55 protein-coding genes and 1 pseudogene (1 of these 56 running past the window's edge) are annotated in these 54713 nt (G+C 67.4%); 29 read left to right on the top strand and 27 right to left on the bottom strand.

Features of this window, described 5'->3' with window-relative positions; all coding sequences use genetic code 11:
• The 8 genes and pseudogenes from ACYSM9_RS16085 to ACYSM9_RS16120 all read right to left on the bottom strand — a co-directional run.
• A pseudogene (locus ACYSM9_RS16085) lies at positions 1–350 on the bottom strand (HNH endonuclease signature motif containing protein); the annotation flags it as partial.
• Between the two features lie 50 nt (positions 351–400).
• Positions 401–1054, bottom strand: coding sequence for a uracil-DNA glycosylase (locus ACYSM9_RS16090; RefSeq protein WP_461857962.1), 654 nt, complete (start codon positions 1052–1054; stop codon positions 401–403).
• A 19-nt stretch (positions 1055–1073) separates the two neighbouring features.
• Complete coding sequence (locus ACYSM9_RS16095; protein ID WP_461857963.1) at positions 1074–2054, bottom strand: aldo/keto reductase; 981 nt, start codon at positions 2052–2054, stop codon at positions 1074–1076.
• 32 nt (positions 2055–2086) lie between these two features.
• Entirely contained in the window at positions 2087–4921 is a 2835-nt protein-coding gene (locus ACYSM9_RS16100; protein WP_461857964.1) for a molybdopterin-dependent oxidoreductase, read from the bottom strand.
• Between the two features lie 2 nt (positions 4922–4923).
• Positions 4924–5856 (bottom strand): FAD binding domain-containing protein, encoded by a 933-nt coding sequence (locus ACYSM9_RS16105; RefSeq protein WP_461857965.1) that lies wholly within the window; start codon positions 5854–5856, stop codon positions 4924–4926.
• Positions 5847–7076 carry an XdhC family protein gene (locus ACYSM9_RS16110; protein WP_461857966.1) on the bottom strand — a complete coding sequence of 410 codons (1230 nt, stop codon included), beginning with the start codon at positions 7074–7076 and terminating at the stop codon, positions 5847–5849. The genes ACYSM9_RS16105 and ACYSM9_RS16110 overlap by 10 nt, the downstream gene beginning before the upstream one ends.
• An 87-nt stretch (positions 7077–7163) precedes the next feature.
• Positions 7164–8735, bottom strand: a complete 1572-nt coding sequence (locus tag ACYSM9_RS16115; protein WP_461857967.1) for an NCS2 family permease — start codon at positions 8733–8735, stop codon at positions 7164–7166.
• 6 nt (positions 8736–8741) lie between these two features.
• Positions 8742–9236 carry a nucleoside deaminase gene (locus ACYSM9_RS16120; RefSeq protein WP_461857968.1) on the bottom strand — a complete coding sequence of 165 codons (495 nt, stop codon included), beginning with the start codon at positions 9234–9236 and terminating at the stop codon, positions 8742–8744.
• 400 nt (positions 9237–9636) lie between these two features.
• On the opposite strand from ACYSM9_RS16120, the gene ACYSM9_RS16125 reads away from it, so the two are divergent.
• Positions 9637–11013: an 8-oxoguanine deaminase gene (locus tag ACYSM9_RS16125; protein ID WP_461857969.1), complete on the top strand. Its 1377-nt coding sequence runs from the start codon at positions 9637–9639 to the stop codon at positions 11011–11013.
• 39 nt (positions 11014–11052) lie between these two features.
• Entirely contained in the window at positions 11053–12297 is a 1245-nt protein-coding gene (gene ligD, locus ACYSM9_RS16130; RefSeq protein ID WP_461857970.1) for a non-homologous end-joining DNA ligase, read from the top strand.
• Between the two features lie 5 nt (positions 12298–12302).
• Here the strand turns inward: ligD and ACYSM9_RS16135 are convergent, their stop codons facing one another.
• Positions 12303–12482 carry a hypothetical protein gene (locus tag ACYSM9_RS16135; protein ID WP_461857971.1) on the bottom strand — a complete coding sequence of 60 codons (180 nt, stop codon included), beginning with the start codon at positions 12480–12482 and terminating at the stop codon, positions 12303–12305.
• A gap of 346 nt (positions 12483–12828) precedes the next feature.
• Here ACYSM9_RS16135 and pucL point away from each other — a divergent pair, with 346 nt between their 5' ends.
• Together pucL and ACYSM9_RS16145 are read left to right on the top strand one after the other, a co-directional pair.
• Complete coding sequence (gene pucL, locus ACYSM9_RS16140; RefSeq protein WP_461857972.1) at positions 12829–13743, top strand: factor-independent urate hydroxylase; 915 nt, start codon at positions 12829–12831, stop codon at positions 13741–13743.
• A 134-nt stretch (positions 13744–13877) separates the two neighbouring features.
• The gene (locus ACYSM9_RS16145; protein WP_461857973.1) at positions 13878–15383 is read left to right on the top strand and encodes a nucleobase:cation symporter-2 family protein; all 1506 of its coding nucleotides are present in this window, start codon (positions 13878–13880) and stop codon (positions 15381–15383) included.
• Between the two features lie 70 nt (positions 15384–15453).
• Here the strand turns inward: ACYSM9_RS16145 and ACYSM9_RS16150 are convergent, their stop codons facing one another.
• Positions 15454–16209, bottom strand: coding sequence for an IclR family transcriptional regulator (locus tag ACYSM9_RS16150; RefSeq protein ID WP_018761057.1), 756 nt, complete (start codon positions 16207–16209; stop codon positions 15454–15456).
• A 222-nt stretch (positions 16210–16431) separates the two neighbouring features.
• On the opposite strand from ACYSM9_RS16150, the gene ACYSM9_RS16155 reads away from it, so the two are divergent.
• The 4 genes from ACYSM9_RS16155 to ACYSM9_RS16170 are packed head-to-tail and all read left to right on the top strand — an operon-like array spanning position 16432 to position 21618.
• Positions 16432–17883, top strand: a complete 1452-nt coding sequence (locus ACYSM9_RS16155) for a malic enzyme-like NAD(P)-binding protein (RefSeq protein ID WP_461857974.1) — start codon at positions 16432–16434, stop codon at positions 17881–17883.
• 34 nt (positions 17884–17917) lie between these two features.
• Complete coding sequence (gene aceB, locus ACYSM9_RS16160; RefSeq protein WP_461857975.1) at positions 17918–19516, top strand: malate synthase A; 1599 nt, start codon at positions 17918–17920, stop codon at positions 19514–19516.
• 1 nt (position 19517) lies between these two features.
• Positions 19518–20792, top strand: coding sequence for a DUF6986 family protein (locus ACYSM9_RS16165; protein ID WP_461857976.1), 1275 nt, complete (start codon positions 19518–19520; stop codon positions 20790–20792).
• Positions 20793–20805: 13 nt separating this feature from the next.
• Positions 20806–21618, top strand: a complete 813-nt coding sequence (locus tag ACYSM9_RS16170) for a bifunctional allantoicase/(S)-ureidoglycine aminohydrolase (protein WP_461857977.1) — start codon at positions 20806–20808, stop codon at positions 21616–21618.
• 79 nt (positions 21619–21697) lie between these two features.
• Here the strand turns inward: ACYSM9_RS16170 and ACYSM9_RS16175 are convergent, their stop codons facing one another.
• On the bottom strand, positions 21698–22879 hold the full coding sequence (locus ACYSM9_RS16175; protein ID WP_461857978.1) for a zinc-dependent alcohol dehydrogenase: 1182 nt from the start codon (positions 22877–22879) through the stop codon (positions 21698–21700).
• Positions 22880–23037: 158 nt separating this feature from the next.
• Between ACYSM9_RS16175 and ACYSM9_RS16180 the strand changes: the two genes are divergently transcribed.
• Positions 23038–23286: a hypothetical protein gene (locus ACYSM9_RS16180; protein WP_461857979.1), complete on the top strand. Its 249-nt coding sequence runs from the start codon at positions 23038–23040 to the stop codon at positions 23284–23286.
• 10 nt (positions 23287–23296) lie between these two features.
• Here ACYSM9_RS16180 and ACYSM9_RS16185 read toward each other — a convergent pair whose 3' ends face one another.
• The 3 genes from ACYSM9_RS16185 to ACYSM9_RS16195 form a co-directional block, all read right to left on the bottom strand.
• The gene (locus ACYSM9_RS16185) at positions 23297–23995 is read right to left on the bottom strand and encodes an HAD family hydrolase (protein ID WP_461857980.1); all 699 of its coding nucleotides are present in this window, start codon (positions 23993–23995) and stop codon (positions 23297–23299) included.
• Positions 23995–24285, bottom strand: coding sequence for a hypothetical protein (locus ACYSM9_RS16190; protein WP_461857981.1), 291 nt, complete (start codon positions 24283–24285; stop codon positions 23995–23997). Before ACYSM9_RS16190 ends, ACYSM9_RS16185 begins: the two co-directional genes overlap by 1 nt.
• A 115-nt stretch (positions 24286–24400) precedes the next feature.
• Complete coding sequence (locus ACYSM9_RS16195) at positions 24401–26209, bottom strand: glycoside hydrolase family 15 protein (protein WP_461857982.1); 1809 nt, start codon at positions 26207–26209, stop codon at positions 24401–24403.
• Between the two features lie 63 nt (positions 26210–26272).
• Here ACYSM9_RS16195 and ACYSM9_RS16200 point away from each other — a divergent pair, with 63 nt between their 5' ends.
• Entirely contained in the window at positions 26273–27004 is a 732-nt protein-coding gene (locus ACYSM9_RS16200; protein ID WP_461857983.1) for a DUF72 domain-containing protein, read from the top strand.
• A 56-nt stretch (positions 27005–27060) separates the two neighbouring features.
• Complete coding sequence (locus ACYSM9_RS16205) at positions 27061–28104, top strand: App1 family protein (protein ID WP_461857984.1); 1044 nt, start codon at positions 27061–27063, stop codon at positions 28102–28104.
• A 10-nt stretch (positions 28105–28114) separates the two neighbouring features.
• On the opposite strand, the gene ACYSM9_RS16210 is transcribed toward ACYSM9_RS16205, so the two are convergent.
• From ACYSM9_RS16210 to ACYSM9_RS16225, 4 genes are all read right to left on the bottom strand, one after another.
• Positions 28115–29659, bottom strand: coding sequence for a GH1 family beta-glucosidase (locus ACYSM9_RS16210; RefSeq protein WP_461857985.1), 1545 nt, complete (start codon positions 29657–29659; stop codon positions 28115–28117).
• A gap of 95 nt (positions 29660–29754) precedes the next feature.
• Entirely contained in the window at positions 29755–30132 is a 378-nt protein-coding gene (locus ACYSM9_RS16215; protein WP_461857986.1) for a hypothetical protein, read from the bottom strand.
• Positions 30133–30184: 52 nt separating this feature from the next.
• Positions 30185–30538 (bottom strand): J domain-containing protein, encoded by a 354-nt coding sequence (locus tag ACYSM9_RS16220; RefSeq protein ID WP_461857987.1) that lies wholly within the window; start codon positions 30536–30538, stop codon positions 30185–30187.
• 72 nt (positions 30539–30610) lie between these two features.
• A complete protein-coding gene (locus ACYSM9_RS16225; RefSeq protein ID WP_461858022.1) occupies positions 30611–31036 on the bottom strand; it encodes an Hsp20/alpha crystallin family protein in 426 nt (141 codons plus the stop codon).
• A gap of 143 nt (positions 31037–31179) precedes the next feature.
• Here ACYSM9_RS16225 and ACYSM9_RS16230 point away from each other — a divergent pair, with 143 nt between their 5' ends.
• Positions 31180–31497 carry a MerR family transcriptional regulator gene (locus ACYSM9_RS16230; RefSeq protein ID WP_461857988.1) on the top strand — a complete coding sequence of 106 codons (318 nt, stop codon included), beginning with the start codon at positions 31180–31182 and terminating at the stop codon, positions 31495–31497.
• A 63-nt stretch (positions 31498–31560) separates the two neighbouring features.
• Here ACYSM9_RS16230 and ACYSM9_RS16235 read toward each other — a convergent pair whose 3' ends face one another.
• The 3 genes from ACYSM9_RS16235 to ACYSM9_RS16245 all read right to left on the bottom strand — a co-directional run bounded on the left by ACYSM9_RS16235 (position 31561) and on the right by ACYSM9_RS16245 (position 33983).
• A complete protein-coding gene (locus ACYSM9_RS16235; RefSeq protein ID WP_461857989.1) occupies positions 31561–32358 on the bottom strand; it encodes a phosphatase PAP2 family protein in 798 nt (265 codons plus the stop codon).
• A 118-nt stretch (positions 32359–32476) separates the two neighbouring features.
• Complete coding sequence (locus ACYSM9_RS16240) at positions 32477–33352, bottom strand: NAD-dependent epimerase/dehydratase family protein (protein WP_461857990.1); 876 nt, start codon at positions 33350–33352, stop codon at positions 32477–32479.
• Positions 33353–33395: 43 nt separating this feature from the next.
• The gene (locus ACYSM9_RS16245) at positions 33396–33983 is read right to left on the bottom strand and encodes an adenylate kinase (RefSeq protein ID WP_461857991.1); all 588 of its coding nucleotides are present in this window, start codon (positions 33981–33983) and stop codon (positions 33396–33398) included.
• A 292-nt stretch (positions 33984–34275) separates the two neighbouring features.
• On the opposite strand from ACYSM9_RS16245, the gene ACYSM9_RS16250 reads away from it, so the two are divergent.
• From ACYSM9_RS16250 to ACYSM9_RS16280, 7 genes are all read left to right on the top strand, one after another.
• Positions 34276–35019 (top strand): ANTAR domain-containing protein, encoded by a 744-nt coding sequence (locus tag ACYSM9_RS16250; protein ID WP_461857992.1) that lies wholly within the window; start codon positions 34276–34278, stop codon positions 35017–35019.
• A 69-nt stretch (positions 35020–35088) separates the two neighbouring features.
• Positions 35089–35493 carry a response regulator transcription factor gene (locus tag ACYSM9_RS16255; RefSeq protein WP_461857993.1) on the top strand — a complete coding sequence of 135 codons (405 nt, stop codon included), beginning with the start codon at positions 35089–35091 and terminating at the stop codon, positions 35491–35493.
• 22 nt (positions 35494–35515) lie between these two features.
• Positions 35516–36469 carry a phosphodiester glycosidase family protein gene (locus tag ACYSM9_RS16260; protein WP_461857994.1) on the top strand — a complete coding sequence of 318 codons (954 nt, stop codon included), beginning with the start codon at positions 35516–35518 and terminating at the stop codon, positions 36467–36469.
• 8 nt (positions 36470–36477) lie between these two features.
• Positions 36478–37563, top strand: a complete 1086-nt coding sequence (locus ACYSM9_RS16265) for a GtrA family protein (RefSeq protein WP_461857995.1) — start codon at positions 36478–36480, stop codon at positions 37561–37563.
• 75 nt (positions 37564–37638) lie between these two features.
• Positions 37639–38268, top strand: a complete 630-nt coding sequence (locus tag ACYSM9_RS16270; protein ID WP_461857996.1) for a DUF4956 domain-containing protein — start codon at positions 37639–37641, stop codon at positions 38266–38268.
• Positions 38265–39059 carry a polyphosphate polymerase domain-containing protein gene (locus ACYSM9_RS16275; RefSeq protein ID WP_461857997.1) on the top strand — a complete coding sequence of 265 codons (795 nt, stop codon included), beginning with the start codon at positions 38265–38267 and terminating at the stop codon, positions 39057–39059. Before ACYSM9_RS16270 ends, ACYSM9_RS16275 begins: the two co-directional genes overlap by 4 nt.
• Before the next feature lie 44 nt (positions 39060–39103).
• Entirely contained in the window at positions 39104–40675 is a 1572-nt protein-coding gene (locus ACYSM9_RS16280; protein WP_461857998.1) for a carbohydrate-binding domain-containing protein, read from the top strand.
• 60 nt (positions 40676–40735) lie between these two features.
• Here ACYSM9_RS16280 and ACYSM9_RS16285 read toward each other — a convergent pair whose 3' ends face one another.
• Entirely contained in the window at positions 40736–41572 is an 837-nt protein-coding gene (locus ACYSM9_RS16285) for an alpha/beta fold hydrolase (RefSeq protein WP_461857999.1), read from the bottom strand.
• A gap of 133 nt (positions 41573–41705) precedes the next feature.
• On the opposite strand from ACYSM9_RS16285, the gene ACYSM9_RS16290 reads away from it, so the two are divergent.
• Both ACYSM9_RS16290 and ACYSM9_RS16295 read left to right on the top strand, forming a co-directional pair.
• Positions 41706–42083: an ArsR/SmtB family transcription factor gene (locus ACYSM9_RS16290; protein WP_461858000.1), complete on the top strand. Its 378-nt coding sequence runs from the start codon at positions 41706–41708 to the stop codon at positions 42081–42083.
• 203 nt (positions 42084–42286) lie between these two features.
• Positions 42287–43144: a cation diffusion facilitator family transporter gene (locus ACYSM9_RS16295; RefSeq protein ID WP_461858023.1), complete on the top strand. Its 858-nt coding sequence runs from the start codon at positions 42287–42289 to the stop codon at positions 43142–43144.
• Positions 43145–43155: 11 nt separating this feature from the next.
• Here ACYSM9_RS16295 and ACYSM9_RS16300 read toward each other — a convergent pair whose 3' ends face one another.
• From ACYSM9_RS16300 to ACYSM9_RS16310, 3 genes are all read right to left on the bottom strand, one after another.
• Positions 43156–44307: a fatty acid desaturase family protein gene (locus ACYSM9_RS16300; RefSeq protein WP_461858001.1), complete on the bottom strand. Its 1152-nt coding sequence runs from the start codon at positions 44305–44307 to the stop codon at positions 43156–43158.
• Between the two features lie 13 nt (positions 44308–44320).
• Positions 44321–45418: a ferredoxin reductase gene (locus ACYSM9_RS16305; RefSeq protein ID WP_461858002.1), complete on the bottom strand. Its 1098-nt coding sequence runs from the start codon at positions 45416–45418 to the stop codon at positions 44321–44323.
• Between the two features lie 238 nt (positions 45419–45656).
• Positions 45657–46682, bottom strand: a complete 1026-nt coding sequence (locus ACYSM9_RS16310; RefSeq protein WP_461858003.1) for an LLM class flavin-dependent oxidoreductase — start codon at positions 46680–46682, stop codon at positions 45657–45659.
• 54 nt (positions 46683–46736) lie between these two features.
• Between ACYSM9_RS16310 and ACYSM9_RS16315 the strand changes: the two genes are divergently transcribed.
• The 3 genes from ACYSM9_RS16315 to ACYSM9_RS16325 are packed head-to-tail and all read left to right on the top strand — an operon-like array spanning position 46737 to position 47857.
• Positions 46737–47096: a YnfA family protein gene (locus tag ACYSM9_RS16315; RefSeq protein ID WP_461858004.1), complete on the top strand. Its 360-nt coding sequence runs from the start codon at positions 46737–46739 to the stop codon at positions 47094–47096.
• 20 nt (positions 47097–47116) lie between these two features.
• A complete protein-coding gene (locus ACYSM9_RS16320; protein ID WP_461858005.1) occupies positions 47117–47521 on the top strand; it encodes a YidH family protein in 405 nt (134 codons plus the stop codon).
• A 3-nt stretch (positions 47522–47524) separates the two neighbouring features.
• Entirely contained in the window at positions 47525–47857 is a 333-nt protein-coding gene (locus ACYSM9_RS16325; protein WP_461858006.1) for a DUF202 domain-containing protein, read from the top strand.
• 37 nt (positions 47858–47894) lie between these two features.
• Here ACYSM9_RS16325 and ACYSM9_RS16330 read toward each other — a convergent pair whose 3' ends face one another.
• Complete coding sequence (locus ACYSM9_RS16330) at positions 47895–48293, bottom strand: hypothetical protein (protein WP_461858007.1); 399 nt, start codon at positions 48291–48293, stop codon at positions 47895–47897.
• A gap of 85 nt (positions 48294–48378) precedes the next feature.
• Here ACYSM9_RS16330 and ACYSM9_RS16335 point away from each other — a divergent pair, with 85 nt between their 5' ends.
• The 3 genes from ACYSM9_RS16335 (at position 48379) to ACYSM9_RS16345 (ending at position 51143) form a co-directional block, all read left to right on the top strand.
• Positions 48379–48612 (top strand): DUF2630 family protein, encoded by a 234-nt coding sequence (locus ACYSM9_RS16335; RefSeq protein WP_461858008.1) that lies wholly within the window; start codon positions 48379–48381, stop codon positions 48610–48612.
• 81 nt (positions 48613–48693) lie between these two features.
• Positions 48694–49488 carry a carbon-nitrogen hydrolase family protein gene (locus tag ACYSM9_RS16340; RefSeq protein ID WP_461858009.1) on the top strand — a complete coding sequence of 265 codons (795 nt, stop codon included), beginning with the start codon at positions 48694–48696 and terminating at the stop codon, positions 49486–49488.
• A 320-nt stretch (positions 49489–49808) separates the two neighbouring features.
• Positions 49809–51143 (top strand): ammonium transporter, encoded by a 1335-nt coding sequence (locus ACYSM9_RS16345; RefSeq protein WP_461858010.1) that lies wholly within the window; start codon positions 49809–49811, stop codon positions 51141–51143.
• A gap of 57 nt (positions 51144–51200) precedes the next feature.
• On the opposite strand, the gene ACYSM9_RS16350 is transcribed toward ACYSM9_RS16345, so the two are convergent.
• Positions 51201–51827, bottom strand: coding sequence for a PadR family transcriptional regulator (locus ACYSM9_RS16350; RefSeq protein WP_461858011.1), 627 nt, complete (start codon positions 51825–51827; stop codon positions 51201–51203).
• Between the two features lie 176 nt (positions 51828–52003).
• On the opposite strand from ACYSM9_RS16350, the gene ACYSM9_RS16355 reads away from it, so the two are divergent.
• Positions 52004–54181: a transglycosylase domain-containing protein gene (locus ACYSM9_RS16355; RefSeq protein ID WP_461858012.1), complete on the top strand. Its 2178-nt coding sequence runs from the start codon at positions 52004–52006 to the stop codon at positions 54179–54181.
• A gap of 90 nt (positions 54182–54271) precedes the next feature.
• On the top strand, positions 54272–54713 hold the 5' portion of the coding sequence (locus tag ACYSM9_RS16360) for a DUF2975 domain-containing protein (RefSeq protein WP_461858013.1). Its footprint extends 56 nt past the window's final position; 442 of the gene's 498 nt are visible here — the first part of the coding sequence; the start codon lies at positions 54272–54274; its stop codon lies beyond the right edge, outside the window.

Raw genomic sequence — 54713 nt, forward strand, 5'->3', positions numbered from 1 at the left:
ACCACGGCGTGGGACGTTGCCAGGAACGACCCCGCCGCCCGCGGCCCCAAAGCCAGGACACACCCAATCTCCGCCGCGACCGCCATCTCCCGCGCCTTCACCGGCACAGCCGGCCCCGCCACAGCATGGGCGCTGTCCGCGTACGTCACCGCGGCCTTCGCCTTCAACCCCGCGAACCCGGCCTCCACCTCCCGCACACCCGCAAGAATATCCAGGCACCCATCCGCCAAACCAGCCAACGGATCCACCCCAGAAAACGGCTCGCAACCGGACCCTTCAACCTCCGCGTTCAGCACAGCAAGGGCGGCACGGATGTCCGCATATGCCTTAGCCACCGCCGCTTTCCCCATAAACACATCATGGCAATGGGGTACGACATTCTGACTGCGAAGAGTTCAGCTCAAGCCTGCACCCAGTCCTCCAGCAGTTCCTGCAGCCCCTCTTTGAAGCCTGTGCGGCCGCCATGGGCCGGATGCCGGATCTTCGGGACATCCAGGCCAGCACGCTGCAGGCTGTGCTGCGCCACGTTGCCCACGGCCACCAGGGTGCCGATGCCGAACAACTCCGAGAGTTCCTGCCAGAACGGCGTCCCCAGCTTCGTCTCGGACGGCCTGGGTGTCCGATTGGTCTGTGGCAGCCCGGGCCGGTGCGGATGCCATGGGAAGGCGCTCCACAGGAGCGGAAGGAAGTCGAGCTCAGCCAGGACCTGCCACAGCACCGTCGCCGTTGGCTCGGCTGGAACCCCTGCAGCGTCCGGCGGCAGCACGTAGCCCTTGCCTGGTCCGAAGAGTCCGAAGCTGTTCGCAGGACCTTCCATGATGGTCCGGTTGGTGAAAGGAACTCCGGTGATCCGCATGCCCCGGAAGCCGGGGGCCTCCCCCACCAGCAACACGTTTGGCTGCCGGTCCAGCATCTCCTGCAGATAGAGTTCCAGATTTCGCCGGCGCAGTGCATTCTCCGGAACCGCGTGGTTGAAGAAGTTGGTGCACGCAGGACCCAGCTCCGCGCCGGCGAGCCGCTCGACGAACGCGGTGATGCCGGGCTCTGTCCGCATGCCCGTCACTTGCGAGCTGCTACCAGCGCGGGTGGATGGCCCCGCGGAAGTAGTGGTCGTAGATCCAGCGGACGCCCTCGTCGAACTCCTTGCTGAGGCTGACCGTTGCGGCGGCGGCGTTGGCGCGGGCCTGCTCCACGGTGCGCGCGCCGGGGATGACGGTGGTGACGCCGTCCTGCGCCGCGATCCAGGCAATCGCCGCCTGCGCGGTAGTGGCTCCTGAGGGCACCAGCTGTTCGAACTCAGCCACGGCCTTCAGGCCCAGCTCGTAGTCCACGCCGGAGAAGGTCTCACCGACGTCGAAGGCCTCACCCTGGCGGTTGTAGTTCCGGTGGTCGTTCTCCGCGAAGCTGGTGTCCTTGGAGTACTTGCCGGACAGCAGGCCGGAGGCGAGCGGCACGCGGGCGATGATGCCGACGCCGCCGGCCTTGGCGGCGGGAAGGACCTCGTCCAGCGGCTTCAGCCGGAAAGCATTGAGGATGATCTGGACCGATGCGGTGCCCTCGTGCCGGATCGCCTCCAGCGCCTCGTCCGTCCGCTCCACACTGACGCCGTAGTTGCGGATCGCGCCTTCGGCCACGAGGGTGTCAAGGGCGTCGTACACCTCATCGGAGCTGTAAACCGGGGTGGGCGGGCAGTGCAGCTGGACCAGGTCCAGTGTGTCCGTCCCGAGGTTCTTCCGCGAGCGGTCCACCCACTGGCGGAAGTTGGCAAGGTTGTAGTTTTCCGGCCGCTGTTCCATCCGCCGCCCCATCTTGGTGGCCACCGTGACGCCGAGGCCGGGGTTGTCCGCGAGAAACTTCCCGATGGCCTGCTCGCTCTTGCCGTCGCCGTAGACATCGGCGGTGTCGAAGAGGGTGACTCCTGCCTCCACGGAAGCCGCGAGGATGGCCTGCGCCTGGGCCGGGTCCACGTTGCCCCAGTCCGCGCCGAGCTGCCACGTCCCCAGCCCCACGATGGAGACGCTGCGTCCGGTCTTGCCTAAAATCCGTTGTTCCATCCCCCGACTATATGCAACGATGCAACGCGGGGTCAGATCCTGCCCACAGCGTGATCCCGCGCCGGCACCAATCCCGCGTCCTTCAGCCCCAGGTAGATCCGGTCCCGGGCAATGGGCAGGGACGCGAACCGGACCCCGGTGGCGTTGCGGATGGCGTTGGCCAGCGCCGGCGCCACCGGGTTGAAGGGGCTTTCACTCATCGACTTGGCGCCCAGCGGGCCCAGCTTGTCGTTCGTGTCCGCGAAGTACACCTCGCTGCGCGGCACGTCCGCAAAGGTGGGAATGTGGTACTGCCGCAGGATGTCCGTGGTGACCTTCCCGGCGTCGTCTATCACTACTTCCTCATACAGCGCGGCACCGATGGCCTGCGCGATGCCGCCTTCGATCTGCCCGCGGCACTGGCGCGGGTTGACGACGACGCCCGCGTCGGCCGCCTGCACGCTCTGCAGGATCTTCAGCTCGCCCGTGCCCCGGTTGACCGCCACCCGGAAGCCGTGGACGTTGAACGCAACAGAGCGCGGGGTGCCGCCCCAGCGGCCTTCGGCGGCGAGTTCGACGCCGGCATCCGCGGCTTCCTGCGCCAGTTCAGCCAGGGCCACGGGAGTCCCGTCGATTACCACAGCGTCGCCGTCAAGGACGCAGGCGGACGCCTGGGTCTGCCGGATCCCGGCGGCAAACGCCCGGATCCTCACCGCCAGCTCTTCCGCCGCGGCGAGGGTGGCTTTGCCCGCCACCACGGTACCGGCGGAACCGAACGCACCGGTGTCGTGCTCCACCAGGTCGGTGTCCGACTGCCGCACCGCCACCCTGGACGCGTCCGTGGACAGGGCGGTGGCGGCGAGCTGGGCATGGACGGTGGTGGTGCCGTTGCCGAACTCGGCGGTCCCGACGTCGGCCTGGTACGTTCCGTCCGGCAGGAGCCGGACGTGGGAATGGGCAAAGTGGCCGCGCGGCGGCACGGTGTCGATCATGGACAGGGCCGCACCTTCACCCACCATCCAGTCCGGGCCAAGGTCATCCAGGCCCGCTTCCCGGTACCGTTCCTTGCCGCGGTCCAGGGCGTCGCGCACCAGGTCCAGGCATTGGTCCAGGCCGTAGCTGCCGTAGTGGACGTCCTCCTCCGGGTCCGGCTGGGTGGAGAGCATGTGGTCCCCTTCGCGGACCATGTTCCGCCGCCGGAACTCCAGCGGGTCCATCCCGATCCCAGCGGCCAGCTCATCCATCGCGGACTCGATGGCGAAAATCATCTGGCTCAGCCCGTAGCCCCGGAAGGCCCCGGCCGGCACGGTGTTCGTATAGACGGAGCGCGCGTCCACTTTCTTGTTGGCGCAGTTGTACACCGCCAGGGACTCGCCGCAGCCGTGGAACATGACGCCGGGTCCGTGGTTGCCGTAGGCGCCGGTGTTGGTCACCACGTCCAGTTCCAGGGCAGTGAGCCTGCCGTCCTTGACGGCACCGGCCTTCAGTTTGATGGTGAACGGGTGCCGGGTGGTGGTGGCGGTGAACTGTTCAGTGCGGGTCAGTTCCAGCTGCACCGGCCGCTTCAAGGCGAGGGCGGCGAGCGCCACGAGGTCCTCGGTCAGCACTTCCTGCTTGCCGCCGAAGCCGCCGCCAACCCGTCCTGCCACCACGTGCACGCGGTCCTCGTCCAGGCCAAACACCCGGCACAGCATGCGGCGCACCAGGAACGGAACCTGGCTGGAGGTGCGGACCTGGAGGCGCCCCTCGGCGTCCACCGAGGCGATGGCAGCGTGGGTTTCCAGGGCGACATGCTGGACGCGCTGGGTGCGGTAGGTCTGCTCATGGATGAAGTCCGCCGCCGCGAACCCGTCAGCCACGCTCCCCAGTTCGGAGTGCAGCTCGGCCACCACGTTCCGGTCCGGTCCGGCGATGCGGGAGCCTGCGGCGTCCTTGTCCCCGTGGACCAGCGGAGCACCGGGCAACAGTGCGTCCTGCGGTGAAAACACGGCGGGCAGTTCCTGGTATTCCACCTGCAGGGCCCGGACACCGGCTTCGGCGGCGCCGACGGATTCGGCCACGACGGCAGCCACCCGCTGGCCGCGGAACCGCACCATATCATCCAGCACCCGGGTGTCGTCGGGGTCGTCGGTGAACAGTTCGTGCTGCGCGGTGGAGAACAGCTGGGCCGGGGCGTCCTGGTGGGTGAACACGGCCACCACTCCCGGGATCTTCAGGGCGGCGTCAGTATCAATGGACAATACGCGGGCATGGGCGTGCGGCGAGCGCAGGATCTTCAGGTGCAGCAGGCCCTGCAACTGGTCCGCGGGAACGTCGAGGGTGTAGCGGGCAGCGCCGGTGACCACGGCGCGGCTGGCCGGGGCCGGGACGTCGTCGCCGAGCTGTCCGGGTTCGGGATCGGGCTGGCCCGGGCCGGCGATGCCGGATCCCTGGCCGGCGGGATCGGGGTGGCCGGCATCCCCGCAGACGGCGTCCGCGATGGCCCGGTACCCGGTGCACCGGCACAGGTTGCCCTTGAGGTTCCGGGGCAGGTTCTCCTTCTGGCCGTCGTCGAACGTGGCAGCGGTCATCACCATGCCGGCCGTGCAGAAGCCGCACTGGAAGCCCTGCCGCTCCAGGAACTGCTGCTGCACGGGGTGCAGTCCGGCGCCGCCCGCAGCAGACGCAAGCCCCTCGATGGTGGTGACGGCGTGCCCCTCGGCCCGGACGGCGGGGTAGATGCAGCTGTGGACGGGTGTTCCGTCAACGTGCACGGTGCAGGCGCCGCAGTCGCCGCCGTCGCAGCCCTTCTTGACCCCGAGTGTTCCCTGCTCGCGCAGGAACGTGCGCAGGCACTGGCCGGGGCGGGGAGCGGCGTCGGCTGCCGTTCCGTTGATCTCGATGGCCATGCTCAGGCCCCTTCCTGCTGTGCGTTAAGTTGCTGGGCACCGGTGCGGCGGTGCGCCGGTGGCCAGAAATCGCCGGAGACCTTCAACCCGGGCTCCGCGTCGGGTGCGGCGAGTTCGGCGCGGATTTCCTCCGCCAGCCGGTAGGTCATGTCGCGGCGCCAGGCGGGCAGCCCGTGGATGTCGTCGTGGTAAAGGTGCGCGGGAATTGCGCCGATGAGTGACTCGGCGAGCCGCCCGGCGTCCGGAAGTTCGTCGAAGCGCAGCTGGACGGGCCGCTTGGTGGCCGCCGTGACCGTCAGGACCAGCGCACCGTCGTCGAGCCTTCCGATGAGCAACACCCCGGACCGGCCCAGGTTGCTCAGCGACAGGCGGCGGAAAGCCACCCTCGAGGACAGGGCCGACGCCGGGAGCTGGACACTGCGGAGCAGTTCCCCGGGTGCCAGGCAGTTTGCCGCGTCCCCGGTGACGAACTCCGCCACCGGGACGGTGCGGCTGGCGCCGCCGGGAGCCAGGATGGTGGCCGTGCCGTCCAGGCCCGCGCACAGCGAAATGATGGGACCGGCGGGCAGCGACGTGCAGAGGTTCCCGCCCACCGTGGACATGTTCCACACCTTGAACGAGGCCACGAACGAATCGCAGCACGCGCGGACCAGGTCCAGGCCAGGCCAGCCACGGCCTGACACCTCCGGCGAATCCGGCAGGCTGTACAGCTGGGCGATGGTGCAGGTGGCGGCCAGTTCGATCCCGGCGTCGGTGACGGTGACCGGCTCCCATCCGGCGGACCCCAGGTCCAGGAGGCGCTTGAGCGGCTGCGGACCGAAGGCATAGCTGCCGTAGGAGAAGAGCACGGTGCCGCCGGCCAGCCAGGCGTCGCCTTGGCGCCATTGGGCTGGGTCGGTGGTGGGGACCACCGCCTCGATGGTGTTCATGTCCATGCGATCTCCTGTGTGTCAAAGTCTGCGGGCGCCTGCGGCGCGGATTGGTGGATGGGGCCTGAGGTGTCCCGGAGCGGCGTGCAGCCTGCGGTCCGGGTGCGGGCGGCGATGATGTCGGCGGTGATGGAGACGGCCACCTCGGCCGGGGTGACGGCGTTGATGTCCAGTCCGATGGGTGAGTGCAGCTGGGCGATCCGCTCGGGCCGGATGCCCGCGGCCAGGAGGTCGTCCACCCGCTGCAGGTGGCTGCGGCGCGACCCCATGGCGCCCACATAGGCGAGCTCCAGCGCGAGGGCAGTTTCCAGGAGCGGGAGGTCGAACTTGGGGTCGTGGGTGAGGACGGCCGCCACGGTGCGGCTGTCCAGGCGGCCGGCGGCGGATTCCGCGGCCAGGTAGCGGTGCGGCCAGTCCGTGACCACCTGGTCGGCGGCGGCGAACCGGGGCTGGGAGGCGAAGGCCGGCCGGGCGTCCACCAGGGTCACGTGGTAGCCCAGCAGCCTGGCGGCCGGGACCAGCGCGGCCCCAAAATCGTTGGCGCCGAACACCAGCATCCGCGGCGGCGCCAGCCGGGACTCCACCAGGATCATGGGTTCGCCGGCATCCCGCTGCGTAGCCCCGGCATGGGTCGTCCGGCCGGGAGGGCAGTTGCCCTCCCGGGCCGGCCGGACCAGGCCCGCGCCGCCGCTGCGGACCAGGGCTTCCACCTGCAGTGCGGCTTCCCCATGCATCAGCGCTTCCAGTTCAGGGAACGCGCCGGCCCGGAATGCGGCGGGGTCATGGATCACGACGGCGGCGCCCCCGCCGGTGCCGGGCCCGCGGACCAGTGCCACGGGCACGGCGGGTCCGGCCGCTGCGAGGTCCAGCAGGGCCGCCCGCAGCGGGTTTTCGGGGCCGTCGCCGGCCGCGGCAACCGGTTCGATATGGACGTCCAGCACTCCCCCGCAGGTGAGGCCGGCGGCGAAGGCGTCCGCGGAACTGAAGCCGAAGGTCTTCCGGCGCGGGACGCCGTCGTCCATTGCCTCTTCCGCGAGCGCCACCACCGCGCCCTCCACGCAGCCGCCCGAGAGGCTGCCCAGCACAGCCCCCGAGCCGCTGACCAGCATGGACGTTCCCACCGGGCGGGGTACCGAGCCGGAGGCCGCCACCACCGTGGCCACGGCGAAACGCTGCCGAAGAAGTCCGTGCACCCAGCTCTCGGGCAACGGGATCAGGTCAAGCATGGCGGCGCTCCTTCCGCGAGGTGGTGTCCATATTGTCGGTCCTTCCAGGGGGTTCCGGAAGGATGGGTTGGGGAAGCAGGCGCAGCGCTACCCGCCCAGCAGGGCGTTGATCGGCCCGCGGGCGAAGTACACCAGGAAGCCGGCGCTCACCACCCACATCAGCGGATGGATCTTCTTCGCCTTGCCGGACGCCGCCCCGATCACTGCCCAGCTCACGAAACCGACACCGATGCCATTGGCGATCGAGTAGCTCAACGGCATGGTCACGATGGTGAGGAAGGCCGGCAAAGCCACGGTGAACTTGGTGAACTTGATTTCGCGGATCTGCGCCATCATCATCGCGCCCACCACCACCAGGGCGGCGGCCGCGACCTCCAGCGGCACCACGCTGGTGAGCGGGGTGAGGAACATCGAGCCCAGGAAGAGCAGGCCCGTCACCACCGATGCCAGGCCTGTGCGGGCGCCTTCGCCGATCCCGGCAGCGGAATCGATGTAGACAGTGTTGGAGGAGCCTGAGGTTGCCCCGCCTGCCACGGCGCCGAAGCCTTCCACGATGAAGGCCGACTTAAGCCGCGGGAACGTGCCGTCCTTGTGGGCGACCCCGGCGCTCTTGGCCAGGCCGGTCATGGTGCCCATGGCGTCGAAGAAGTTGGTGAACACCAGCGTGAACACCAGCATGGTGGCGGCGAGCCCGCCGATCCTGCCGAAGGAGCCGAAGAGGTCGAACTGGCCCACCAGGCCCAGGTCCGGTGCCGAGACCAGCTGGCCGGAGAGGACGGGGGTGTTCAGGTGCCAGCCGCCGGGGTTGGTGGCGCTGGCGGGGCCGATTTTCATGAAGGCTTCGACGACGGCGGCGAGCACGGTAGTGCCGACGATGCCGATGAGCAGGCCGCCCTGGACCTTGCGGGCCACCAGGATGCCCATGGCCAGGAGCCCTACGACGAAGACGAGGGTGGGCACGGAGGTGATGGAGCCGCCGTCGCCCAGCTGGACGGGGGGACCGCCCGCGGTGGGCCGGACGAAGCCGGAGTCCACGAACCCGATGAAGGCGATGAACAGGCCGATGCCGACGGTGATGGCGGCCTTGAGTTCCTTGGGCACGGCCCGGAAGATCGCGGTCCGGGCCCCGGTGACGCCGAACAGCACGATCAGGATGCCGTTGATGACCACCAGGCCCATGGCTTCGGCCCAGGTGACCTCGTGGATCACCGAGACGGCCAGGAACGAGTTGATGCCCAGTCCCGCGGCGAGCCCGAACGGCAGGTTGGCGATGAGGCCGAAGAGGATGGTCATGACGCCGGCGGTGAGGCCGGTGACGGCACCCACCTGGGCGGCGGAGAGCCATCCTCCGGCGACGTCGGTGGGGGCGTTGTCCGCGCTGAACCCGCCCAGGATGAGGGGGTTCAGGATGACGATGTACGCCATGGTGAAGAAGGTGACCAGGCCGCCGCGGACTTCCCGGCCCGGCGTTGAGCCGCGCCGGCTGATGTGGAAGAAGCGGTCAAGGAGGGAGTCCGGCGCCGGGGGGATGCCGTGCTGTTTGCGCCCGGCTGCCGTCTGCGTTTCGCGTGCCGCTGCGGGCTCTGCGCTGATGTTTCCCTTGGGGAGGAGCGCAGCCTGCTTTTCAGCGGAATTGTCCAGGATTGTCATCTCAGCCACCGGGCCCTAGTAGTCGATCCTGGATTCGAGCGTGTTCCAGGTGTTGAACGGCTCCAGCGGGGTGGGGGCCTGGGGGTCGCCCAGCACCAGCTTGGAGACCGGCATCAGGGAATCCCTGTCCTGGTTGTCGAAGTATTCGTAGAAGACGGCGTCGTCGAAGCCGACAGAGGCGGCGTCGTGCCGGTCTGCAGCGAAGACAACGCGGCTGATGCGGGCCCACAGCGCGGAGGCCAGGCACATGGGGCACGGCTCGCAGCTGGTGTAGAGGACGGCGCCGCTGAGGTCGAAGGTGCCCAGTTCGCGGCAGGCGGTGCGGATCGCGGTGACTTCTGCGTGCGCGGTGGGGTCGTTGTCGGCGGTGACGCGGTTGACGCCGTCGAAGGTCTTGCCGTCCGCGGTAACGATCATGGCGCCGAAGGGCCCGCCGCTGTTGAGGACGTTGGCCGTTGCCAGCCTGATGGATCTGGCCAGGAACTGTTCGGCCGTGACGGTGGTACTCATGATGCGACTTCCTTTTGCCGGGAAGCCTGTTGCCGCGCAGGACCAGTAGAACCAGGTGCGAACGGTTACCAGGCTTCAGCATGTGCTGTGAAGGTTAAGTTGCGCCTGGTAGATAGCCTCCCGGAACCGGGTGCCCGCCTTTGGCAGAATCGAGATTAGCACCGGTTTGTGGGCCACGCCATAGTTTTCTGGAAATTTAATTTCGCAATGTGAAATCCATGTTTCGCGCTTCCAACTGCTTCCGGTCACATTCCGCGGGCGTTGACGGGGGCGCAGGGGTTCCCTACGCTGAGCGGACCCGGCTGGCCGCAGCCCCGCCTCGGCGGCCGGGCCCCTGGATCAGCAGACAGGGCCTCACTGAGCTGGATTGACCAACAGCCTGCTCAGACAAGGACAGCCCATGACCAACCCCTCCCCTGCACCCGCATCCCGGCTCTGGATCCGCAACCCGAAGGCCGCCTTCACCGCCAATTCCCTCGACGCTTCGGGCGGGATAGTGGTCAGCGGCGGCGTCATCACCGAGGTCCTCGCCGCCGGCGGGCAGCCGTCCGCCCCCTGTTCCGAGGTGTTCGACGCCGGCAGCCACGTCCTGCTGCCAGGGCTGATCAACACGCACCACCACTTCTACCAAACGCTCACCCGCGCCTGGGGCCCGGTGGCGAACGCCCCGCTCTTTCCCTGGTTGCAGAACCTGTACCCGGTGTGGGCCCGGCTGACCCCCAGGGACCTTGAGCTTGCCACCACGGTGGCCCTGGCAGAACTGCTGCTCTCCGGCTGCACCACCGCCGCCGACCACCACTACCTCTTCCCGGCGGGGCTCGAGGATGCCATCGACATCGAAGTGGAAGCAGTCCGGCGGCTGGGCATGCGCGCCACGCTCACCCGCGGTTCGATGACTTTGGGAACGGACGACGGCGGCCTGCCGCCGCAGTCAACGGTGCAGGATCCAGAGGTGGTGCTGGCGGACAGCGAGCGCCTGATCTCCCGGTACCACGAGCGCGGCGCGGATGCGGTGATCCGCATTGCCCTGGCACCCTGCTCGCCGTTCTCGGTCACCAAGGAGATCATGGCCGAAAGCGCCGCGCTCGCCGAGCGGCTGGACGTCCGCCTGCACACCCACCTGGCCGAGACCCTGGACGAGGAGGACTTCTGCCGCGACATGTTCGGGCTGCGGACGGTGGACTACCTGGACAGCGTGGGCTGGCTGACGGACCGCACCTGGCTGGGGCACGGCATCCACTTCAGCGACGCCGAGATCAGCCGCCTCGGCCAGGCCGGGACCGGCGTCGCGCACTGCCCCACCTCCAACATGCGGCTCGCGTCCGGCACGGCACGGGTCCTGGAACTGGAGGACGCGGGAGTCCCGGTGGGGCTGGGGGTGGACGGCTCGGCGTCGAACGATGCCTCCAACATGATCCTGGAGGCGCGGCAGGCGCTTTACCTGCAGCGCCTGCGCTACGGCGCCGACGTTCCCGTGGAGCGGGCGCTGGGCTGGGCCACCCGTGGTTCGGCAGCGGTGCTGGGCCGGCCGGAACTCGGTCAGCTGGCGCCGGGGATGCAGGCCGACCTCGCCCTGTTCACGCTGGACGACTTGCGCTTCTCCGGAAGCCACGACCCCGTCGCGGCGCTCCTGCTGTGCGCGGCGGACCGCGCGGACCGGGTGATGGTGGCCGGGCAATGGCGGGTGGTGGACGGGCAGATCCCGGGGCTGGACGTGGCCGGGCTGATCGCGGAGCACTCGGCGGCGGCCAGGCGCCTGGTCGACGGGCGCCGGTGAACGGCTGACAGCGGTCCGGGCCGCTGCTACCGTGGCGGCATGACTCCGTCAAAGACGCCGGCCGAAGTCCTGGACATCGAGGGTGTTGAGGTGCGCATCTCCAGCCCCGACAAGATGGTCTTTCCGGAACCGGGGCTGACCAAGCTGGACCTGGTGCGGTATTACCTGGCCGTCGCCGAGGGTGCCCTGCGGGGCGCCGGCGGCCGGCCGATGGTGCTCAAGCGCTTCCCGAAAGGCATCGACGCCGAGCCGTTCTTCCAAAAGCGGGTGCCGGAAAACCATCCCCCGTATATCGACACCACCACGCTGCACTACGCCTCCGGCACGTCGGCCGAGGAGGCGGTCATCCGCGATGCCGCGGGCCTTGCCTGGGTGGTCAACCTTGGCTGCCTGGACCTGAACCCGCACCCCGTACGCGCCGGGGACCTGGAACATCCGGACGAGCTGCGCGTGGACCTCGATCCGATGCCGGGCGTGGACTGGACGCAGATCGTGGACGTCGCTTACGTGGCGCAGGAGGTCCTTGACGACGTCGGCCTGGTGGGCTGGCCGAAGACGAGCGGGTCGCGGGGGCTGCACGTCCTGGTGCGCATCGCACCGCAGTGGTCCTACCGTGACGTGCGGCTCGCCGCGGAAACGCTGGCGCGCGAAGTGGAAAACCGCGCTCCGGGCCTGGCCACCGCGCGGTGGTGGAAGGAGGAACGCGGCGAGAGCGTGTTCGTGGACTTCAACCAGAACGCCAAGGACCGGACAGTGGCCTCGGCCTACTCGATCCGGCCTTTGCCCGATGCCCGGGTCTCGACGCCACTGACCTGGCAGGAGATGCGGACCGCCCGGCCAGGGCAGTTCACTGTCCCCACAGTGCTCAAGCGGTTCGCGGACATCGGGGACCCGCACGCAGGCATCGACGGGGCCGTGGGCAAGCTTGACGGGCTGCTCGCGCTGGCGAAGGAACTGGGGCCTGCGGAGAAGGCGCCGCGCGCCGGAAACGGATCAGGCCGGAGGCAGTCGGCGATGCCGTTGATTGAGGTGGCGCGCACCCGGACCAAGCCGGAGGCGCTGGCGGCGCTGGACGAATGGAAAACCCGGCACGCCGCCGTCGTTCCTTCCCTGAGTCCGGCCGACATCATGGTGGACGGGATGCGTGGGTCCAGTTCGCTGTGGTACCGCGTCCGGGTGAACCTGCAGCACGTTCCCGAGCCGGAGCGCCCCGCCCAGGAGGAGCTCATCGCGGACTACGACCCGTGGGCCGGGAAGGAATGGCCCGGCCGGCCGGGCTCGTGAGCACGTCAGCTGCGGTTGAAGCCCGGCAGGGCGTGAATCCAGCGCGAGAACCGGCCGCGCTCGTGGGCCCGGTCCTCGGGCACGTAGAAATCCGGATCCGTGCCGCCGCCGAGGGGGAGGTAGAACTCCTGGGCCGAAGGTGCGGCGGGCTGCGGTGCGACGGGCGTCGTGTCCTGCTGGTACATCTGATCCTCCTCATTTTGTTTCGCGTAGCGGAAATTTATTTTTGCTTTATGAAAAGAGTAGAAGCAGGTGCCGCCGCTGGTCAATAGCGCGGATCCGGGGCCGCACCCTCTCCAGTCACAAAATGATTTTTGGCCCTGTGATGTACACCACCGCCCGGGAGGAGTACGCTGTTAGGCAACTCGTGGCGCAGGTCACGTAACCTGGGAGCAGCAGGCAGGGTCGTAATGAGCTGGCATCAATGGATGCCGGCTCTTTTTTGTTGGGTCGGCTCCACCGGAAACGCGCAGGAAATGCGCGCTTAATTTCAGTGATGGAACCTTGGTTCCACTTACCGGAGATTGGGACATGACCATGAGCAGCAAGATCATCCTCGGCGAAAACCAGTACGGCAAGGCCGAAGTCCGCGTCGTCAAGATCACCAGGGACACGAACCGCCACGAGATCGAAGACCTGAACGTCACCTCGCAACTGCGGGGCGATTTCGCCGCGGCCCACCTCGAGGGCGACAACGCCCACGTGGTGGCCACTGACACCCAGAAGAACACCATCTACGCCTTCGCCCGCGACGGCATCGGCTCGCCGGAAGCTTTCCTGCTGCGCCTCGGCGAGCACTTCACTTCCAGCTTCGATTGGGTCACCGGCGGCCGCTGGGAGGCGGAGTCCTACGCGTGGAACCGGATCCAGGCCCACGGCAGCGAACACGACCACTCGTTCGTCCGCAACGGCCAGGAAGTCCGCACGGCGGTCCTGGTCCGCGACGGGGCAACCAGCCACCTGATCTCGGGGCTTAAGGACCTGACCGTCCTGAAGTCCACCCAGTCCGGCTTCGTCGGCTACCCCCGCGACCGCTACACCACGCTGCCCGAGACCACGGACCGGATCCTGGCCACGGACGTCTCGGCCCGCTGGCGCTTCAAGACCGGCACCGACTTCAGCACCCTGGACTTCAACAAGAGCTACGACGACGTCAAGGGGCTCCTGCTCGAAGGCTTCACCGAGAAGTACTCCCACGCCCTGCAGCAGACCCTGTTCGACATGGGCGCCAAGGTCCTTGAAGCACACAGCGAGATCGACGAAATCAAGTTCTCCATGCCGAACAAGCACCACTTCCTGGTGGACCTCACCCCGTTCGGCCTGGACAACCCCAACGAGGTCTTCTACGCAGCGGACCGCCCGTACGGCCTGATCGAGGCCACCGTCCAGCGCGACGACGCCACCGCGGCGCCCGCAGCATGGTCCGGCATCGCGGGCTTCTGCTAGACCGCACTGCGGCCAGGCGGGCTCAACCACCGGGTTGGGCCCGCCTCACCCAACCCCACAACTTCAGCCTCACCTGTTAGCCAGACACCAGTTAGCCAGACGATGACGTCTGCCATGAACCAAGAAAGTCTGCCATGAACACCAAGAAGAAACTGGCCACCGCCGGCACCGCAAAAGCCGGCCGCCAGTCCCGCCCCGAGGACCAGCGGCTCCCCATCGGAAGCACGTTCGCCTACGGTTTCCAGCACGTCCTCACCATGTACGGCGGCATCATCGCCCCGCCCCTGATCATCGGCGCGGCCGCAGGGATGAACTCCCAGGACATCGGCCTCCTCATCGCGGCCTGCCTTTTCGTCGGCGGCCTGGCCACCATCCTGCAAACCGTCGGCATCCCCTTCTTCGGCTCCCAGCTGCCGCTGGTCCAGGGCGTCTCCTTCGCCGGCGTCTCCACCATGGTCGCCATCGTCCACGGCGGCGGCGGCATCCAGGCCGTCTTCGGCTCGGTCATCGCAGCGTCACTGATCGGCCTGCTGATCACTCCCCTGTTCTCGAAGATCATCAGGTTCTTCCCGCCGGTCGTCACCGGCACCGTGATCACCACCATCGGCCTCACGCTGATGCCGGTGGCCGCCAACTGGGCCATGGGCGGCAACAACAAGGCGCCCACCTACGGCAGCGTGGCCAACATCGGCCTTGCCGCGGCCACCATGGGCATCGTATTGCTCCTGAGCAAGGTGGGCAGCGCGGCTATTTCCCGGCTGTCGATCCTCCTGGCCATGGTCCTGGGCACCGGCATCGCTTTCGCCTTCGGCATGGCCGACTTCTCCAAGGTGGGCCAGGGAGAGATCGTCGCGTTCCCCACCCCGTTCGCGTTCGGGCCGCCCACCTTCGAAATCGCGGCCATCATCTCCATGCTGATCGTCATCCTGGTCACCCTGACCGAGACCTCGGCGGACATCATCGCGGTGGGTGAGATCGTAGGCACCAAGGTGGACTCCAAGCGGATCGGCAACGGCCTCCGGGCGGACATGCTCTCCAGCGCCATTTCCCCGTTGTTCAACTCCTTCACCCAGAGCGCGTTCGCCCAGAACGTCGGCCTGGTGGCGATCACCGGCGTCAAGAGCCGGTTCGTGGTCAGCGCAGGCGGCGTCATCCTGGTGGTCCTCGGCCTGCTGCCCGTGCTCGGCCGCGTGGTCGCCGCGGTGCCCACGCCCGTCCTCGGCGGCGCCGGCGTCGTCCTCTTCGGCACGGTCGCAGCCAGCGGCATCCGGACCCTGTCCAAGGTGGACTACAAGAACAACATGAACCTGATCGTGGTGGCCGCTTCCATCGGCTTCGGGATGATCCCCATCGCCGCCCCGGCGTTCTACGACCAGTTCCCCACCTGGTTCGGCACCATCTTCCACTCGGGCATCAGCTCCGCCGCGGTCATGGCCATCCTGCTGAACCTGCTGTTCAACCACCTGCGGGCCGGCAATTCAGACAACCAGTCGGTGTTCGTCGCCGGTACCGAGCGGCTGGTCAAGGCGGAGGACCTCCGCTGCCTGGCCGAGGGCGACCGCTTCGAAAGCGGCAAGCTCATCGACTGCGACGGCAAGGAAGTGCCCATCCAGGCCTCCGAGCAGGCATCAGAACACTAAAACCCAACGCGAAATGGCAGTTCGCGGCAGTGTTTCCCGGAAACATTGCTGCGAACTGCCATCTCGGGGGTTAAGTGCGGTTCAGCTCGCGGGAGATCGCCTCGGCCGCTTCGCGCAGGACCGGCACGGCCTTGTCGGCAAAGTTTTCGTCCACCCGGGAGACCGGGCCGGACACCGAAATGGCCGTGGGGGTGGGCGCATTGGGCACGGCCATGGCGAAGCAGCGGACGCCGAGCTCCTGCTCCTCCTCGTCGATGGAGTAGCCCCGCTCGCGGATGAGCTTGAGGTCCGCCAGGAGTTCCTCGACGTCGCCGATGCTCTTCGCAGTGGGTGTGGGCATCCCGGCCCGGGCCACGATGCCGCGGACGGTGTCGTCGTCCAGCTGGGCCAGGATGGCCTTGCCGACGCCGGTGGCGTGGGTGTGGGCGCGCCGGCCCACTTCGGTGAACATGCGCATCGAGTGCAGCGATGGCACCTGGGCCACGTAAATCACCATGTCCGAGTCCAGCACGGCCATGTTCGAGGTCTCGCCCAGCCGGTCCACCAGGGTCTTGAGCTGCGGGCGGGCCAGGGCACCGAGCTGCTTGTTGGCGCCTTCACCCAGCCGGATGAGCCGCGGACCCAAGGCGTAACGCCGGTTGGGCAGCTGCCGGATGTAGCCAAGCGACACCAGGGTGCGGAGCAGGCGGTGGATGGTGGGCAGCGGGAGGTCCGTGGACGAAGAGAGCTCGCTGAGCGTGACGTCGCCGCCGGCGTCGGTGATGAGCTCCAGCAGTTCGAAGACGCGCTCCACCGACTGCACTCCGCCAGAGGCTTTTTCTGCCATTCCGTTGTCTCCTATGGCTCGGAATCCGACAACTCTTATCCGCATCGTGAAAAGAGTTGGTTAGAACACCCAACATACAGCACGACAGCGCACGCGGCGACGGGAGGCCGCCGGTCATATTCGAAGGGCTTGTCTTTCCATAAAGTAGATAATAATATCCATAATACGAAAACATTCGGATCAGAGCAGAAGCCCGGTCAAGGCCCAACAGGAGGACATTCAATGGCGAACCCCAGCCCCGGAAATTCGATCACCCTGCGCGTGGAAGCACCCTCAAGCTTCAGCGCCACCAGCGAACTCGCGGCAGCCGTGGGTGCAGCCGGCGCCGCGATCACCGCACTGGACGTCACCGAGTCCCACCACGAAACCCTCGTCGTCGACGTCACCTGCAACACCACCGACGACGCCCACGCCGCCCGCGTCAAGGACGCCCTCAACGCCCTCGACGGCGTCACGGTCCAGCACGTCTCGGACCGCACCTTCCTGATGCACCTGGGCGGCAAGCTCGAGGTCGTCCCCAAGGTCCCGCTCCGCAACCGCGACGATCTCTCCCGGGCCTACACCCCCGGCGTCGCCCGCGTGTGCCTCGCCATCGCCGAGGACCCCGCCGCGGCCCGCAACCTCACCGTCAAGCGCAACACCGTCGCGGTCGTCACCGACGGCTCCGCAGTGCTGGGCCTGGGCAACATCGGCCCCGCCGCCGCCCTGCCCGTCATGGAAGGCAAGGCCGCCCTCTTCAAGCAGTTCGCCAACGTGGACGCCTGGCCGGTCTGCCTGGACACCCAGGACACCGAGGAAATCATCCGTACCGTCAAGCTCCTGGCCCCCGTCTTCGGCGGCGTGAACCTGGAAGACATCGCCGCCCCGCGCTGCTTCGAAATCGAGGCGCGGCTGCGCGAGGAACTCGACATCCCGGTGTTCCACGACGACCAGCACGGCACCGCCATCGTGACCCTCGCGGCCCTGGTCAACGCCCTCCGCGTGGTGGACAAGAAGATCGCGGACGTGAAGATCGTGGTCTCGGGCGTCGGCGCCGCCGGCTCCGCCATCATCCAGCTGCTCAAGGCCCAGGGCGCCCGGCACATTGTTGCCGCCGGCCGCTCCGGCGCCATCCACAAGGGTGAGAAGTACGACGACGGGCACCGCACCTGGATTGCCGAGAACACCAACCAGGAGGGCTTCTCCGGCAGCCTGCACGAGGCGCTAGTGGGTGCCGACGTCTTCATCGGCGTCTCCGCCCCAAACATCCTCGCCGAAGAGCACGTCGCCTCCATGGCGGACGACGCCATCGTGTTCGCCATGGCCAACCCCACGCCCGAGGTGGACCCGGCCATCGCGTCCCGGCACGCCGCCGTCGTGGCCACCGGCCGCAGCGACTTCCCCAACCAGATCAACAACGTGCTGGCCTTCCCCGGACTCTTCCGCGGGCTCCTGGATGCCGGGGCAAGCGACATCACCCCGGACATGCTGGTGGCCGCTGCCGAGGCAATCGCCAACCGCGTGAATGATAATGAGCTCAATGCGAGCTACATCATCCCGAGCATCTTCGACCCGCACGTGACCGCCGACGTCGCGGCAGCCGTCGCCGCCGCCGCCCACGCCGCAAACGTTGCAACGGCGGCCGCACCGGCGGACTCTGCCAAGGAACCAGTGCCTGCACTGGCCTCCGCCTGACCGCCCGACTTCCAGCCCAAGGAAAGGACCAGAAATGGCCATCACCGTCACAGATCCCCGGCCGATCAACCGCGCAGAGGAGATCCTCACGCCCAAGGCACTGGCCTTCGTGGAGGAGCTCCACAACCGGTTCGCCGGCACCCGCAACGAGCTCCTTGCGGCACGCGCCGTCAAGCGGCAGCGGGTTGCAGAGACCGGCAAGCTGGACTTCCTGCCGGAGACCAAGGACGTGCGCGACGGCGACTGGAAGGTTGCGCCCGCGCCGGCAGCCTTGCAGGACCGCCGGGTGGAAATGACCGGCCCCGCGTCACCGGCGAAGATGGCCATCAACGCCCTGAACTCCGGCGCCAAGGTGTGGCTGGCCGACCTCGAGGACGCCAGCACACCCACCTGGGCCAACGTCATCGACGCCATCCTGAACCTCCGCGACGCGGCCCAGGGCACCCTGAGCTACACCTCGGATGAGGGCAAGGAGTACCGGCTGCGCACCGACGCGCCGCTCGCCGTCGTGGTGGCCCGGCCCCGCGGCTGGCACATGCAGGAGAAGCACCTGCTGGTCAACGGCGAACCAGCCGTTGGCGCACTGGTGGACTTCGGCCTGCACTTCTTCCACATCGCCAAGCAGCTGGTCCTCAACGGCCAGGGCCCGTACTACTACCTGCCCAAGATGGAAAGCCACCTTGAGGCCAGGCTGTGGAACGACGTCTTCGTCTTCGCGCAGGACTTCCTGGGCCTGAACCAGGGCACCATCCGCGCCACGGTCCTGATCGAGACGATCCCGGCCGCGTTCGAAATGGACGAGATCCTCTACGAACTGCGGGACCACGCGTCGGGCCTGAACGCCGGCCGCTGGGACTACCTGTTCAGCATCATCAAGTACTTCCGCGATGCCGGCGAGGAATTCGTCCTCCCGGACCGCGCCTCCGTGGTGATGACCGCTCCGTTCATGCGCGCCTACACCGAACTGCTGGTCAAGACCTGCCACCAGCGCGGCGCCTTCGCCATGGGCGGCATGGCCGCCGTCATCCCCAACCGCCGCCACCCCGAAGTCACGGCGGCGGCCTTCGAGAAGGTCCGCGCGGACAAGACCCGCGAGGCCAACGACGGGTTCGACGGCTCCTGGGTGGCCCACCCGGACCTGGTCCCCACCTGCCGCGAAGTCTTCGACTCCGTGCTGGGCGACAAGCCCAACCAGGTGGACAAGCAGCGGCCCGAGGTGTCCGTCACGGCCGGACAACTGCTGGACGTGCGCTCGGCCGACGGACAGGTCACCGAGGCCGGCCTGCGCCTGAACCTCTATGTCGCCGTCGCCTACACCGCCGTGTGGCTGTCCGGAAACGGCGCCGTGGCCATCCACAACCTGATGGAGGACGCCGCCACCGCGGAGATCTCCCGCTCCCAGGTGTGGCAGCAGATCCGCAACAAGTCCATCCTGGCCGACACCGGCAACACGGTGACCAAGGAGCTGGTGGAAAAGATCCTGGGCGAGGAAACCGAACGGCTGCGCACCGAGTTCGGCGACGAGGCCTTCCGCCGCTACTACCAGCCGGCCAGCGAACTGATCGCCGACATCTGCCTCTCGGACGACTACACGGACTTCCTCACCACCCCCGCCTACGAACTGGTGGACTGAAATGGCCGCACCCAAGCTTTCCCTGTCAGCAGGGGACCTCGCGCACATTGACGGCCAGCTGGCCGTCACCGACCGGCTCCTGGAGCAGAACTACCCTGGCGACGACGGCTCCCGCCAGCCAGTGCACACGGTGTACGTGCCCGCGGACCGTTTTACGCCGTCGTTCGCTGCCGGCTGGGGCGCCGAGGCACTGGCCGTAGCCAACGCACACGGCGGCTTCGAAAAGCTCGGTTCGCTACTGGGCCAGGACGCCGGCCTCGCCGAGGCCGTCGCCGGCCGGGTGGCCGCCAAGCTCGCCACCGAACCGATCGAGGACCTGCGCCTCGACTTCGAGGACGGCTTCGGGGACAGGGGCGACGACGCCGAGGACGCCGCCGCGGTGGCCGCGGCTTCCGCGGTGGCCCAGGCCGTCGCGGCCGGGTCCGCTCCCCCGTTCATCGGGATCCGCTTCAAGTGCTTCGAGGCGGCCACCCGGGCCCGCGGCCTGCGGACGCTGGACCTGTTCGTCTCGGGCCTGGCCGCGGCCGGTGAACTTCCCGGCGGCCTGGTCCTGACCCTGCCCAAGGTGACCACGGTGGCCCAGGTCCAGGCCATGGACTACGCGGTGTCCCGGCTGGAGGAAGTGCACGGCCTGCCCGCCGGGCGGCTGCGCTTCGAAGTCCAGGTGGAAACCCCGCAGCTGATCCTCGGCCCCGACGGCACGTCCCCCGTGGCGCAACTGCCGCATGCCGTGCCGGGCCGGATCAGCGGGCTGCACTACGGCACCTACGACTACTCGGCGTCGCTGCAGATCTCCGCGGAATACCAGTCCATGGAGCACCCCGTGGCGGACTTCGCCAAGGAGGTCATGCAGCTGGCCGTGGCCGGCACCGGCATCCGGCTCTCGGACGGCTCCACCAACATCATCCCGGTGGGCGACAACGTGGAAAACGCCTGGGCACTGCACGGGCGCCTGGTCCGCCGGTCGCTGGAACGCGGCTACTACCAGGGCTGGGACCTGCACCCGGCCCAGCTGCCCAGCCGGTTCGCCGCCACGTACGCCTTCTACCGCGAGGGCCTGCCGGCCGCCGCCGCCCGCCTGCGCAACTACGTCGAGCGGACCGAGGGCGGCGTCATGGATGAACCCGCCACCGCCCGCGCCCTGGCAGCGTTCGTGCTTCGCGGCGTCCAGTGCGGCGCCGTGGGTGCCGAGGAGGTCCAGGCGCTTGCCGGCGTCGGACTTCCGCAGCTCACCGCGCTGGCGCACCCGCGGCTGGCCACCACTTCCAACTCCTAAGCAAAGGACCACGATGGGCAAGTACTACTACCCCCAGGGCGGCCTGCCGCCGCAGACCCACCTCACCACCGAGCGGGCCATCGTCACCGAGGCCTACACGGTGATCCCCAAGGGCGTGCTGACGGACATCGTCACGTCCAACCTGCCGGGGTTCTCCAACACCCGGTCCTGGATCATCGCCCGCCCTATTTCCGGTTTCGCCACCACGTTCTCGCAGCTGATTGTTGAAATCGGAGCGGGCGGCGGGGCGCCGAAGGCCGAGTTCGAAGCGGGCGTCGAAGGCGTTGTCTTCGTGACGAAGGGCAGGCTCAACCTGACCCTCGACGGCGAGCTGCACCAGCTCGAGGAGGGCGGCTACGCCTACCTGGCGGCCGGTTCGGAGTGGGGCGTGGAGAACGTCTCCGACGACATCGTCTCCTACCACTGGATCCGCAAGGCGTACGAGCGGCTCGAAGGGTACGAGGCCAAGTCCTTCGTCACCAACGAAAAGGACGTGGAGCCGACGTCGATGCCGGACACCAACGACGTTTGGAAAACCACGCGCTTCACCGACTCCAGCGACCTGGCGCACGACATGCAGGTCAACATCGTGACGTTCCAGCCCGGCGGCGTCATCCCGTTCCCGGAGACGCACGTGATGGAGCACGGCCTCTATGTCCTGGAGGGCAAGGCCATGTACCTGCTGAACAACGACTGGGTGGAGGTGGAGGCCGGCGACTTCATGTGGCTGCGCGCCTTCTGCCCGCAGGCCTGCTACGCCGGCGGGCCCGGCGAGTTCCGGTACCTGCTGTACAAGGACATGAACCGCCAGGTGAAGCTCACCTAGGCTTTCGCCGGTCCAACCGCGCATGACAGCAGGCGCCTCATGGAGCTCCATGAGGCGCCTGCTGTTCATTTATGGGGGCTTAAGCCGCCGGGTTGAGGACCACCTTGATGCAGCCGTCTTCCTTCTTCTGGAACTTCTCGTACAGCGCGGGGGCGCCATCCAGGTTCGAGCGGTGCGTGACCAGGTCCATCACGCCCAGCGGATCGGCGTCGTCCTCCACCAGCGGCAGCAGCTGGTCCGTCCAGCGCCGCACGTTGCACTGCCCCATCCGCACCTGCAGCTGCTTGTCGAACATCGTGAGCATCGGCAGCGGGCTGGCCTGTCCCCCGTACACGCCCGAGAGTGAGATCGTGCCGCCGCGGCGCACGGCGTCGATGGAGGCGTGCAGTGCCGCCAGCCGGTCCACGCCGCCGGTCTCCATCGCTTTCTGCGCCAGCTTGTCCGGCAGGAGTCCGAGCGCCTGGTGGGCGAATCCTGCCACCGGGGAGCCGTGGGCTTCCATCCCGACGGCGTCAACCACCGCGTCCGGGCCGCGTCCGGCGGTCATTTCCCGCAGTTCGTCGCCGATGGTTTTGCCGTAGTCCAGGGTTTCCACCCCGTGGCGGGCGGCCATGGCGCGGCGTTCGGGGACGGGGTCGACGCCGATGACGCGGAAGCCCTGGTGCACGCCGATCCGGCCGGCGAACTGGCCCACCGGGCCGAGGCCGAAGACGGCCAGGGTGCCGCCGGCGGGGACGTCCGCGTACTGCACGGCCTGCCAGGCGGTGGGCAGGATGTCGGAGAGGAAGAGGTAGCGTTCGTCCGGAAGGTCGTTGCCGACTTTGACGGGGCCGTAGTCGGCGTGCGGCACCCGCAGGTACTCCGCCTGGCCGCCGGGGACGGAGCCGTACAGTTCCGAATAGCCGAAGAGCGCCGCGCCGGATCCCTTGTCCTTGACCTGCGTGGTTTCACACTGGGACTGCAGGCCCTGCTTGCACATGAAGCACGAGCCGCAGGAGATGTTGAACGGGACCACCACGCGGTCGCCCTTGCGAAGGTTGGTGACGGCGCTGCCAACCTCCTCCACGATGCCCATCGGCTCGTGGCCGATGACGTCGCCTTTGTGCATGTAGGGGCCCAGGACTTCGTAAAGGTGCAGGTCGGAGCCGCAGATCGCGGTGGAAGTGATCCTGATGATTGCGTCCGTAGGTTCCTGGATGACGGGGTCTGGTACTTCCTCCACGCGTACCGACCGTTTTCCTTGCCACGTCAGTGCTTTCACAATCTCCCTTTCGTTGCAGAGTGTCCTTCGACGCTACCGGCTTTCGGCATAAAAAGTAAGCATGCTGATGAAACCCTTGTGGTCCCGGCCTGCTGCTTCTAGCGTTATAAGCGCGGAACACCCAGGCAGGCCCGAAGAGCGAACGAAAGAGGAACGCCATGTCCTTGTACCAGCCGGAACCGGTCGAGATCTCCACCCGCATGCGTCCCGGGGAATGGACGGAAGCCAGCCTGGAGGAACTGGTGGGCACCTACCGGACGCGGATCGCCGAGATGGGCGCACCCGCGGCGGACATCGTCACGGACATTGAGCGGAACGACGACGGCTCCGTCAAGGTGGCGGTGTCCTGGGCCAAGCCGGCGGTTGCCGGCGACGAGGACTCGGTGCCGGGCGGACAGCCGCTCTAGGCCGGTAATTCTAGGAGAACAGCCGGCCGATCACGCTTGAGGCGAGGTTGTCGAGCAGGTCCCGCGGGCCGCTGTAGACCTCCGCCGCGCCGGCTTCCCGGAGTTCGACGGCGTTGACGCCCCCGCAGGTCAGGCCGATCGAAGGGATGTCCAGCGCCGCGGCCGCCTTCATGTCCCAGACGGCGTCCCCGACATAGACGGCGTCCGCGGCAGCGATGCCGACGGCGTCCAGCGCCGCTTGGAGGATGTCCGGCGCAGGCTTGCTTTCCTTCGCGTCATTGGCGCTGGTGGCGGCGTCGATGAAGTCATCGGCTTCGAGGACGCCGCGCATGACCTGCAGGTCCTTCTCCCGGGCCGATGAGGCGAGCGCCACGGCCAGGCCGCCGCCGTGGCATTGCCCCAGGAGGTCCCTGGCGCCGTCGAAGGCCCGCAGCGACGGCCAATGGGAGGCATACAGCGCACCATGGCTGGCCATGATCTCCTCGTCTTCGGCGCGGTCACGGCCGCCGGGCAGGACGCTGTCCACCAGCCGGGCGCCACCCATCCCCACGAAGTGGTGGATGCTGGCCATCGGCACGTCATGGCCGTACTGGCGGAACGCGCCCCACCACGAGATGGTGTGCAGGTAGGACGAGTCGATCAGCGTCCCGTCGACGTCGAAGAGAACCCCGCGGCGGGGACCGCCAGGGGGTGCTGCGGCGGCGGCCATCAGCCCACCACGGCCCGGCGGACCGGCGGCAGCTTCTTGCGCTTCGCCGCCTCCTCCTTGGGGACGCTGACAGGCCGCACGCGGTCGCGGATCACAGACCCGGCGCCGTCGTGGCTCTTGTCCCTGATCAGCCCGGTACCGGCGATTTCCCTGGCCATGGCGACCCCGGCAACGGCGGCGCGCTTGGTCGGAAAGGTCACTGAGATGGCCATCAGGTTCCCCGCACCGTCCAGCATCCGTACGCGGTAACCGCCGTCAGGTGCGTCAACGAGCTCAAAATGTCCGGCCATAACTATCACTCCTCGGTCGATCACGGCATTGTGCCTGCCCGGCACACCGTGAGGTGTTAGTAAGTATACTTATCTGTTCCGCGAAGGAGAAGTTCCAGCCCCGGTCCGTGCCGCCTCAGCGCGAATCCGCCCTCTCGGGCGGAATGGGGGTATCACTGCGCCGAACCGTATCCTGATGCAGCTCCAGGGCGCTAGTCACAAGGGCAAAATGGCTGAATGCCTGCGGGGTGTTACCCAGCTGGCGCTGAGCCTTCACAGCCCATTCCTCGCTCAGCAGCCCCACGTCATTGCGCAGGTCGAGCAGCCGCTCGAACAGTTCCCTGGACTCCGTCCGGCGCCCGGCACCCAGCAGCGCCTCCACCAGCCAGAACGAGCAGGCCAGGAAGACGCCCTCGTCACCGGGCAGGCCGTCGTCGCTCTTCTCCGGCCGGTACCGCAGCACGAAACCGTCCTGCGTCAGCTCGCGCTGGATCGCCTCGATGGTCCCCACCACCTTGGGGTCGTCGGGAGGCAGGAAACCCACCCGCGGGATGAGCAGCAGGCTGGCGTCCAGCTCAGGACGGCCGTAGGACTGGACGAAGGTATTGCGTTCGGCGTCGAAGCCGTTGGCCATGATGTCTTCGCGGATGGTGTCCCGCAGCGCCTCCCAGCGCTCCACCGGGCCCGGCAGCCCCGATTCGCGCACCCCCTTCACCATGCGGTCGGCGGCCACCCAGGCCATGACTTTCGAGTGGGTGAAATGCCGGCGCGGGCCCCGCATCTCCCAGAGCCCGTTGTCAGGCTGGTCCCAGATCGTTTCGAGGTGCTCCATCAACGCCACCTGCACGTCCCAGGCTTCATCGGTGTGCTTGAGCAGGGAGTTGCGCGTCAGGGCGAGGCAGTCGAGCACCTCGCCCCACACATCCAGCTGGAACTGTTCCGCCGCGGCGTTTCCGATCCGTACGGGCGTGGAGTTCTCATAGCCCTTCAGCCAGGAGAGCTCCAGCTCGGGAAGGCGCCGCTCGCCGTGGATCCCGTACATGATCTGCAGGTCCGCGGGGTCACCCGCCACGGCGCGGAGCAGCCAGTCCCGCCAGGCAGCGGCCTCCGCGGTGTAACCGGCCGCGAGCAGGGCCTGCAGGGTCATGGTGGCATCCCGCAGCCAGCAGTAGCGGTAGTCCCAGTTGCGCGGGCCCCCGGGCTGCTCGGGCAACGAGGTGGTGACGGCCGCGACGATGCCGCCGGTGGGGCCGTAGGTCAGCGCCTTGAGCGTGACGAGCGAACGGATCACCGCTTCCTGGTATTCGCCCTCGAAGGTGCATTGCGAAGACCAGCCGCGCCAGAACGCAAAGGTGGACTCGAGCACCTTTTCGGCCTCCACCGTGACCGGGCGTCCCACATGGCTGGGCGCCCAGGTGAGCACGAACGGCACCTTCTCCCCAGCGTTGACGGTGAAGTCGCTCAGCGTGTGCATGTTCTCCCCCTGGAGGGGCGCGGGAGTGACGAAGTAGACGGCGTCCGGCCCGGCGATCGCATGCAGGCCGTATTTGTCCCGCCGCACCCACGGGACGATATGCCCGTAATCGAACCGGAGGGTCAGCTCTCCATGCATCCTGACGCTGCCGCTGATCCCCTCGACGATGCGGACGATGTCAGCCACGGAGTCGCGCGGCGGCATGAAGTCGGTGACCCGGACCGTTCCGTCCGGGGTTTCCCACTCCGTGTCCAGGATCAGGCTGCCGTCGCGGTAGCCGCGCCGCGTGCACGTGCCGCCGCCTTCGGGTGCCAGCAGCCAGCGGCCGGCGTCGGGAGTGTCCAGCAGCGCGTTGAAGCAGGCCGGGGAGTCGAACCGCGGCAGGCAGAGCCAGTCGATCGAGCCCTCCTTGCTGACCAGGGCCCCGGTTTGAAGGTCGCCTACCACCGCGTAGTCCTCAATGCGCGCCATGCCATAACCCTGCCACACGCAGCCCCGGCCCGGTGTGGAAACTGCGGGTGTAGCCTGAGGGAAATGGCAATCCACATTGGCACCTCCGGCTGGAGCTACGACCATTGGGAAAACGTCCTGTACCCGCCGGGGCTGCCCGTCCGGGACCGGCTCCAGCACTACGTCTCGCGGTTCAACACGGTGGAGTTGAACGCCAGCTTTTACCGGTGGCCGCGCGATACGTCCTTCGCGGGCTGGAACAAACGCCTGCCGCCTGGTTTCAGCATGTCCGTCAAGGCCCCGCGGGGGCTCACCCACGCCCGCAAGCTGTACTCCCCGGAAGTGTGGGTGGAGCGCATTGCCCGGTGCTGGCATGAGCTCGGGGACAAAAGGGCCGTGCTCCTGGTGCAGCTGCCCCCGCAGCTGGCGCGGGACGATGCAAGGCTCGACTACTTCCTGGCTGCAGTTCCCCCGTGGATCCGGGTGGCCGTGGAATTCCGCCACCCCAGCTGGGAATGCCCGGAGGTGTTTGCCCTGCTGGAACGGCACCAGGCTGCCTACTGCATCATGAGCGGGGCCAACCTTCCCTGCACCTTGCGCATCACGGCACCCTTCGCGTACGTCCGGCTTCACGGACCGGACCATGAGCACCTCTACGGCGGGTCATATTCCGATGCGGACCTGCGGTGGTGGGCGGACCGGATCAGGGAGTGGGCCGGCGAGGGCCTCGATGTCTACGCATATTTCAATAACGACGGCGGCGGCAACGCCGTGCGCAACGCGCAGACCCTGAAGCACATACTTGGCGACGGCTGACGGCTGGAAGCGCCCGGCGCCGGGTGCCTGCGCCCACCCTGTGGCAGAGTGGTGCCATGGATAATGCGCTCCAGGGCAACCGGGTCTTCCGGCTGGCCCACTGGCTGTCCGACGCCGTCAACGACGTGCGGATCCGGCTGGCCAAACGCTGGAACTTCGTTCCCCAGACCATCGCCTACCAGGGCTACGGATCCACCACAAGGGTGCGGGTGCTGGGGCGGGTGCTGCTGGCCGGGACGCCGCTGCCGGGCAGCAAGGCGGAGCACGAAGCGAAAAACGGCAACCAGAACATCCGCGGCTGGCGTGCCTTCACCAGCGTGCCCTTGCAGTACACCGACGTCGAAATCACCATCGACGGCACCGTCACGCATGTCACGGCGGACCGTGGTGGACTGATCGATACCGAAGTGGAGGTCCAGCTCTCGCCGGGGTGGCACACCGCTGTGCTGCGGGCGGCGGGAACGGAGCCTGCAGAGGCCCTTATCCAGGTGATCGCCCCGGATGTGGAGTTTGGAATCGTCTCGGACATTGACGACACCGTCATGGTGACCGCCCTGCCGCGGCCGTTCCTGGCGCTGTGGAACACGTTCGTGCTCAGCGAGCGGGCCCGCATGGCCACTCCCGGGATGGCCGTGCTGCTGGACCGGCTGACCATTGAGCACCCGGAGGCGCCGGTCATCTACCTCTCCACGGGCCCCTGGAACGCGGCCCCCACCCTGGCACGGTTCCTCAACCGCAACATGTACCCGAAGGGCGCGCTGCTGCTGACCGACTGGGGGCTGACCCAGGACCGGTGGTTCCGCAGTGGCCAGGACCACAAACACCGCAACCTGGAGCGGCTCTCCCAGGAGTTCCCGGACATGCGGTGGCTCCTGATCGGCGACAACGGCCAGCACGATGAAGCCATCTACTCAGGCTTTGCGGCGCAAAACCCGGACAAGGTGGCGGCCATCGCCATCCGGCAACTGTCCATCAGCGAGTCGGTGTTTGCCGGCGGCCACTCAGAGGACGGCGACCACACCGCGTCCAGGGTGCCGTGGATCTACTCCCCCGACGGCGCGGGCATGGCCAAGCAACTGGCCATGCTGGACCTGCTCTAAGCCACCCCTGCTACGCGCTGGCACCCAGCGCGGCGCCGTCATCGGGCGCTTCATTGCCGATGCCCTCCGGAACCACCGCCTGCGCGATGGCGGCCCCCGCCGCGGCAGCAAGGTTCCGTTCCTCGATGAGCTCCTGGAACCAGAAGTACGAGGCCTTGGGCGTGCGCTCCAGCGTTTCGAAGTCCACATGCAGGAGGCCGAAGGGCTGGTTGTAGCCGGCGGACCACTCGAAGTTGTCCAGGAACGACCACACGTAGTAGCCGCGCAGGTCCACGGACTCAGCCTCGCCGCCGGGCGCAGTGGCCCGCAGGGCGGTCTCGAGGTGGTCTGAGATGTACTTCAGCCGGCGCTCATCCGGAATGAACGTGGTGTTGCTGGACTTGTCGCGGACAATGATGTCCTCGAAGCTGGCTCCGCCCTCGGTGATGATGACGGGCGGGAGGTTGGGGTACCGCTCAGCCATCTCCTTGAGCGCAACAGCCATGTACTCCGGCTTCACGGGCCAGCCGTAGGCGGTGATGTCCGCTTCGGGCCACGTTTCGACGTGGAACGGCGTTGCCCCGCTGCCCGTTGCGCCCAGGTCGCTGCCCATGGCCTCCGCCATGCTTGACGGTACGGTGCCGCCACCGGGGCCGGCCCCCACCTTGGTGGGCATGTAGTAGTTCAGCCCGTAGAAGTCCAGGGGCTGGGAGATGATCTCCATGTCCTCTTCGGGATGCTCGAACGAACTGAAGAACTTGGCGGCCCGGATCAGGTCGGGGTATTTGCCCGTAAGGACCGGGTCCGCGTAGAGCCGGTTCTGGCCCAGGTCCATGAGCCCGGCGCTGATCCTGTCCAGCGGATTAATGGAGTTCGGCACCATGGGCGAGTACACGTTCGTCATCCCGATTTCCCCGGGCACCTTGGCGGCGCGAAGGGCCTGGACGGCAAGTCCATGCGCCAGCAGCTGGTGGTGGACGGTGGGGAAGGCACCGAGGGCCAGCTCCTTGCCGGGCGAGTGCAGCCCGAATGCGTAGCCATTGGCGCTGACCGTGGCCGGCTCGTTGATGGTCACCCAGCGGGCCACCCTGTCCCCGAACGCCTTGGCCACGATCGCGGCGTACTCCGCCATCCGGTAGGCGGTGTCCCGGTTCATCCAGCCGCCCGCTTCATCAAGTTCCAGGGGCGTGTCCCAGTGGTAGATCGTAGCCATCGGCGAGATGCCGTTGGCGAGGAGCTCGTCCAGGAGCCGGTCGTAAAACGCCATGCCGGCACGGTTGGCCCGGCCGCTGCCGCCGGGCTGGATGCGCGGCCAGGAAAACGAGAACCGGTAGGAGTCGACGCCCAGTTGCTTCAGCAGTGCAACGTCCTGCGGCATGCGGTGGTAATGGTCGGTGGCCACCGCCGGGCTGTGGCCTTCGACGATGGACCCGGGTTTGGCGGCGAACCTGTCCCAGCCGGCCGGCCCGCGGCCGTCCTCCTCCAGCGCGCCTTCGATCTGGAATGCTGCGGTGGCGACGCCAAGCGTAAACCCCTGGGGGATGAGCGCTGCGAGGTCCTTGGCGGAGATGTGCATGGGGTTCAGCCTTTGTGACGGTGGTTGGAGTACGTCCCAGAATGGCACAGCGGGGGACGCCTGACGAGCAGAATCTCCGCTATGGCCGCCGGCCGTTACTGCGAGCCGAACAGGAACTCCTTCGCATGTGCCACGGCCTTGCGGAACGCGTCGTTGCGAAGGGTCACCAGGTGCTCGGTATCGCCGTCTGACGGTTCGAGGTAGCCCGTGTACCCGGGCCGCAGCACCCAGATATCGCCTGCCGGCGGGAGGTAGAACACCCCGAAGGAGCGCTGCTGCGTTTCCTCCGCCGTCCAGACCGGCACCACTGCCAGCGCGGCGCCGGTGGCCGGATTGATCCACTGCGCACGCGGCAGTGGCTCCTCATGCGCCTCGGGGTCCAGGAATGGCGCGGTTCCCTTCCCCCAGCGCTGTTCAAAGCGCTCGTGGAAGGCCGGGATCAGGTGCGAATCGTAGCGGCGCCAGTCGCTCATGCGGATGTCCTCCTCGAGGTTGTATTCCGTCCCTGTCCGGAAAGTGCAGGGGTCAGGCCCAGGGCCCGCTTTCCCAGCGCACCGGGGTCACCCGGATCGCCGGGCCGGGCGCACCATTGGAGCCGCGGACATGCCGGACGGGAATGATGGTGGGCGCCGATGAGGTCAGCGTCCTGTCGTAGGCGGCGCGGCGCTTCGGGTCACGCAGGACGTTGAACGCCTGCATGATCCTGAGCAGTTCGTCCTCCTGCCCTGGAGGGTGGCCGGGCCCGTTCGCCTGGTCCGGGCCGCCGTCCATGTCCGGGTGGTAACTGCGCATGAGGGCCCGGTAGGCGCGCGCGATCTCCTGCTGCGTGGCATCGGCGCCCACGCCGAGGATGGAGTAGTAATCGTCCGTATCGCTCATCCCGGCCCTCCCGTGGTGCCGGGCGGGGCGGCGGACGCCCCGCCCGTCGCAGGTTTCCTGCAACTCCCCTGGCTAGGTTCCGATTTCCTGCCGCTGTCCTTGCTGGGTTGCGATCTCGATCTTGCGCGGCTTGGCCTGCTCGGCAACGGGGATCCGCAGGGTCAGGACGCCCTGGTCGTAGCTTGCCTTGATCTTTTCGGTGTCCAGGGTGTCGCCGAGGATCAGCTGCCGGCTGAAGACGCCCCGCGGACGCTCAGCAGCCACCAGCTCCACGTTGGGCTGGGTTGGATCCTGGCGTTCGGCGCGTACCGTGAGGACATTGCGTTCAACGTTCAGGTCCAGCGAATCCACCTTCACGCCGGGCAGGTCGAACGCCACGACGAATTCGCCATCCTCCTGCCATGCGTCCATGGGCATGGCGGCCGGGCGGGCCGCGGTCCCGAAGACCTGCTGCGTGAGCCGGTCCAGCTCACGGAACGGGTCCGTACGCATCAACATCATTTCCCACTCCTTAAGACTTCCAGGTGCCGGATCTTGTCGCTACCCACCAGCCACAATCTATGGTGGTGGATATAGATTTTTTATAGCACCAGTGGGAAACTGAAGCAAGACACAGGCAGGAACGAATTCAAGGGGATGACATGGCCGAGCCCACCGCGGGACAAGGGCCCCGGCCTCCGGGTTCACGGGCGCTGTACGCCATCTCAGTGGCAGCCGAACTCACGGGAACCGGACAGCAGAACATCAGGCTGTACGAGACGAAGGGTCTGCTGACGCCCTCCCGGACCGCGGGGGGCACCCGGCAGTACAGCGACGACGACATCGCGGTGCTGCTGCGGATCGGGGAACTCCTGGAGCAGGGACTCAACCTCGCCGGCGTGGCCATGGTGCTGGAACTCGAGGCCACGAACCTGAAACTGCACCGGGCCCTCAAACGGGCAAGGTCGAGGCCCAAATAAGCGCAGGCGGCCCAAGGCGCAGGCAACAACCCGAGCGCAGGCAGCCCAACCGGCCCTGGCGGCTCAGTCCCGCGGCGACTCCGCCCTGGACAGCTCCCCGGTGATCGGTTCCCCGGGTATGCGGGCCGTGCGCCAGGTATCCAGGGCGATCACGCCGCCGAGGATGAGCAGCGACAGGGAGAACGAGGCGAGGGCGTCGCTGAGCCAGTGGTAGCCCAGGTAGAGCCGGCTCACCGCGGCCAGCACGATGCCGACTCCTGCCCCGACGAAGCCGAAGAACGCAGCCCTGTTGTTCCGGCGCCGCGAGAAGATCAGGAACGTCCCCACCAGCAGGAAATCGCACGCGCCGAGCACGTGCCCGGACGGGAACGAGAAGGTCTGGTCCACGCCGAAGAGCATTTGGTCGATCGGCGGCCGGGAACGCTGGACGATGTGCAGGATGATCTGGGAGATGATCACCCCCGTCAGCATCGCCGACGCGAGCAGGATGGGCCGCCAGGCATGTTTGGCGGCAAATCCCCAGACGAGGATGATCACCAGGATGATGATGGGCAGGGCGACAGGACCAAAGAGCACCGCCAGGAAGATCATGATGGCAGTGACCGGCGCGGAACGCTCCGTGACCAGCCAGTCGTGCACGGGCCTGTCAACCGTGGCCAGGCCGTCAGCCTGCACCACGCTGATCAGCGTGGCAATGAACAGTGCCATACCCACCACGGCGAGGATGACCGCCGCCATGTAGAGGCCACGCCGGTCCTCCGGTTCCAGGTAACGCTCCTCCACCACGAACTTCTCGTGGAAGGCGCGCCACCAGCGGGTGTTCTTTTCGGGGCTCCGCGAGCCTGCTGATTGATGTGCCACGTGTGCTGCCCGTCCCTGCGCCGTAATGATTGCCTAGGGTGAACATTATCCGGCCCGGACGCCATCCACTCCACCCGGGTGCCGGGAAGGTGGCGTACCGGAAGGCTAGGAGGGACCTTTACGGGGTCTTCTCCCCGCCCGTGCCGGCCGGCACATGGTTCCGCCAGCTGTGTTCCGGCTCGAACCCGAGCAGCCGCCGCGCCTTGTCGATGGACAGCATGGTTTCGTGTTCGCCCAGTTCCTTGGTGACCTTGACGTTAGGGAAGACCTCGGCCGCAAGGCTGGCACTGTACCGGTTCATGACGGTATCGGCGTTGGCGACGATGAACGCTTCGAACCCCGGCTTGGCGTTCTCCAGCGCCCGCACCACAGCCTGCGCGCCGTCCCGGCCGTCGATGTAGCCCCACAGGTTCCATTTCCGCAGCATGGGGTCGGAGTCGAAGGAGGGGAACCGGGCATAGTCCGCCTCATCCATGACGTTGGAGAACCGCAGCCCGGTGATGCTGAGCTCCGGGTCCCAGCGGGTCAGCTCCACCGCCATCTGTTCCTCCAGGTGCTTCACCAGGGAGTAGGTGCTTTCCGGCCTGGCCGGGTATTCCTCGTCCACGGGGATGTAGGGCGGGTCGACGTCGAACGGCAGCCCCAGCACCGTCTCGCTGGAGGCATACACCACCTTCTTGATGCCGGCGCGCCGGGCTGCCTGGAACACGTTGTAGGTGGAGAGCATGTTGTTCTCGAACGTGGCTGCGTCCGGAAGGATGCCCGGGGCGGGGATGGCACCGAGGTGCACCACGGCGTCGAACCCGTCATGCCGGTCATCGACGCCCAGCATGGCGTCCACCACCTGGCCGTAATTGCGCAGGTCCACCACCAGCAGCTCCGGGCTGCGCGCCCCTGCCCGGTCCAGGCTGAGGACCTGGTGGCCGTCGTCGTTGAGCCGGCGCACAACATGGCGCCCGAGTTTTCCGCTTCCGCCGGTAACGGCAATTCTCATCAGTGGTTCCTTCCGTTGGAGTAGCGTGGTGGGTTCGCCCCGGTCAGGCCCGCGGGGAGGCCAGGAACTTTTCGACGGCGGCGATGGCAAGTCCCGTAATGTCCCCGGGATCGCCGCTGCCGTTGACGGAGACCAGGATGCCCCGGCCCGCGTACACCGAGACTACTTCATGGGTCTGGCGGTGGTAGAGGTCCAGGCGGCGCCGGAAGACTTCGACGGTGTCATCCGTGCGCCCCTGCTCCCGCGCGCGGCGGAGCATGCGCTCCTCCAGTTCCGCGTCGGGGGCCTGCAGTTCAATGACGGCGTCCAGCACGCACCCTTGGGAGGCGAGCAGGTTGTCCAGTTCAGCCACCTGGAGCGCCGTCCGGGGATAACCGTCGAGCAGGAAACCGGACCGGGCATCGCCGTCCAGGAGCCGGTCCTTCACCAGGGCGTTGGTGAGGTGGTCCGGGACGAAGTCGCCGCCGTCGAGGTATTTGGCCGCCTGGTTTCCGAGCTCCGTCTCCCGGCTGACGTTGCTCCGGAAGATTTCGCCGGTGGACACCGCGGGGATCCCGAAATGCCGGGCGAGGTGTTCGGCCTGGGTTCCCTTGCCGGAGCCCGGGGGGCCGATGATGAGCAACCTGGTCATGTTCTACGTCCCTCCGCGGCGCGGCAGCCAGCGTCCCGGCCCGGCTGCGGCGCCGGTGCCTGCTTCATTGTGCCGGTTTCCACGTGCCGGGCGCCAGCACGCGGCGGTGCCGGGGACAGGCTATATGACGTTCCGGCCCGTGCGGGGATGTATATACTCTGGTTATCGGTTTAGCAGCAGGCCGTTGGAAAGTTCGTCGATCCAGCGACCAGCACCGGTTCCCCGTCCAACGGCCGGGGGCCTTTGTGCGTTGCCGGCTCGTTTTGACCTGAGCGAATGGCACCAGAAAACCGTGGCCAGCGAGTCAACAGCAAAACCCGATACATCCATTACAGAGCACCTGCACGAACTGGTCCTCAACAGCTCCGACGTTGAGGACTTCCTGAATGAGCTGGCGCAGGTCTCTGCGCGCAACCTTTCCGATCCCGGCGACGAAATGCTCTGCGCCATCACCCTGCTCCGGCAGCGCAAGGCCGCCACCGTTGCCAGCAGCAGCAAGGACGCCGAATCCATCGGCCGCCTTGAGCACAGGTTCGCCGAAACGCCCAGCATGACTGCCTCCAGCGCTCAGGAGACCGTCCACGCCCCGGACCTGGCCGCGGACGGACGCTGGCCGGAGTACACCGCGGCCGCTGTGGCGCAGGGCGTCTGCTCCGTGGCGGCGCTCCCCTTCCGGCTCGAGGGGGAAACCAAGGCAGCGCTGCTGCTGTACTCCCGCCGCGCTCACCGTTTCGAAGGCCGCATCCTGGACTTCGCCAAGGATTTCGTCAACCAGACGTCGCTGGCGCTGCGGCTGGCCGTGCGGTTCGCCCATTACAGCGAGACGGCCGCCAACCTGCGCGCCACCCTCGAGTCCAGGACCGTCATCGACATGGCGGTGGGCATCATCATGGCGCAGAACCGCTGCAGCCAGCAGGACGCTTTCGACATCCTGAAGACGGCGTCGAGCACCCGCAATTCCAAGCTGCATGACGTAGCCGCTGCGGTGGTCCATTCCCTGGGCCAGGGACCGGTCCGTACACATTACGACGGCTAGGTCACCGTTCCCGCGAAAGGGCATGGGCGGCGGTAGACTGATGCCAAATTTTCGGCCTGGGGGGCTTTGATGGAACAGCGTGTTTGCCTTGTGGTGGAGGACGACGACGATATCCGCGCACTCATTGCGACGGTCCTTGCCAGGGCAGGGTTTGAGGTCAGGACCGCGGCCACCGGCGGCGAGGGCATCGCGGCAGCCGCCGATCCCGCCGTGGCGCTGGTCACCCTGGACCTGGGCCTGCCGGACATGGACGGGCACATCGCGGCGCGCGCCATCCGTGCGCTGAGCACCGCGCCCCTGCTCTTCCTCACGGCACGCTCGGAGGAAGACGACGTTCTGGCCGGCATGGCATCCGGAGCCGCCGCCTACCTCACCAAGCCCTTCCGGCCCGGCGAGCTCAGGGAACTTGCCGAACAGCTGTGCCCGGCAGGGGTTTCACAGGAGCCTCATATCCAAGGCAAACCGCTGCACTAAGTTGGCTGCCTAGAAATGAGGCATGACACTCCAGCAGCCAACACCACGTAAACCCCGGCGCCTCCGCCGGGCCGTCGTCGCCGGGGCGGTGGCGCTCACGCTGTCCGCCGGAGGCGCCACGGCCTGGGCCCTCGACCGGTTCGTCGTCCCGCACGTGGAGATCTCCGATGTCTCCGCCTACCAGGCCAGCCAGGCCGGCACGTCGCCAGGTACGACGACGGGCACCACCACGGAGACGTCCTACGTCTCCGGTTCCTCCAACATCTCAATTTCCACGGTGACCACGGGCAGCGGTGACAGCACGGTCACCTACTACGTTGCCGACGTCGTCCTCAGCGACGCCACCACGCTCCAGTCCGCCTTCGCCAACGACAGTTTCGGTGAAAACATCACCGAGACCACCTCAGCCATCGCGGCGGCCAACAACGCGGTCTTCGCCATCAACGGCGACTACTACGGCTTCCGCGACACCGGCATCGTCATCCGCAACGGGGTGGTGTTCCGCGACGAAGGCGCCAGGCAGGGCCTTGCCTTCTACCGCGACGGCACGGTCAAGGTCTACGACGAAACCACCACCACCGCGGAGCAGCTGGTGGCCGATGGCGCCTGGAACACCCTCTCCTTCGGCCCCTCCCTGCTGGACAACGGCCAGGTCGCGGCGGGCATCGAGGACGTGGAAGTGGACACCAACTTCGGCAACCACTCCATCCAGGGCGAACAGCCGCGCACCGCCGTGGGGGTCATCGATGACAACCACCTGGTGTTCGTGGTGGTGGACGGCCGCAGCCCCGGCTACAGCGCCGGCGTCACCATGACCGGACTCGCCGAAATCATGCAGGGCCTGGGCGCCACCACCGCGTACAACATCGACGGCGGCGGCTCCTCCACCATGTACTTCAACGGCGCGCTGGTGAACAATCCACTGGGCCAGAACAAAGAGCGCGGCACCTCCGACATCCTCTACATCGCGCAGTAGGGCCGGCCATGATCATCCTGATTCCGGCCTACGAGCCGGACCAGCAGCTGCCGGGCCTGATCCGCAGGATCCGGAGCGCCGAACGCGCAGTGCACGTCGTGGTGGTGGATGACGGCAGCGGTCCGGCGTTCCGCGACGTGTTCGACGACGTCCGGGGCCTTGGCTGCCACGTGGTCGGTTACGCCGGAAACCGCGGAAAGGGCTTTGCCCTCAAGGCCGGCTTCGGGTTCATCGCGGACAACCTGCCGGGGCACGACGTGGTCTGCGCCGACAGCGACGGCCAGCACACCGTGACGGACATCTTCCGCGTGGCCGGAGCCGTCCGGGAGAACCGGATGGCGCGGCGCTGGGAGGCCATGGTCCTGGGCAGCCGGAGCTTCACGGGGGACGTGCCGGCGCGCAGCCGCGTGGGCAACGCTGCCACCCGGATGCTCTTCGCCCTGGCCACCGGCGAGCGCATTCCGGACACCCAGACCGGGCTCCGCGGCTATCCGGCCGCCATGCTGCCGTGGCTCCGCTCGGTCCGCGGCGACCGGTACGAATACGAGCTGAACCTGCTGCTCGAAGCCGGGAACGCCGGGTTCTCGATCCAGTCCGTGGACATCGCCACGGTGTACCTGGACCATAACTCCGGATCACACTTCCGGCCACTGGCAGACTCCGCCAGGATCTACGCGCCGCTGCTGACGTTCCTGGCGTCCTCGTTCGCGGCCTTCCTGGTGGACACCGTGGTGTTCCTCCTGCTCACCGTGGCCATCGATTCCCTCCTCCTGGCCGTCATCGGCGCCCGGGCCGTGAGTTCGGCGGTGAACTTCCTGGTCAACCGCCACCTCGTGTTCGGGCGCGGCAGGGACAAGCCCGTCCGAGCCGCCGGGGTGGGCTACTTCGGCCTGGTGGCGGTCCTGCTGGCCGCCAACTTTGGCCTGGTCTGGGCCCTTGAAGCCGTGGCCGTGCCAGCGCTGCCCGCCAAGATCCTGGCCGAGGCAAGCCTCCTGGCCGTGAGCTTCGCCGTACAGAAGCGCTTCCTCTTCGCCGGACCTTCCCGCCCGGAAGCCGCCCGCCACGACAGCGGCCGCACTCATATTCCTGCCTAGGTTCCGGCACAGCACCCGCACAGTCTGCCCGGGCATCGTCATTACCAGAACATCGTTACCAGCCGGAGAAACCACATGAACACGCTCATCTTCATAGCCGCCGACCTCGCGGCCATCAGCATCCTGACCTTCGCCCTGTACCTGCGCCGGCACCGGCGCCGCGACCTGGTGGTCTCCTACCTCGGCATGAATGTCGGCGTCCTGGCTGTGGCCACCGCCCTCTCCGGTTCCGCCGCAGGCCTGGGGCTCGGACTGGGGCTCTTCGGCGTCCTGTCCATCATCCGGCTCCGCTCCACCGAGCTGTCGCAGCACGAGGTGGCCTATTACTTCTCCGCCCTCGCCCTGGGCCTCATCGCCGGGCTGGGCATCGAGCCGCTGTGGCTGACCGCCTCCCTCATGGGGCTGATCCTGCTGGTGATGTTCGTCGGCGACCACTCCCGGGTGCTGCCGGCGTACCGGCACCAGACCGTGATCCTGGACCGCGCCATCACCGAGGACGGCGAACTGCATGCCCGGCTCGAGGAGGTCCTGCACGGCAAGGTCCACGCCGCCACCGTCACCGAACTGGACCTGGTCAATGACAAGACGGTGGTGGACGTGCGCTACGCCTACCTCCCCTCGCGTCGCCCCGCCCCGGCCATGCCCGTGGCACCCGCCGGGCCGGCAATGACCACGGCCGGCCGCATCCCGGCAGGTGCGGCATGAGCGCCGTGGCATCCGCCGCCGTCGGGCCCCTCCGCTGCCTTCCTCCGGTCAGCCTGGCGGAGCTGAACGCCGAGGCCGCCCTCCAGACCCGCGTCGACCGCAAATACCTGGTTCCCCTGGACCTCGCCGGCCGGCTGCTGGCATCCACGGGCACGGACATGCTCGTGCTGGAAATGGACGGCTCCCGCAGCTTCGCCTACGACTCCGTCTATTTCGACACCGCCGGCCTGGACAGCTACCTGCTGGCCGCGCACGGCCGCCGGCGCCGGTACAAGATCCGGACCCGGACCTACCTGGACAGCGCAGTGAGCTTCCTGGAGGTCAAGACCGAGGGCTCGCGGGACGCAACGGTCAAGGAGCGCATCCCGTACCGGCCCGAGGACCGCGCCCGGCTCACCGCCGAAGGCCTGGAGTACATCCGTGAAACCCTGACGGGCTCCGGCAGCACCGTTCCCCGCCAGCCCCTGGAACCGGTACTGGAGACCCGCTACCACCGGACCACGCTCTACCTGCCCGGATCCGGCAGCCGGGCCACGGTCGACACCGGCGTGACCTGGCAGCGTCCCGGCCACCAGCCGTGGATCCTTCACGGCTGCGTCATCATCGAAACCAAGTCCGGGTCCGCGGCCGGCCCGCTGGACCGCCACCTCTGGGCAGCCGGGGTGCGGCCGTCCCGGATCTCCAAATTTGCCACCGGCATGGCGGCCCTCCGCCCCGGGCTCCCGGCCAACCGGTGGCACCGCACGCTGCGCCGCAGCATGGTGCTCCACCCCGCGCCGCAGGCAGCCTGACCCGCCACTCCCCATCCACGCTCCCCACTCACCAAGGAACCACCATGAAAAGACTTCGCTCCGCCCTGTCCGTCGCTGCCCTCGCCCTCTCGCTTGGCCTGGCAGGCTGCGCCGCCGGCACCGGCCCTTCGGCGACCGGCGTTTCCGCCTCCGGCGCAACCGCCGGCAGCTCGTCCACCACAGGCACCACCCAGGCCGTGGCCCTCGACACGCTGGCCCAGGACACCCATTTCGACGCCGACGACCTCACCTGGGAGACCGCCAGCGAAGTCGCCGTGACACTCGCGGACGGTGCCAGCACGGTCACCTCCGGTGCCTCGGACGCCGTGAAAGTCGACGGCGACACCGTCACCATCAGCGCCGCGGGCACCTACCGCCTCAGCGGGTCGCTCAGCAACGGCAGCGTGGTGGTGGCCGCCGGCGAGAAGGACACCGTACGCATCATCCTGGACGGGGCAAGCATCTCGAACTCCAGCGGCTCGCCCTTCGTGGTCCAGAGCGCCGATGAAGCCATCGTCTACCTGGCGGACGGCACCAGCAGCTCACTGCACGACGCATCCAGCTACGCCGACCAGGGCACGGATGCTCCCAACGCGGCCCTCTATTCCAAGGCGGACCTGACTATCGCCGGCAGCGGCTCGCTCACCGTGGACGGGAGGTACAACGACGGCATCTCGTCCAAGGACGGGCTGGTCCTCGCGGCGGGGAACGTCACCGTCACCGCTGCTGACGACGGAATCGTCGGCAAGGACTACGCGGTACTGCTGGACGGCGCCTATCAGGTGACCGCCGGGGACGACGGCTTCAAGTCCGATAACGAGGACGACGAGGGCCGCGGCTGGGTCCTGCTCAACGGCGGCACGCTGAACGTCACGGCCGGGGACGACGGCGTCAAGGCCTACAACACCCTGACGATCGCCGGCGGCACCGCAACGGTGGCCAAGTCGGAAGAGGGCCTGGAGGCCCAGCACATCGTGGTGTCCGGCGGGACCACCACCGTCACGTCCAACGACGACGGCGTGAACGCCTCGGGTGGGTCGTCCACCTCCGGCGGGGGCGGCATGGGCGGCGGCATGGAGGTGGGTGACTACAGCGTCGACGTCACCGGCGGCCTGCTGACCATCAACTCCACCGGCGATGGCCTCGACTCCAACGGCAATGCCAGCATCTCGGGCGGCACCGTGGTGGTCAACGGCCCCACCGCCAACAACAACGGCGCCCTGGACGTCAACGGCGAGCTGACCGTGACCGGCGGGACCGTTGCCGCCGCCGGCAGCTCGGGGATGGTGGTAACTCCCAGCGACTCCTCCACCCAGTCGGGCGTCCAGGTGACCCTGGGTTCCTCGGTTCCGGCCGGAACCGTCATCCAGGTGGCCGACTCCGCGGGCAAGGTGGTGGCGGCGTTTACCACCACCAAGGCCGCGGCCTCGCTGGTGTTCTCCTCGACGGACATCGTCAAGGGCCAGCAGTACACCGTCTACACCGGCGGCACCGCCACAGGCGGGGCCGGGCTCGGACAAGGTTCCCTGGACGGCGCCAAGCAGGTGGGAACGGTGACGGCGGGCCAGTACACCGCGGCGCAGGGCCCCGGCGGTGGCGGCGGCCCCCGCTGGTGACCCCTGGACTTCCGGAAGAGTCCGGCGGCGGCGCGTGCCGCCGCCGGACTCTTCTCGTTCCTACTTGGTGAGGAAGGCGAGCAGCGCCTGATTGACCTCCGCGGCGTGCGTCCACAGCAGGCCGTGCGGGGCACCTTCAATTTCCACGTATTCGGCGCTCGGCAGCGCCTTGGCGAACAGCCGGCCGGTGGAATCGATGGGAAGGATGTTGTCCGCGGTGCCGTGCAGGATCAGCGCAGGAACGTCGATCTTCGGGATGTCCTGGCGGAAGTCCGTGAGCCAGGTGGGCTGGGCGGCCACCGAGGCCGTGGCGCCGGCGCTGGCCGCCAGGTTCCAGCTGGCGTTGACGGCTTCCTGGCTCAGGCGCGGGGTGCCCAGGAAGGTGTCGGAGTTGTAGAAGTTCTTGAAGAATTCCGTGAAGAAGGCGTAGCGGTCGGCCGTGACGGCTTCCTTGAGCCCGTCGAACACGTCCTGCGGGACACCGTCGGGGTTGTCATCGGTCTTGAGCAGGAACGGCTCCAGGGAACCGAGGAAGGCGGCTCGGGAGATCCTGGCAGAGCCGTAGTTGGACAGGTACCGGGCCACCTCTCCGGTTCCCATGGAGAAGCCCACCAGGACGGCGTCGCTGAGGTCCAGGGTGGTGAGCAGGGTGTTGAGGTCCTCGGCGAAGGTGTCGTAGTCGTAGCCTTCCGTGGGCTTGCTGGATTTGCCGAAGCCGCGCCGGTCGTAGGTGATGACGCGGTAGCCCGCGTCCAGGAGGGCTGCTGTCTGCTTTTCCCAGGACGAGCCGTCCAGGGGGTAGCCGTGGATCAGCACCACGGGCTGGCCCGAGCCGTGGTCCTCGTAGTAGAGCTCGATGTCGGTGCTGTTCTCGGTACCTACGGTGATGAAAGCCATCGCGGCGTATTCCTTTCGAGACTGATCGGGGCGGCCGGCAGGGGGTGCCTGCCCGCATAATTCCTACTCTAGGGGCCCTGGCAAGGGCCTGCGCGGTTACCGGAGGGCGTCCGTCTTATGTCATTATGTGCGTATGAATGCAGATAAGGATGCTTGCTCGCTGGGCACCGACAGCCAGTACGTGGAGCTGGCGGTGGAAGTGTTCTCCATGCTTGCCGACGCCACCAGGGTGCGCATCATCCTCGCCCTGCGCGGCGGCGAAATGGCTGTGGGCGCGCTGGCCGAAGCGGTGGGCAAATCCCCCGCCGCGGTATCGCAGCACCTGGCGAAGATGCGGCTGGCCAGGATGGTGTCCACCCGCCAGGACGGGACGCGTGTCCTGTACCGGCTGGAGAACGAACACGCGCGGCAACTGGTGGCCGATGCCATCTTCCAGGCAGAGCACGCCCTCGGCGGCGAACCGGCCCACCACCGCCTTCCCGGCAAAAGCGCAGAGAGGACCGCACAGTGAGCAATGCACACCACGGGTCAACGCACACCCACGACCACCATCCCCACGGCCATGAGCATGACCACGACCACGGGCACAGCCATGAGCATGGGCACAGCCACGACCACGACCACGACCATCACCACCACGGCGGCGTCAAGGGCTGGCTGTTCGAGCTTTTCGTTCCCCATACGCACGACGCCGCAGACTCCATTGACGACGCCATGGAGGCCAGCACCGAAGGCATCCGGGCCCTGAAGATCAGCATGTTCCTCCTGCTGGCCACCACCGTGCTGCAGTTCCTGGTGGTCCTGTTCAGCAGTTCCGTGGCACTGCTCGCCGACACCATCCACAACTTCTCCGACGCCCTGACGGCGGTGCCGCTCTGGGTTGCCTTCGTCCTGGGCCGCAAGGGGGCGAGCCGCCGGTACACGTTTGGCTACGGCCGGGCCGAGGACCTCGCCGGGCTGTTCATCGTGGCCGTGGTGGCCCTCTCCGCGGTCGTCGCGGGCTGGCAGTCGGTGGACCGGCTGATCAACCCGCAGCCGCTGCAGAACCTGGGATGGGTCATGGCCGCGGGAATCATCGGTTTCGCCGGAAACGAGGCTGTCGCCGTCTACCGCATCCGGGTGGGGCGCAGGATCGGTTCCGCGGCACTGGTTGCGGACGGAGTGCACGCCCGGACGGACGGCTTCACCTCGCTTGCCGTGGTGCTGGGAGCCGCGGGCGTCATGCTCGGTCTCCCGCTGGCGGACCCCATCGTGGGCATCATCATCTCGGCGGCGATCATGGTGCTGCTCTGGGGAACCGTCCGCAGCATCGGCCGGCGGCTGATGGACGGCATTGAACCAGAACTGCTGTCACGGGCACAGGCGGCCCTGGAGCAGACCCCCGGCGTCGTGTCGGTCCAGCGCCTCCAGCTGCGGTGGTCCGGCCACCGGCTGCAGGGCGCGGCGCACATCGTGCTCGCCGGGTCAGGCCTGGCGGAGGCGGAAGAGATCATCCACCAGGCGGACCACCGGCTGCGGCATGCGCTGCCCAAGCTGGACGATATGGTCCTCTCGCCCGGCCTGCAGCGGTAGCGCCCTTCCCTTTAGGGCAGGGCGAGCTTGAAGACCTTGGCCCAGGATGAACCGACCTGCTTGAGCAACGGGCCGGTGGTGTACTTCAGGCCGTAGCGCTGGCAGATCTCCCGGACCCTGGGTGCCACCTCGGCGTACCGGTTGGAGGGCAGGTCCGGGAACAGGTGGTGCTCGATCTGGTGCGAGAGGTTTCCGGTCATCAGATGCATGAACTTGGACCCTGAGATGTTCGCGGAGCCGATCATCTGGCGGACATACCAGTCGCCCCGGGTCTCCCCCTCCACCATCTCCTCGGTGAAGGTATCGGTCCCTTCGGGGAAGTGGCCGCAGAAGATCACGGCGTGGGCCCACACGTTGCGGATGGCGTTGGCGGCGATGGTGCCGAACAGGGCCTGTTTGGCGGAGCCGGTCAGCATGGCCAAGGCAGGGGTGGCGGCATAGTCCTTGGTGAACTGCGTGATCACCTTCCGGCCCAAGGCCTTGAGGTCCTTGAGCAGGGCTTCCTTGGACTTGGTCCCTTCCCGGTACTCGGTCAGTTCGAGGTCGTAGATGGCGATGCCCCACTCGAAGACCGGGGCCAGGATGGCGTTGAACAGCGGGTTGGCCAGGTTGATGGGCTTCCACGGCTGCTGCTCGTCCATGCGCAGCAGGTTGTATCCGACGTCGTTGTCCTTGCCCACCACGTTGGTCCAGCGGTGGTGCAGGTCGTTGTGGGTGTGCTGCCAGGACCGGGACGGGGTGACGAAGTCCCATTCCCAGGTGGTGGAGTGGATGTCCGGGTCCCGCATCCAGTCCCACTGGCCGTGAAGGATGTTGTGGCCGAGTTCCATGTTCTCCAGGATCTTGGCCAGGCTCAGGAGCGTGGTGCCGGTGACCCAGGCAGCCTTGTTCCTGCCGGCCAGGAGGGCGGCGCGGCCGGAGAGTTCCAGGCCGCGCTGGATCTTGATCATGCGGCGGATGTACGCGGCGTCCTCGGCACCGCGCTTGGCCAGCACCTCGTCACGGATGGCGTCCAGCTCGCGGCCAAGCTCTGCCACCTGCTCGTCGGTGAGGTGCGCTGCGGCGGGCGGCCGGACGGTGGGGCTGCCGGATTCGGCCAGCTTGCCGGGACGCGTCCTTGAGTTTCCGGCGGGCTTGGTTTCTGCGGGTGAGATGACAGACATACGGTACTGCTCCTCAGAGTTCGAGGTTGACGGGTCCGGCGGCTGCCGAGACACACGTTTGGATCAGTTGGCCGGGCTCGCCATGGATTTCCCCGGTGCGGAGGTCGCGGACCTGCCCGGCCAGGAGCGGGGTGAGGCAGCTGTGGCAGATACCCATGCGGCAGCCGCTGGGCATCAGCACCCCGGCGTCCTCGCCGACATCGAGGATGGGCGTATCGCCGTCGGCCTCCACCTCGCGGTCGGAGGCTTCGAAGGTGACCAGGCCGCCGTCGTGCCCCACGCCCGCGGCGAAGGTGGTGTTGAAGCGTTCGATCATGAGGTTGCCGGGGTCTCCGGCGACGGCGACGTCGGTTCCGGGCGCGCGCGTGGTCAGGGCCGCACGCTTCCACAGCGCCTCGGCGTCGTCCAGGAAGCTGTCAGGCCCGCAGGCGTACGCTGCCCGTTCCCTCCAGTCGGGGCAGATCTCGTCCAGCTGGGCGGTGTTGGTCAGGTCCATGCGGCCCTGCTCGCCGGTGAACCAGTGGGCCAGCCGGAAGTTGGGGAACTGGTCGGCAAGTTCGGCCAGTTCTTCGCGGAACAGGCTGTCGCCGGGGGTGCGGGCCGAATGGACCAGCACGACGTCGGCATCGGGGCGCCGCGGCACGAGGGTGCGGATCATGGACATTACCGGGGTAATGCCGCTGCCGGCCGTGACCATCAGCAGCGGCCGGGGGTGCTCCGGAAGCACGAAGTCGCCCTGCGGGGGCGCCAGGAAGAGGACGTCGCCGGGGCGGGTGGTGCGCACCAGTGTGCCGGAGACGGCCCCGACGTCGGTGACGGTGATGGCGGGGTCCTTGCCGGCCGGGGCGCTGAGTGAGTAGGAGCGCCAGTGGCGGACGCCGTCGAGTTCGACGCCGATGCGCGCCCATTGTCCGGCAAGGTGCGCCTTCCAGCCGCGGCCGGGGCGGAAAAAGATCGTGGCTGACTGCGCTGTTTCCTGCACCACCCGGGTGACCACGCCGCGGAGCTGCCGGGCGGAGTAGACAGGGTTGAAGAGGGCAAGGACGTCTTCTGGAGCCAGGGGCGTAGTGAGCACTGAGGCCGCCTGGGCCAGCTGTCGTAGCCGGATCATGCGTTCAAGCCTAGGGCGGCGCGAGCCATATTTCTCTCTCTCCGTCACATGACCGTTCCGCAGTCACAGTGGGTTGGGCGCTAAGCCCCCAAAGCCGCACTTAAAGAGTAACGGCCCGCGCTTCCAGAGAGTTCCCGGACTGCTTTCGGCCCTGGTTGTTCCTACGTTCCACCCGTACCCATTCCCGGCCCGTTCCAACCTCCCGCTCCTTCCAGCCCGCTCATTTCTTCCATCCCCCTTATTTCGTCCAACCCAGGGCCGGGGCGATGAACGTGGCCACGTTGCCCAGGAGCTTGGCGTTGAAGTCGACGCCGAGCTGGTTGGGGACGGTGAGCAGGAGGGTGTCGGCGGACTGGACGGCGGTATCCGCGGCGAGTTGTTCGGCCAGCTGGTCGGGCGGCCCCACATAGCTCTTGCCGAACCGTGCCGTCAGTCCGTCGATGACGCCCACCTGGTCCCTGGCGTCGCGCAGGGCGCTGCCGGCGAAGTAGTAGTTGTCTTCGTCGTCCACGATGGGAAGGACGCTGCGGCTGACCGAAACGCGGGGGCTGCGCGCATGTCCCGCGGCAGCCCAGGCATCCCTGAAGAGCTGGATCTGCTCCGCCTGGAGCTCGTGGAACGGCACGCCGGTGTCCTCGGTAAGCAAGGTGGAGCTCATCAGGTTCATTCCGAGTTCCGCGGCCCAGACCGCGGTCTTGCGGGTTCCTGCACCCCACCAGATGCGCTCCGCCAAACCCTGTGACTGGGGCTGGACCGGCAGCAGCCCGGTGGCCCCGCCGGCGTACCGGGGGTCGGCTTCGGCAACGCCTGCACCGGTGATGGCCTTCCGGAAGTCCGCGGTGTGGCGGCGCGCCATGTCCGCATCGGTCTCCCCCTGCCGCGGACGGTAGCCGAACGCCGACGCGCCTTCCCGGGCAGTCTCGGGTGAGCCGCGGCTGATGCCCAGCTGCAGCCGTCCGCCGCTGATCAGGTCCGTGGCTGCGGCCTCCTCCGCCATGTAGAGCGGATTTTCGTAGCGCATGTCGATGACGCCGGTGCCGATTTCGATCCGGCTGGTGCGGGCGGCAATGGCGGACAGGAGGGGAAAAGGCGATGCCTGCTGGCGTGCGAAGTGGTGGACACGGAAGAAGGCCCCGTCCACGCCGAGTTCCTCGGCGGCGACCGCCAGTTCGATTCCCTGGAGCAGCGCGTCCGCCGCCGTCCTGGTGCGGGAGCCCTGGCCGGGCCCCCAGTGGCCGAATGACAAAAATCCGATGCGCTCCATACCAGCGCCAACCGCCGGGCGGCAGCCATCATTCCCGGCTGGGATGATGGCTTGGTGGATACCCCGGAAGAAACCGCCAATGTCTTCAAGACCGTCCTGCTGTTTGCCCTGGCGGCGGTGGCGGAAATCGGCGGAGCGTGGCTGGTGTGGCAGGCTGTCCGCGAGGGCAGGGACTGGTGGTGGGCCGGGCTGGGCGTCATCGCCCTCGGTGCGTACGGTTTCGTGGCCACCCTTCAACCGGATGCGCACTTCGGACGGATCCTCGCGGCCTACGGCGGTGTTTTTGTTGCCGGTTCGCTGGTGTGGGGCATCGCCTTCGACGGTTTCCGCCCGGACCGCTGGGACATTGCCGGTTCCCTGGTCTGCCTGCTGGGCGTGGCGGTGATCATGTTTGCGCCGCGGAGCGGGGCGTGACCCGCGGCTAGACTGGCCCCGTGACCAACAGCGAGCAGCCCACCCCGGCCGCGGGGCCGCCACCGCGCGGAAAAATCGCGCAGCGGCTTCTGCCGGGCGGCGAGGAACCGGACCCCCGCTTCACCCTTGCCAACGAACGGACCTTCCTCGCCTGGATCCGCACCTCGCTTGCGCTGCTGGCCGGCGGCATCGCCATTGAGGCGTTCACCTCGGGACTGTTCGTCGAATCTGTCCGGAAAGGCCTGGCGGTCCTCCTGCTCCTGCTGGGCATGATGCTCAGCGGCGGCGCAGCACTCCGGTGGCTTCGGGTGGAACGCAGCATGCGCGACAAGGCTCCCCTGCCCCTGCCGTTGTTTGTTCCCCTGCTGGCGGGGGCAGGCGCGCTGGCGGCCGCCGTCGTGCTGGTCTTTATCCTCTGGCGCTGATCTGTGGCAAACCGCGCGCCCAGTCCCCACGGCGATCCCGGCCTCCAGCCCGAGCGGACCGCTTTGGCGTGGGGCCGGACCATGCTGGCGCTGGTCACGGCGAGCGCCTTCTTCCTGCGCTGGCTCCCCACGTATGGGGCGCCCATCCTGATGCTGTTTGCCGTTTCAGCGGGCACGGCCCTGGGCATCTACCTCACCCAGCGGAGCCGTTACCGGCACAGGGCCCATGGCCTGGCAGGCGAAAGCATCGAAGCGGACGTTTCCGCAGTGCTCCTGACCGCCTTTGCCGGAGTGGCGCTGGGCGGCCTGGGAATTGTTGTGGTGCTGACCAGCTGAAGCCGTCCCAGCGGACGGCGCCCGGAAACCTGCACCCCTAGAACATCGGCAGCACGAAACCGCCCAGCAGCGCCACCGTGCCCATCGCAGTCAGGCAGCGGCCCAGCACGGACGCCGTCCTGCCGGCCTCTTCCGGCGCGGTGGACTGCCACTGGGTGGGACGCTTCGGGTGGTAGTAGATCGGCAAAGTGTCGCCCGGAACCATGTCTTTGATGTCGTACGGGGACATGGGCGCCTGGTGCACGGCGCCCCTGCGGTCGGACCACCGGAAGCCCACGCCGGTGCGGTCGGAATACACCACAGCCTCGGCCACATCCCACGGGTGCACGAACCGGCGCAGGAAACCTGTGTAGAAGAGCAGCGCGAGCCCGGCGGGCAGGCATAACCAGGTCACCATTTCCAGGATGGGACCTGCCATATCGAGCGCGGTGGGCATGAAGTTGATGGTACAGCGCGGGGGCTGGTGGCTTCAGCACCGACTACGTACGCTGAAGGGGACCGGACCGGACGAAGGGAACGCCATGAATGATGAGGATATTTTGACGCGCATCCAGGCCTTGGTGGAGGAAGAGCACTCGCTCCGCGAAAGCTCCGGCGGCGGGGTCCCCGACCAGGCCCGGCTCAGGCACGTCGAGGAAAGCCTGGACCAGTGCTGGGACCTGCTGCGCCAGCGCCGGGCGAAGAAGGACTCCGGCGAAAACCCCAACGACGCCGAGGAACGGCCCATCAGCGAGGTTGAAGGCTACCGGCAGTAGCTGTACCGAAAGCGTTCCAGGCGCCCGGTCCGGATACGGCCCGGGCGCCTTTTTCCGCGCACGACAGATCGGAGTTCTTCCATGCGCCTTGCAGTCGCCCAAATCATCAGCAGCGCCGACACCGCAGCCAACCTGGGGCTGGTCCGGGACTACGCCACGCAGGCCAAGGCGGCCGGTGCGCGCCTGGTGGTCTTCCCGGAGGCAACAATGCGGGCCTTCGGCCATTCCCTGAGGGACATTGCCGAACCCCTGGACGGGCCCTGGGCGGGTGAGGTCCGCAGAATCGCCAGGGAGCTGGACATCGTCATCGTGGCGGGAATGTTCACCCCCGGAAAGGACGGCCGCGTCCGCAACACGCTGCTGGTCACCGGCCCCGGAGTCGACACGTCCTACGACAAAGTCCACCTCTTTGACGCTTTCGGCTTCACGGAGTCGAAGACGGTGGATGCCGGCGACGCACCCGTGACATTTGAGCTGGACGGCACAGTGTTCGGCCTGGCCACCTGCTACGACGTCCGCTTCCCCGCGCTCTTCACCGCCAACGCCAATGCAGGGGCGCACGTCAACATCGTGTGCGCCTCGTGGGGCGCCGGCGAGGGCAAGGCCGAGCAGTGGGACCTGCTGGTGCGTGCCCGGGCGCTGGACAGCACCACGTTCGTGGTGGCCTGCGGCCAGGGCGATCCCGAAACCATCGGGGCCGGACCCGCCGGGACGGCACCCACCGGAATCGGCCACAGCGCCGTCATTTCTCCCTTGGGCTCCGCGCTGGTGGCACTGGGCGGGGAACCGGAACTCGCCGTCGTCGACCTTGATCCCGCAACCGTCCAGGACGTGCGGGCCACGCTGCCCGTGCTGGCGAACGCCCGCCGCTTCTAAAAGCGTGAGCTGCCGTTCACCGCTCCGAAACATTGGGAAAAAGGGCGTACGACGGCGGACCTCACCCTGGGTGCGGAGCGCGCCCCGGCGATTCAAGGGAATCGGCGGGACGGGGCAGCGCCGGGCAAGCGTCAGTGGGCGGCTGTTTACATTCCCGAAACACAGCTGACACGCGAACTTCACGCAGAACCCATTTGTGTAACGTGACCGCAACTTTAAGCGGCATTGGCTGAAACACGCCCCCCGAAAAATAGACGGCGGGGGAAATGCCAGGGGCCAGTCGGGCCCTAAGTCGAGTTCACGTTGCGAAGGGACCACCGGTGGAAATCACTGCCCAACATGTCTGGCTGATGATTTCAGCCGCGATGGTACTGCTGATGACCCCAGGGCTCGGCCTCTTCTACGGCGGCATGACCCGTGCCAAGGCTGCGCTGAACATGATCATGATGAGCTTCATCTCGGCAGGCATCGTCGGCGTCGTGTGGGTCCTTTACGGCTACTCCATGACCACCGGCGACGGCGTGCTCGGACTCTTCGGCAATCCCTTCACCAGCTTTGGGCTGCAGAACCTCATGGGCTCCCCAGAGCTCATCAAGGCCGGGTACAGCGCCACCTTCGCCATCATCACCGTGGCGCTGATCAGCGGCGCCATCGCGGACCGGGCGAAGTTCAGCGCCTGGGCCCTGTTCGTGCCCGTGTGGATCACCGCCATCTACTGCCCCCTCGCCTACATGATCTGGGGTGGCGGACTGATGAGCGCCGGCGGCGCGGTCACCGCAATCTTCGGCCAGGTCATCGACTTCGCCGGCGGCGCGGTCGTGGAAATCAGCTCCGGGACGGCAGCCCTTGTCCTGGCCATCATCGTGGGCCAGCGCCACGGCTTCGCCAAGGACCCCAACCACCGCCCGCACAACCTGCCCTTCATCATGCTGGGCGCGGCCATCCTTTGGTTCGGCTGGTTCGGCTTCAACGGCGGCGCCGCGACGAGCGCCGAGCAGGCCGGCCTGATCTGGATCAACACCCTGGTTGCCCCCGCCGCGGCCATGCTGAGCTGGCTTGTCACCGAAAAGATCCGCCACGGGCACCCCACCTCCCTGGGCGCCGCTTCCGGTGTTGTCGCCGGCCTCGTGGCCATCACCCCGTCCTGCGCCAACATCAGCCCGGTGGCCGCCATCGGCCTGGGACTGGTGGCCGGGGCAGCGTGCGCCGTGTTTGTCGACCTCAAATACCGCTTCGGGCTGGACGATTCCCTCGACGTGGTGGGCGTCCACCTCGGTGCCGGCCTCATCGGCACCCTGTCGCTCGGCTTCATTGCCCTCCCCGTGGACGGCCAGGGCGGCGGACTCTTCTACGGCGGCGGGGTGCAGCAGCTGATCGCCCAGACGGCCGCCGTCGTCATCACTTTGCTGCTGTCCGGCGTCGGCACCGCTGTCATCGCCCGCATCATCAACAAGACCGTGGGCTTCCGCGTCAGCCACGAGGCGGAGACTGCCGGCGTGGATCTTTCCGAGCACGCCGAGACCGCCTACGCCTTCGGCGAGATGGGCTCGGGCTTCAGCGCCCTTGGCCACATGCTGGGACACCACACGGCAGCGTCCGCCCAGACCCCTGCTGACCGTACGGAAAAGCACGCCAAGGAAGACTCCTTCGCCTAGGTTCCGGTTGGACGGTGCCGGACTGCAGGGCCCGTCCAACCGGTGTCCACGCCGGCTTCAGTCCGCAAGGATCTTGTAGAGGGCCCGGCGCGTCTCATCCATCTTTTCGATGGCTGCGGCGCGCTGCTCCTCGGTCACACCTGCCCGGAACTGGTGGATAGCGCCCATCAGTTTCGCGATGCTCTGGTGGAAGTCCCGGTCGGAGCTGTCCGGTTCCGCGTTCCAGGCGTTCTCCATTTCCTCGGCGTGCTCAGCCACGTAGGCCCTGCCCGCGTCCGTGAGCGCGAACTCCGTACCGCGGCCTTCACTGAGGGCCTCGATCAGCCCTTCGTCCACGAGCTGCTGGAGGGTGGGGTAAATGGACCCGGGGCTGGGACGCCACATGCCGCCGGTCTTTTCGGCGATGGTCTTGATCAGCCCGTAACCGTTCGAGGGTGCCTCCGCCAGAAGCGAGAGGATCGCAGCGCGGACATCGCCGCGGCTGGCGCGCCGCCCGCCGCGCCCGAACCCCGGACCGAAACCGGGGCCAAAGCCCGGCCCGAATCCGGGACCAAACCCAGGGCCGAAGCCGGGCCCAAATCCGGGGCCGCGGTGTCCATGCGGCCCCCGGCGTCCCCTCCCCCGCTCAAAGCGGCCTTTGCCGAATTCCGGGCCGGGATGCTTGTCGTCGAATATGCCTTTCATGGTGGCATCGTCCTTTCATCTTAGGTTCGCTGATGCCTTCAGCGATAGTTAACGATATGTCGGTAACTATCGCTGGTCAATAGCCTTTGCGTGACCAAATCCTGACCATCCACCCTCTGGAAGCCCCCCACCGCGCGGCGTATCCTGTTCACACCTGCCGAGCACGGGGGCGAAGAATGGCGAAGAAGAGCAAGCGCAGGGGCGGTTTTGGGGCCGCAATAGGACGGTTCCTCGGATTCCTTGCAGCAAGCGCACTGTGTGGCGTGCTGGCGGCCAGCCTGGTAGTGCCGGCGGTCGCGGCCGCGGGCCTGGGGGTCAGCACCTCAATCGGCTTCTTCGACAGCCTGCCGGCGGAACTGACGGTCCAGCCGCCGTCGCAAGCCACCAAAGTCCTCACCTCCGACGGCCAGCCAATCGCCACCTTCTATGCGGAGAACCGGGTACGGGTGCCGCTGGACCAGATGTCCCCCTTCATCAGGGACGCCATCGTCGCCATCGAGGACAGCAGGTTCTACGAACATGCCGGCGTGGACCCGCAGGGCATCCTGCGCGCGGTGGTCTCCAACCTGACCAAGGGCGGGCAGCAGGGCGCCTCGACCATCACCCAGCAATATGTCACCAACGTCCTCAACGAAGCCCAACTCTCGCAGGACAGGCCGGAGGAGGTGGTCCTCAGCGGACAAAAGAACCTGGGCGACAAACTGCGGGAAATGAAACTGGCCATCGCGCTGGAGAAGCAGTACACCAAGGACCAGATCCTCGAGGGCTACCTGAACATCGTCTTCTTCAACAGCGATGCGTACGGGATCGAAGCTGCCGCCCACTACTTCTTCAGCACCACAGCGAAGGACCTCACCCTCCCCCAGGCCGCGTTGCTCGCCGGGCTGGTCAACAGCCCCACCTTCTACAACCCGGCAACCAACCCGGACAAGTCGATCGTGCGCCGCAACCAGGTCCTGTCGGAGATGCTGCGCCTTCACAGGATCACCCAGGCCCAGCACGACGAAGCGGTGGCTACACCCATCGAACTGAAGATCACACCGGAACGCCAAGGCTGCGCCTACGCGGCCATGGCGCCGTATTTCTGCGACTACGTCTCCCACGTGATCCTGAACAATCCGGCGTTCGGGCAGAGTGAAACCGACCGCGAGCGGAAGCTGTACCGCGGCGGGCTTACCATCGTCACCACCCTGGACAGCAGGCTCCAGGCGGCGGCGCAGGCCCAGGTGGACGGGACCGCCGGGGCCAATCCGGACCACTGGGCGGCGTCACTGGTGACGGTGCAGCCGGGCAGCGGCAGAATCCTGGCCATGGCCCAGAACACCGTCTTCCTCCCGGAGCCCGGCAAGTTCGACACGAACCTGAACTTCAACGTGGATGCCAAGGACGCCCAGGGCAACGACCTCAACGGGGCCGGCGGCTTCCAGCCCGGGTCCACCATGAAACCGTTCACCTTTGCCGAGTGGCTGAACGAAGGCAAGCCGCTGACGGCCGAGGTTGACGCCTCGCGCAGGGTCTATCCCCTCGGCTTCCCGTGGAAGGACAGCTGCGGCAAGGTCCTCGGGGCCTACAGCACCGCACAGAACAATCCGACCCTGGGGGCTGCCGACGACCTGCAGAATGCCGAGGATGGATTCTACCGGCCCATGCCCGTCAATTACGGCCTCTACAACTCGATCAACACCGCCACCTTCGCATCGGCGGCGCAGCTTGATTTCTGCGGAATCCAGAAAATGGTGGACGCCGTTGGACTGCACAGCGGCCTCGACGGGGCCCCGATCAACATGCACCAGCTGGGCAACCTGCTGGGCGGCACCGGTGTCTCACCCCTCAACCTGGCCAACGCCTTTGCCACCTTCGCCACTGACGGCCGCTTCTGCGCGCCGATCGCGGTTCTGGAGGTCAAGGATGCCACCGGCGGAAAGCTGCCGGCACAGGTCCCGGAATGCCACGATGCCGTCAAGCCGGACGTGGCCCGCGGGGTCAATTCCGTGCTGCAGGATGTGCTGAAGAAGGGCTCCGGCGTCTGGATCAATCCGAAGGTCCACGACAAGGTGCCGACAGCGGCAAAGACCGGAACGTCGAACAACAACGGCTCCACGTGGGTGGTGGGCTACACGACCGGGATCGTCACCGCGTCCTTCTTCGGTGACGCACTTGAAGGCCAGAAACGCTCCGGGCAGAACGTGACCATCAACGGAACCTTCTACCCCCGCCTCGACGGCTACATGATCGCCGGTCCGCAATGGGCCAACTACATGCTCAAGGTGGCCCCGCTGTATCCTGCCGCCCCGTTCCCGCCACCCCCGGCGTCGATGATCGGGCCGAACCCGTCGCCCACCCCCAAGCCGTAGCCATGTGCGGGCGCCGGAGAAACTCCTGTGGACCGGTCAACACCGGAACTATCTATTGATTTTCGATAGATAATTAACGATTATTACTGCATGCCTATTGTTAGTCGATTGTTGATCCCGCTCCGCGCCCTCCTGGTGATGGTGTTCGCGGGGTCGCTGGTTGCGCAGTTCCTGTCGTTCCCCGGCCAATTTCTCTCCAGCGCCGGGGAGGGGACTGGGATGGACCCTTGGCGGTGGCCGGTCCTGTTGTTCTGGGAAGCGGAAGCCGTGTGCCTGCAGGTCGTCATTGCGTGCGTCTGGCATTTGCTGACCCTGGTCCGCCGCGACCGGATTTTTACCGCCGCCTCGATGCGGTGGGTGGACGTGATCGTGTGGGCGTTCGTTGTGGCGTGGCTGGTATTGGCCGTCTTTTCGGGGTCCATTGTCGCCTACATCTACTTCACGCCGGAATTGCGCGACCCGGGGGCGCCCATGGTCCTGATAGGCATCACGTTGATCGGTGCGGTGCTGGTTCTGCTGGTCGTGCTGATGC

The organism is Arthrobacter sp. C152 (assembly GCF_054890965.1).

Coding starts and splice junctions, on each gene's coding strand:
- ACYSM9_RS16150 (WP_018761057.1), bottom strand. CDS start 16,209: ATGGCAGAAAAAGCCTCTGGCGGAGTGCAGTCGGTGGAGCGCGTCTTC.
- ACYSM9_RS16340 (WP_461858009.1), top strand. CDS start 48,694: ATGCGCCTTGCAGTCGCCCAAATCATCAGCAGCGCCGACACCGCAGCC.
- ACYSM9_RS16090 (WP_461857962.1), bottom strand. CDS start 1,054: ATGCGGACAGAGCCCGGCATCACCGCGTTCGTCGAGCGGCTCGCCGGC.
- ACYSM9_RS16350 (WP_461858011.1), bottom strand. CDS start 51,827: ATGAAAGGCATATTCGACGACAAGCATCCCGGCCCGGAATTCGGCAAA.
- ACYSM9_RS16275 (WP_461857997.1), top strand. CDS start 38,265: ATGAGCGCCGTGGCATCCGCCGCCGTCGGGCCCCTCCGCTGCCTTCCT.
- ACYSM9_RS16290 (WP_461858000.1), top strand. CDS start 41,706: ATGAATGCAGATAAGGATGCTTGCTCGCTGGGCACCGACAGCCAGTAC.
- ACYSM9_RS16190 (WP_461857981.1), bottom strand. CDS start 24,285: ATGGCCGGACATTTTGAGCTCGTTGACGCACCTGACGGCGGTTACCGC.
- ACYSM9_RS16185 (WP_461857980.1), bottom strand. CDS start 23,995: ATGGCCGCCGCCGCAGCACCCCCTGGCGGTCCCCGCCGCGGGGTTCTC.
- ACYSM9_RS16210 (WP_461857985.1), bottom strand. CDS start 29,659: ATGCACATCTCCGCCAAGGACCTCGCAGCGCTCATCCCCCAGGGGTTT.
- ACYSM9_RS16135 (WP_461857971.1), bottom strand. CDS start 12,482: ATGTACCAGCAGGACACGACGCCCGTCGCACCGCAGCCCGCCGCACCT.
- aceB (WP_461857975.1), top strand. CDS start 17,918: ATGGCCATCACCGTCACAGATCCCCGGCCGATCAACCGCGCAGAGGAG.
- ACYSM9_RS16125 (WP_461857969.1), top strand. CDS start 9,637: ATGACCAACCCCTCCCCTGCACCCGCATCCCGGCTCTGGATCCGCAAC.
- ACYSM9_RS16200 (WP_461857983.1), top strand. CDS start 26,273: ATGGCAATCCACATTGGCACCTCCGGCTGGAGCTACGACCATTGGGAA.
- ACYSM9_RS16260 (WP_461857994.1), top strand. CDS start 35,516: ATGACACTCCAGCAGCCAACACCACGTAAACCCCGGCGCCTCCGCCGG.
- ACYSM9_RS16245 (WP_461857991.1), bottom strand. CDS start 33,983: ATGACCAGGTTGCTCATCATCGGCCCCCCGGGCTCCGGCAAGGGAACC.
- ACYSM9_RS16285 (WP_461857999.1), bottom strand. CDS start 41,572: ATGGCTTTCATCACCGTAGGTACCGAGAACAGCACCGACATCGAGCTC.
- ACYSM9_RS16265 (WP_461857995.1), top strand. CDS start 36,478: ATGATCATCCTGATTCCGGCCTACGAGCCGGACCAGCAGCTGCCGGGC.
- ACYSM9_RS16225 (WP_461858022.1), bottom strand. CDS start 31,036: ATGTTGATGCGTACGGACCCGTTCCGTGAGCTGGACCGGCTCACGCAG.
- ligD (WP_461857970.1), top strand. CDS start 11,053: ATGACTCCGTCAAAGACGCCGGCCGAAGTCCTGGACATCGAGGGTGTT.
- ACYSM9_RS16270 (WP_461857996.1), top strand. CDS start 37,639: ATGAACACGCTCATCTTCATAGCCGCCGACCTCGCGGCCATCAGCATC.
- ACYSM9_RS16110 (WP_461857966.1), bottom strand. CDS start 7,076: ATGCTTGACCTGATCCCGTTGCCCGAGAGCTGGGTGCACGGACTTCTT.
- ACYSM9_RS16310 (WP_461858003.1), bottom strand. CDS start 46,682: ATGGAGCGCATCGGATTTTTGTCATTCGGCCACTGGGGGCCCGGCCAG.
- ACYSM9_RS16195 (WP_461857982.1), bottom strand. CDS start 26,209: ATGGCGCGCATTGAGGACTACGCGGTGGTAGGCGACCTTCAAACCGGG.
- ACYSM9_RS16145 (WP_461857973.1), top strand. CDS start 13,878: ATGAACACCAAGAAGAAACTGGCCACCGCCGGCACCGCAAAAGCCGGC.
- ACYSM9_RS16330 (WP_461858007.1), bottom strand. CDS start 48,293: ATGCCCACCGCGCTCGATATGGCAGGTCCCATCCTGGAAATGGTGACC.
- ACYSM9_RS16095 (WP_461857963.1), bottom strand. CDS start 2,054: ATGGAACAACGGATTTTAGGCAAGACCGGACGCAGCGTCTCCATCGTG.
- ACYSM9_RS16165 (WP_461857976.1), top strand. CDS start 19,518: ATGGCCGCACCCAAGCTTTCCCTGTCAGCAGGGGACCTCGCGCACATT.
- ACYSM9_RS16155 (WP_461857974.1), top strand. CDS start 16,432: ATGGCGAACCCCAGCCCCGGAAATTCGATCACCCTGCGCGTGGAAGCA.
- ACYSM9_RS16305 (WP_461858002.1), bottom strand. CDS start 45,418: ATGATCCGGCTACGACAGCTGGCCCAGGCGGCCTCAGTGCTCACTACG.
- ACYSM9_RS16280 (WP_461857998.1), top strand. CDS start 39,104: ATGAAAAGACTTCGCTCCGCCCTGTCCGTCGCTGCCCTCGCCCTCTCG.
- ACYSM9_RS16170 (WP_461857977.1), top strand. CDS start 20,806: ATGGGCAAGTACTACTACCCCCAGGGCGGCCTGCCGCCGCAGACCCAC.
- ACYSM9_RS16180 (WP_461857979.1), top strand. CDS start 23,038: ATGTCCTTGTACCAGCCGGAACCGGTCGAGATCTCCACCCGCATGCGT.
- ACYSM9_RS16295 (WP_461858023.1), top strand. CDS start 42,287: ATGGAGGCCAGCACCGAAGGCATCCGGGCCCTGAAGATCAGCATGTTC.
- ACYSM9_RS16120 (WP_461857968.1), bottom strand. CDS start 9,236: ATGAGTACCACCGTCACGGCCGAACAGTTCCTGGCCAGATCCATCAGG.
- ACYSM9_RS16240 (WP_461857990.1), bottom strand. CDS start 33,352: ATGAGAATTGCCGTTACCGGCGGAAGCGGAAAACTCGGGCGCCATGTT.
- ACYSM9_RS16300 (WP_461858001.1), bottom strand. CDS start 44,307: ATGTCTGTCATCTCACCCGCAGAAACCAAGCCCGCCGGAAACTCAAGG.
- ACYSM9_RS16335 (WP_461858008.1), top strand. CDS start 48,379: ATGAATGATGAGGATATTTTGACGCGCATCCAGGCCTTGGTGGAGGAA.
- ACYSM9_RS16205 (WP_461857984.1), top strand. CDS start 27,061: ATGGATAATGCGCTCCAGGGCAACCGGGTCTTCCGGCTGGCCCACTGG.
- ACYSM9_RS16215 (WP_461857986.1), bottom strand. CDS start 30,132: ATGAGCGACTGGCGCCGCTACGATTCGCACCTGATCCCGGCCTTCCAC.
- ACYSM9_RS16255 (WP_461857993.1), top strand. CDS start 35,089: ATGGAACAGCGTGTTTGCCTTGTGGTGGAGGACGACGACGATATCCGC.
- ACYSM9_RS16230 (WP_461857988.1), top strand. CDS start 31,180: ATGGCCGAGCCCACCGCGGGACAAGGGCCCCGGCCTCCGGGTTCACGG.
- ACYSM9_RS16105 (WP_461857965.1), bottom strand. CDS start 5,856: ATGGACATGAACACCATCGAGGCGGTGGTCCCCACCACCGACCCAGCC.
- ACYSM9_RS16220 (WP_461857987.1), bottom strand. CDS start 30,538: ATGAGCGATACGGACGATTACTACTCCATCCTCGGCGTGGGCGCCGAT.
- ACYSM9_RS16100 (WP_461857964.1), bottom strand. CDS start 4,921: ATGGCCATCGAGATCAACGGAACGGCAGCCGACGCCGCTCCCCGCCCC.
- ACYSM9_RS16355 (WP_461858012.1), top strand. CDS start 52,004: ATGGCGAAGAAGAGCAAGCGCAGGGGCGGTTTTGGGGCCGCAATAGGA.
- pucL (WP_461857972.1), top strand. CDS start 12,829: ATGACCATGAGCAGCAAGATCATCCTCGGCGAAAACCAGTACGGCAAG.